This is a genomic window from Mycobacterium asiaticum DSM 44297, assembly GCF_000613245.1.
In the GTDB taxonomy this organism is placed as follows: Bacteria; Actinomycetota; Actinomycetes; order Mycobacteriales; family Mycobacteriaceae; genus Mycobacterium; species Mycobacterium asiaticum.
On sequence record NZ_HG964936.1, the window covers coordinates 306337 to 362850 of the forward strand.

General features: G+C 66.0%; 55 protein-coding genes and 3 pseudogenes (2 of these 58 cut by a window edge). 30 read left to right on the forward strand and 28 right to left on the reverse strand.

The features are described from left to right. Positions 1–450 carry the end of an MFS transporter gene (locus BN972_RS01430; RefSeq protein ID WP_036352049.1) on the forward strand. Its footprint begins 714 nt before the window's first position, so only the last 450 of its 1164 coding nucleotides appear in the window; the start codon falls outside the window, past its left edge; it ends in the stop codon at positions 448–450. On the opposite strand, the gene moeA is transcribed toward BN972_RS01430, so the two are convergent. From moeA to BN972_RS01455, 5 genes are all read right to left on the reverse strand, one after another. Beyond that, positions 447–1652, reverse strand: a complete 1206-nt coding sequence (gene moeA, locus BN972_RS01435; RefSeq protein ID WP_036352052.1) for a molybdopterin molybdotransferase MoeA — start codon at positions 1650–1652, stop codon at positions 447–449. The genes BN972_RS01430 and moeA overlap by 4 nt on opposite strands. Position 1653: 1 nt before the next feature. Beyond that, the gene (locus tag BN972_RS01440; protein WP_036356215.1) at positions 1654–2586 is read right to left on the reverse strand and encodes an SDR family NAD(P)-dependent oxidoreductase; all 933 of its coding nucleotides are present in this window, start codon (positions 2584–2586) and stop codon (positions 1654–1656) included. Between the two features lie 63 nt (positions 2587–2649). Continuing rightward, a complete protein-coding gene (locus BN972_RS01445; RefSeq protein ID WP_036352054.1) occupies positions 2650–3369 on the reverse strand; it encodes a hypothetical protein in 720 nt (239 codons plus the stop codon). Between the two features lie 9 nt (positions 3370–3378). Next, entirely contained in the window at positions 3379–4461 is a 1083-nt protein-coding gene (locus tag BN972_RS01450) for an alpha/beta hydrolase (protein WP_051544948.1), read from the reverse strand. 5 nt (positions 4462–4466) lie between these two features. Then, entirely contained in the window at positions 4467–6023 is a 1557-nt protein-coding gene (locus BN972_RS01455) for an FAD-dependent monooxygenase (RefSeq protein WP_051544951.1), read from the reverse strand. A 104-nt stretch (positions 6024–6127) separates the two neighbouring features. Between BN972_RS01455 and BN972_RS01460 the strand changes: the two genes are divergently transcribed. The 4 genes and pseudogenes from BN972_RS01460 (at position 6128) to BN972_RS01475 (ending at position 10630) form a co-directional block, all read left to right on the forward strand. Further along, positions 6128–6736 carry a TetR/AcrR family transcriptional regulator gene (locus BN972_RS01460; protein WP_390176170.1) on the forward strand — a complete coding sequence of 203 codons (609 nt, stop codon included), beginning with the start codon at positions 6128–6130 and terminating at the stop codon, positions 6734–6736. Positions 6737–6933: 197 nt separating this feature from the next. Then, positions 6934–8559 carry a chaperonin GroEL gene (groL, locus tag BN972_RS01465; RefSeq protein WP_036352057.1) on the forward strand — a complete coding sequence of 542 codons (1626 nt, stop codon included), beginning with the start codon at positions 6934–6936 and terminating at the stop codon, positions 8557–8559. A 271-nt stretch (positions 8560–8830) separates the two neighbouring features. Then, positions 8831–9642: pseudogene (locus tag BN972_RS01470) on the forward strand (endonuclease domain-containing protein). Positions 9643–9805: 163 nt separating this feature from the next. Next, entirely contained in the window at positions 9806–10630 is an 825-nt protein-coding gene (locus tag BN972_RS01475) for an SDR family NAD(P)-dependent oxidoreductase (protein ID WP_036352060.1), read from the forward strand. On the opposite strand, the gene BN972_RS01480 is transcribed toward BN972_RS01475, so the two are convergent. The 4 genes and pseudogenes from BN972_RS01480 to BN972_RS01495 all read right to left on the reverse strand — a co-directional run bounded on the left by BN972_RS01480 (position 10619) and on the right by BN972_RS01495 (position 14921). Then, a complete protein-coding gene (locus tag BN972_RS01480) occupies positions 10619–11182 on the reverse strand; it encodes a carboxymuconolactone decarboxylase family protein (protein ID WP_036352063.1) in 564 nt (187 codons plus the stop codon). The genes BN972_RS01475 and BN972_RS01480 overlap by 12 nt on opposite strands. Next, positions 11179–11588, reverse strand: a pseudogene (locus BN972_RS01485) (pyridoxamine 5'-phosphate oxidase family protein). Before BN972_RS01485 ends, BN972_RS01480 begins: the two are co-directional and overlap by 4 nt. 21 nt (positions 11589–11609) lie before the next feature. After that, positions 11610–13100 (reverse strand): PPE family protein, encoded by a 1491-nt coding sequence (locus BN972_RS01490; RefSeq protein WP_036352066.1) that lies wholly within the window; start codon positions 13098–13100, stop codon positions 11610–11612. A 96-nt stretch (positions 13101–13196) separates the two neighbouring features. Then, positions 13197–14921 (reverse strand): N-acyl-D-amino-acid deacylase family protein, encoded by a 1725-nt coding sequence (locus BN972_RS01495; RefSeq protein ID WP_036352068.1) that lies wholly within the window; start codon positions 14919–14921, stop codon positions 13197–13199. 47 nt (positions 14922–14968) lie between these two features. Between BN972_RS01495 and BN972_RS01500 the strand changes: the two genes are divergently transcribed. The 3 genes from BN972_RS01500 to BN972_RS01510 are packed head-to-tail and all read left to right on the forward strand — an operon-like array spanning position 14969 to position 16733. After that, positions 14969–15340 carry a VOC family protein gene (locus BN972_RS01500; RefSeq protein WP_036352071.1) on the forward strand — a complete coding sequence of 124 codons (372 nt, stop codon included), beginning with the start codon at positions 14969–14971 and terminating at the stop codon, positions 15338–15340. 10 nt (positions 15341–15350) lie between these two features. Next, positions 15351–15869, forward strand: coding sequence for a mycothiol transferase (locus BN972_RS01505; RefSeq protein WP_036352075.1), 519 nt, complete (start codon positions 15351–15353; stop codon positions 15867–15869). 9 nt (positions 15870–15878) lie between these two features. After that, positions 15879–16733: a hypothetical protein gene (locus BN972_RS01510; RefSeq protein WP_036352077.1), complete on the forward strand. Its 855-nt coding sequence runs from the start codon at positions 15879–15881 to the stop codon at positions 16731–16733. Here BN972_RS01510 and BN972_RS01515 read toward each other — a convergent pair. The 5 genes from BN972_RS01515 to BN972_RS01535 are packed head-to-tail and all read right to left on the reverse strand — an operon-like array spanning position 16726 to position 22051. Continuing rightward, complete coding sequence (locus BN972_RS01515; protein WP_036352079.1) at positions 16726–17430, reverse strand: anti-sigma factor; 705 nt, start codon at positions 17428–17430, stop codon at positions 16726–16728. The two genes, BN972_RS01510 and BN972_RS01515, sit on opposite strands and share 8 nt — an antisense overlap. Then, positions 17427–17990 (reverse strand): sigma-70 family RNA polymerase sigma factor, encoded by a 564-nt coding sequence (locus BN972_RS01520; protein WP_036352082.1) that lies wholly within the window; start codon positions 17988–17990, stop codon positions 17427–17429. Before BN972_RS01520 ends, BN972_RS01515 begins: the two co-directional genes overlap by 4 nt. A 21-nt stretch (positions 17991–18011) precedes the next feature. Then, positions 18012–18686: a DUF1365 family protein gene (locus BN972_RS01525; protein ID WP_036352085.1), complete on the reverse strand. Its 675-nt coding sequence runs from the start codon at positions 18684–18686 to the stop codon at positions 18012–18014. Between the two features lie 48 nt (positions 18687–18734). Continuing rightward, complete coding sequence (locus tag BN972_RS01530) at positions 18735–21632, reverse strand: MMPL/RND family transporter (protein WP_036352088.1); 2898 nt, start codon at positions 21630–21632, stop codon at positions 18735–18737. Continuing rightward, positions 21629–22051, reverse strand: a complete 423-nt coding sequence (locus BN972_RS01535) for an MmpS family protein (protein ID WP_080696770.1) — start codon at positions 22049–22051, stop codon at positions 21629–21631. The genes BN972_RS01530 and BN972_RS01535 overlap by 4 nt, the downstream gene beginning before the upstream one ends. Before the next feature lie 310 nt (positions 22052–22361). Here BN972_RS01535 and BN972_RS01540 point away from each other — a divergent pair, with 310 nt between their 5' ends. From BN972_RS01540 to BN972_RS01550, 3 genes are all read left to right on the forward strand, one after another. Further along, positions 22362–23045: a TetR family transcriptional regulator gene (locus tag BN972_RS01540; protein ID WP_080696653.1), complete on the forward strand. Its 684-nt coding sequence runs from the start codon at positions 22362–22364 to the stop codon at positions 23043–23045. Between the two features lie 168 nt (positions 23046–23213). After that, complete coding sequence (locus tag BN972_RS01545; protein WP_036352095.1) at positions 23214–23774, forward strand: MmpS family transport accessory protein; 561 nt, start codon at positions 23214–23216, stop codon at positions 23772–23774. Next, a complete protein-coding gene (locus BN972_RS01550) occupies positions 23771–26734 on the forward strand; it encodes an MMPL/RND family transporter (protein ID WP_036352097.1) in 2964 nt (987 codons plus the stop codon). The genes BN972_RS01545 and BN972_RS01550 overlap by 4 nt, the downstream gene beginning before the upstream one ends. Positions 26735–26746: 12 nt before the next feature. Here the strand turns inward: BN972_RS01550 and BN972_RS01555 are convergent, their stop codons facing one another. The 5 genes from BN972_RS01555 to BN972_RS01575 all read right to left on the reverse strand — a co-directional run bounded on the left by BN972_RS01555 (position 26747) and on the right by BN972_RS01575 (position 29740). Beyond that, positions 26747–27070 (reverse strand): hypothetical protein, encoded by a 324-nt coding sequence (locus BN972_RS01555; protein ID WP_036352100.1) that lies wholly within the window; start codon positions 27068–27070, stop codon positions 26747–26749. A 301-nt stretch (positions 27071–27371) separates the two neighbouring features. Further along, a complete protein-coding gene (locus BN972_RS01560; RefSeq protein ID WP_036356227.1) occupies positions 27372–27581 on the reverse strand; it encodes a hypothetical protein in 210 nt (69 codons plus the stop codon). Positions 27582–27621: 40 nt separating this feature from the next. Continuing rightward, complete coding sequence (locus BN972_RS01565) at positions 27622–28080, reverse strand: DUF5078 domain-containing protein (protein WP_036352104.1); 459 nt, start codon at positions 28078–28080, stop codon at positions 27622–27624. 63 nt (positions 28081–28143) lie between these two features. Next, the gene (locus BN972_RS01570) at positions 28144–29055 is read right to left on the reverse strand and encodes a crotonase/enoyl-CoA hydratase family protein (protein ID WP_036352107.1); all 912 of its coding nucleotides are present in this window, start codon (positions 29053–29055) and stop codon (positions 28144–28146) included. Between the two features lie 46 nt (positions 29056–29101). Beyond that, the gene (locus tag BN972_RS01575) at positions 29102–29740 is read right to left on the reverse strand and encodes a DedA family protein (protein WP_036352109.1); all 639 of its coding nucleotides are present in this window, start codon (positions 29738–29740) and stop codon (positions 29102–29104) included. Positions 29741–29829: 89 nt separating this feature from the next. On the opposite strand from BN972_RS01575, the gene BN972_RS01580 reads away from it, so the two are divergent. Next, complete coding sequence (locus BN972_RS01580; RefSeq protein WP_036352113.1) at positions 29830–31194, forward strand: DUF2254 family protein; 1365 nt, start codon at positions 29830–29832, stop codon at positions 31192–31194. Between the two features lie 11 nt (positions 31195–31205). On the opposite strand, the gene BN972_RS01585 is transcribed toward BN972_RS01580, so the two are convergent. Further along, complete coding sequence (locus BN972_RS01585; protein WP_036352115.1) at positions 31206–33233, reverse strand: prolyl oligopeptidase family serine peptidase; 2028 nt, start codon at positions 33231–33233, stop codon at positions 31206–31208. Between the two features lie 56 nt (positions 33234–33289). On the opposite strand from BN972_RS01585, the gene exaC reads away from it, so the two are divergent. From exaC to BN972_RS01615, 6 genes are all read left to right on the forward strand, one after another. Continuing rightward, positions 33290–34813 (forward strand): acetaldehyde dehydrogenase ExaC, encoded by a 1524-nt coding sequence (gene exaC / locus BN972_RS01590; protein ID WP_036352118.1) that lies wholly within the window; start codon positions 33290–33292, stop codon positions 34811–34813. Continuing rightward, positions 34813–35298, forward strand: a complete 486-nt coding sequence (locus BN972_RS01595; protein ID WP_036352121.1) for a DUF779 domain-containing protein — start codon at positions 34813–34815, stop codon at positions 35296–35298. Before exaC ends, BN972_RS01595 begins: the two co-directional genes overlap by 1 nt. A 25-nt stretch (positions 35299–35323) precedes the next feature. Further along, the gene (locus BN972_RS01600; protein WP_036352124.1) at positions 35324–35599 is read left to right on the forward strand and encodes a putative holin; all 276 of its coding nucleotides are present in this window, start codon (positions 35324–35326) and stop codon (positions 35597–35599) included. Then, entirely contained in the window at positions 35592–36218 is a 627-nt protein-coding gene (locus BN972_RS01605) for a hypothetical protein (protein ID WP_036352126.1), read from the forward strand. Before BN972_RS01600 ends, BN972_RS01605 begins: the two co-directional genes overlap by 8 nt. Before the next feature lie 260 nt (positions 36219–36478). Beyond that, positions 36479–37888, forward strand: a complete 1410-nt coding sequence (gene lpdA, locus BN972_RS01610) for a dihydrolipoyl dehydrogenase (protein WP_036352129.1) — start codon at positions 36479–36481, stop codon at positions 37886–37888. A 3-nt stretch (positions 37889–37891) separates the two neighbouring features. After that, positions 37892–38164: a hypothetical protein gene (locus BN972_RS01615; RefSeq protein WP_036352132.1), complete on the forward strand. Its 273-nt coding sequence runs from the start codon at positions 37892–37894 to the stop codon at positions 38162–38164. Positions 38165–38245: 81 nt separating this feature from the next. Here the strand turns inward: BN972_RS01615 and BN972_RS01620 are convergent, their stop codons facing one another. Together BN972_RS01620 and ramB are read right to left on the reverse strand one after the other, a co-directional pair. Next, positions 38246–38812 carry a carboxymuconolactone decarboxylase family protein gene (locus BN972_RS01620; protein WP_036352135.1) on the reverse strand — a complete coding sequence of 189 codons (567 nt, stop codon included), beginning with the start codon at positions 38810–38812 and terminating at the stop codon, positions 38246–38248. After that, a complete protein-coding gene (ramB, locus tag BN972_RS01625) occupies positions 38809–40227 on the reverse strand; it encodes an acetate metabolism transcriptional regulator RamB (RefSeq protein WP_036356230.1) in 1419 nt (472 codons plus the stop codon). The genes BN972_RS01620 and ramB overlap by 4 nt, the downstream gene beginning before the upstream one ends. A 162-nt stretch (positions 40228–40389) precedes the next feature. On the opposite strand from ramB, the gene BN972_RS01630 reads away from it, so the two are divergent. From BN972_RS01630 to BN972_RS01640, 3 genes are all read left to right on the forward strand, one after another. Further along, positions 40390–41184 carry an acyl-[acyl-carrier-protein] thioesterase gene (locus tag BN972_RS01630; protein WP_036352138.1) on the forward strand — a complete coding sequence of 265 codons (795 nt, stop codon included), beginning with the start codon at positions 40390–40392 and terminating at the stop codon, positions 41182–41184. A gap of 285 nt (positions 41185–41469) precedes the next feature. Further along, the gene (gene aceA / locus BN972_RS01635) at positions 41470–42756 is read left to right on the forward strand and encodes an isocitrate lyase (RefSeq protein WP_036352141.1); all 1287 of its coding nucleotides are present in this window, start codon (positions 41470–41472) and stop codon (positions 42754–42756) included. Positions 42757–43000: 244 nt separating this feature from the next. Continuing rightward, complete coding sequence (locus BN972_RS01640) at positions 43001–43816, forward strand: 3-hydroxybutyryl-CoA dehydrogenase (RefSeq protein ID WP_390176189.1); 816 nt, start codon at positions 43001–43003, stop codon at positions 43814–43816. A gap of 16 nt (positions 43817–43832) precedes the next feature. Here BN972_RS01640 and BN972_RS01645 read toward each other — a convergent pair whose 3' ends face one another. Both BN972_RS01645 and BN972_RS01650 read right to left on the reverse strand, forming a co-directional pair. Beyond that, complete coding sequence (locus BN972_RS01645; protein WP_036352147.1) at positions 43833–44696, reverse strand: cyclopropane mycolic acid synthase family methyltransferase; 864 nt, start codon at positions 44694–44696, stop codon at positions 43833–43835. A gap of 248 nt (positions 44697–44944) precedes the next feature. After that, complete coding sequence (locus BN972_RS01650; protein ID WP_390176171.1) at positions 44945–45691, reverse strand: TetR/AcrR family transcriptional regulator; 747 nt, start codon at positions 45689–45691, stop codon at positions 44945–44947. 107 nt (positions 45692–45798) lie between these two features. On the opposite strand from BN972_RS01650, the gene BN972_RS01655 reads away from it, so the two are divergent. From BN972_RS01655 to deoC, 6 genes are all read left to right on the forward strand, one after another. Then, positions 45799–47166 carry a DUF445 domain-containing protein gene (locus BN972_RS01655; RefSeq protein ID WP_390176190.1) on the forward strand — a complete coding sequence of 456 codons (1368 nt, stop codon included), beginning with the start codon at positions 45799–45801 and terminating at the stop codon, positions 47164–47166. Between the two features lie 87 nt (positions 47167–47253). Beyond that, complete coding sequence (locus tag BN972_RS01660) at positions 47254–47670, forward strand: helix-turn-helix domain-containing protein (protein WP_036352153.1); 417 nt, start codon at positions 47254–47256, stop codon at positions 47668–47670. A 217-nt stretch (positions 47671–47887) separates the two neighbouring features. Continuing rightward, the gene (hbhA, locus tag BN972_RS01665; protein WP_036352156.1) at positions 47888–48535 is read left to right on the forward strand and encodes a heparin-binding hemagglutinin HbhA; all 648 of its coding nucleotides are present in this window, start codon (positions 47888–47890) and stop codon (positions 48533–48535) included. A 90-nt stretch (positions 48536–48625) separates the two neighbouring features. Further along, on the forward strand, positions 48626–48916 hold the full coding sequence (locus BN972_RS01670; protein WP_036352158.1) for a DUF2516 family protein: 291 nt from the start codon (positions 48626–48628) through the stop codon (positions 48914–48916). A gap of 3 nt (positions 48917–48919) precedes the next feature. Continuing rightward, the gene (locus tag BN972_RS01675) at positions 48920–49366 is read left to right on the forward strand and encodes a DUF2599 domain-containing protein (RefSeq protein ID WP_036352161.1); all 447 of its coding nucleotides are present in this window, start codon (positions 48920–48922) and stop codon (positions 49364–49366) included. Further along, positions 49366–50046: a deoxyribose-phosphate aldolase gene (gene deoC / locus BN972_RS01680; RefSeq protein ID WP_036352164.1), complete on the forward strand. Its 681-nt coding sequence runs from the start codon at positions 49366–49368 to the stop codon at positions 50044–50046. Before BN972_RS01675 ends, deoC begins: the two co-directional genes overlap by 1 nt. Positions 50047–50048: 2 nt before the next feature. On the opposite strand, the pseudogene BN972_RS01685 reads toward deoC, so the two are convergent. The 3 genes and pseudogenes from BN972_RS01685 to BN972_RS01695 form a co-directional block, all read right to left on the reverse strand. Further along, positions 50049–51079, reverse strand: a pseudogene (locus BN972_RS01685) (LmeA family phospholipid-binding protein). Continuing rightward, a complete protein-coding gene (locus BN972_RS01690) occupies positions 51076–51906 on the reverse strand; it encodes a carbon-nitrogen hydrolase family protein (protein WP_036352167.1) in 831 nt (276 codons plus the stop codon). Before BN972_RS01690 ends, BN972_RS01685 begins: the two are co-directional and overlap by 4 nt. Positions 51907–51930: 24 nt before the next feature. After that, complete coding sequence (locus BN972_RS01695; RefSeq protein ID WP_036352170.1) at positions 51931–52437, reverse strand: DUF2505 domain-containing protein; 507 nt, start codon at positions 52435–52437, stop codon at positions 51931–51933. 26 nt (positions 52438–52463) lie between these two features. Between BN972_RS01695 and BN972_RS01700 the strand changes: the two genes are divergently transcribed. Continuing rightward, positions 52464–53564 carry a UDP-N-acetylmuramate dehydrogenase gene (locus tag BN972_RS01700; protein WP_036352173.1) on the forward strand — a complete coding sequence of 367 codons (1101 nt, stop codon included), beginning with the start codon at positions 52464–52466 and terminating at the stop codon, positions 53562–53564. 51 nt (positions 53565–53615) lie between these two features. After that, on the forward strand, positions 53616–54989 hold the full coding sequence (locus tag BN972_RS01705; protein ID WP_080696654.1) for a L,D-transpeptidase: 1374 nt from the start codon (positions 53616–53618) through the stop codon (positions 54987–54989). On the opposite strand, the gene BN972_RS01710 is transcribed toward BN972_RS01705, so the two are convergent. After that, positions 54967–55725, reverse strand: a complete 759-nt coding sequence (locus BN972_RS01710; protein WP_036352178.1) for an SDR family oxidoreductase — start codon at positions 55723–55725, stop codon at positions 54967–54969. The genes BN972_RS01705 and BN972_RS01710 overlap by 23 nt on opposite strands. Positions 55726–55907: 182 nt before the next feature. Here BN972_RS01710 and BN972_RS01715 point away from each other — a divergent pair, with 182 nt between their 5' ends. Then, on the forward strand, positions 55908–56514 hold the 5' end (the start) of the coding sequence (locus BN972_RS01715; RefSeq protein ID WP_080696656.1) for an ROK family transcriptional regulator. The gene runs 710 nt beyond the window's last position; only the first 607 of its 1317 coding nucleotides appear in the window; it begins with the start codon at positions 55908–55910; its stop codon lies off the right edge, out of view.

Genomic DNA, 56514 nt, shown 5'->3' on the forward strand with positions numbered 1-56514 from the left:
GGCGTCGCCGGAGTGAGCTACGCGGCCTACACCCTGGCGATGGTCGTGGTCCGGTTCGGCGCCCTGCGGCTGCATTCGCGGATCCCGGCGCGTCGGCTGCTGCCGGCGTTGGCGGTGCTCGCCGCCGTGGGCATGAGCGTCATGCTCGCCTCTGCCAATCCCGTGCTGAGCGTGATCGGGTGGGCCAGCTTGGGTGCCGGTGTGGCGCTGCTGGTGCCGACCGCGTTCAGCGCCGCTTACTCGGCCGGCAACGGCGGATCGGCCATCGCGATCGTCGCGGCAACCGGCTGGGCGGGATATCTATTGTCGCCGCCCCTGATCGGCCACCTCGCCCAATGGGTTGGGCTGAGTGCGGCGCTGGTCGGCATTCCGGTGGTGATCCTGATCGCCGCGGCCGCGATAGCCGGCACCTCCGCCTTCGACGCGGCCGACGAATTTCACCGGTCCTAGCGCAGGTCCCACACGCGAACCTCGGACCCGGCCGGTACGTCGACGACATCCTCGGGGATGTCCAGCAGCGCGTTGGCCGAGGCCAGCCAACGCAGATGGTGCGATGCCGGCGGGCCGTAACTGGTGACCTGGTTTGCCTCGGCGTCCAGGACCGCGCGCCGGAACTGCCGCTTACCCCGCGGTGAGGTCACCGCCTCAGTGAGCACAGCGGTGCGTAGCGGCCGGTGCGGATCTGGCAGGCCCATCGCGGCGCGCAGCGCGGGCCGGATGAACACCTCGAAGGACACCAGCGCGCTGACCGGGTTGCCAGGCAGGGTGACGATCGGCGTGCCGGCCACCCGCCCGACCCCCTGCGGCATGCCCGGTTGCATCGCGACCTTCACGAATTGGACCCCTTGATCGCCGTCGCGGCCGAAGGCGTCCTTGACCACCTCATAGGCGCCGGCGCTGACGCCGCCGCTGGTGATGATCAGGTCGGACTCTCCCGCGTAGCGGTCCAGCACGGCGCTGAACTGCGCAACGTCGTCGCCCGCGGTCGGGGTGGCAACCACGTCCGCGCCGGCGTCGCGGACGGCGGCGGCCAGCATGGTCGAGTTCGACTCGTAGATCTGCCCGGGCTGCAGCGGGATGCCCGGCGACACGAGCTCGGAACCGGTCGAGATGACCAGCACCCGCTGCCGGGGAACCACCGGCAAAACATCCAGACCCAGCGCGGCCACCAGTCCCAGTGCCGCCGGCGTTACCTGCTGGCCGGTGCGCAGCACCGTGGCCCCGGAGGTGACGTCTTCGCCGGCGTGGCGGATATGTTTCCCCGCCTCGGAATGCTGCCGGATCTGCACCGTCGTCACGCCGCCGTCGGTGGCCTCGACTGGCACGATGGCCGTCGCGCCGGCCGGTACCGGGGCGCCGGTCATGATGCGGTGGGAGGTTCCGGGCCGCAGCTGCAGCTGGTCGGTGCGCCCGGCCGGGATGTCTTCGGTGACCGGCAGTACCACCGGGTTGTCGGGGGTTGCGGCGGCAGTGTCCTCGGCGCGTACCGCGTACCCGTCCATTGCCGAGTTGTCGAACACCGGCAGTGACAGCGGCGCGGTGACGTCTTCGGCCAGCACCAGAGCCAGGGCGTCGGCCAGGTCGGCGCTGACCGCGGGACGGCGCTGGATCAGCTCGGCGACGACGCGCTGGTGTTCGGTGACGGATCGCATGTCAGACGGGGAACTTGACGCCGGTGAGTTCTTCGGAGACGTCCCACAGCCGGCGTTGTAACTCCGCGTCGTGGGATTGGGCGCTGGACTGCACCAGCTTGGGACGGCCGCGTTGCTCACCCAATCCGTCGGGGCCGTAGTACTGACCGCCCTCGACTGTGGGGTCGGTGGCGGCCCGCAGCGTCGGCCAGGCGCCGCTTTGCGGACCCTGAAACAGCAGTGGGGCCAGCACCGCCTTGATGGGCTGGACGATGCCGGGCAGGTTGCGGCTCAGGTCGGTGTTGGAGCCACCGGGGTGCGCGGCGACGGCGAGGGTGGGAGCGGCGGCGTCGGCCAACCGCCGCTGCAGCTCGTAGGTGAAAAGCAGATTGGCCAGCTTGGACTGGCCGTAGGCACCGACGCGGCTGTAGCTGCGTTCCCACTGCAGGTCGTCGAAGTGAATCGCGGCGCGCAGCCGGTGGCCGAGGCTGCTGACCGTCACCACCCGAGACCCGCGCACCGCCAGTAGGTGGTCGAGCAGCAGACCGGTGAGGGCGAAGTGGCCCAGGTGGTTGGTGCCGAACTGCAGCTCGAAGCCGTCTTCGGTGACCTGCTTGGGCGTCCACATCACCCCGGCGTTGTTGATGAGCAGGTCGATGCGCGGGTAACTGGCACGCAGCGCCTGGGCCGCACGGCGGATTGACGCCAGCGAGCCGAGATCGAGTTCCTGCAGCGTGATGTCGGCGTCGGGTTTGACCGCGATGATGCGGGCCAGTGCGGTGTTGCCTTTCTCCAGGTTGCGCACCGCGAGCACCACATGCGCACCGCGGAAGGCGAGTTCAGCCGCGGTGTGGTAACCGATTCCGGTGTTGGCGCCGGTGACGACGACGGTGCGACCGCTCTGGTCGGGGATGTCGGACACCGACCATTTGCGGTTCTGGTCGTTGGAGGCCATGGCCCCGAACATACTCATCTGCTCGCGGGGGGTGTTTCACCCTGGTGCGCCCGCGGGCGCGACTCAGTTCACGCGGTAGTCGCTCAGGTCGATGGACACCATCAACTCGTCGGGCATCGGTCGGCCGTCCCTGCCGCAGCGAAACGCCCGGCGCTTGGTGGGGAATGCGAAGCCGTCCACCCGGACCATCTCCGAGACGTATTGGATCGCGGCGAAACCGCCGGCGATGTCGACGCGGTAGTCGTGCCTGCACAACAGGCGGTCGGCGTCGAAGTAGAACTCCTGCAGCGGGCAGTGGCTGGCCAGGGTCTTCGGGAAGCGCACCTGAAGTCCCGGCCACCGCTGACCGCGGTCCTCGACGGGTGCAATCTCGGTGACGGTGACCCCGGGCAGTGCCATCAGAAATGGGGAGTTGAGGTACGTCCACATCGCATAGCCGTTGAAGTAGGCGCGCTGCAACGGATCCCACGGGGTGTCGAGTTGGTGCCCGGCGAACGAATCCCGCGGATTCTTGCGCTCCGAGACAATCCGGCCGTCCAGCGTCTCGATCGCAATGCGCTGGGGCGTGAAATCCGTCCGTTGATCCGGCGCGCCGAAGGGATGCAGCGCCGCCCACTCGCGATGCAGCGCCGCGGTCATTCGGCGTGGCGTGGGGTCTTGCGGTTGACCTTTGAGCTGAAAGAGCTTGCCGCCGCTGACGATGGTCGCCTGAACCTCGCGGACCTCCCGCCAGCGGGCCAGCCCGCCGTGCGCGTCGAACACCGAGTCGAGCAGGCCGGTCATCGGTAAACGTTAGGTCCGGGCTGGGGCCGCGTCCAGGGTCGCTTCGGTGAAGACGTTACGCAGCCAGGCAATGATCATCGGCACCACTTCGGGCGCCTTGCTCATCGCCACGTGTCCGGTGCCCTCGATGAGGTGCACTTCGGTGCTCAGTCGGCTCTCGAACACCAGCGTGTCCGACTGCGGGATGAAGTAGTCATCGGCGCCGTTGACCACCAACATAGCCGAATTACGTTGCTGCGCAAGCAGTTTGCGACGGTTCAGGCGTGCCAGGCCGGCGCTGAGCTCGGTTACGGTCGGGGAGTGGTCCCAGTGCATGGCATTGCCGACGATGTCGTGCATTCCGTAGGGCAGCTTGCCGACGTGCTCGGGTGTGAACGAGTCGATGACCGGACCGCCCAGATCGACCGCGGCGTCCACGATGCCGCTCAGCCCAGACATCGCGGAGAAGTTCCCGCCGAACGAGGCGCCAAAGTGGGCGATGAGGCCGTTGCCCAGCGCTCGGGCGTACTCAACGATCCCAACGATCACGTCGTCGGCGTGTTCGTCGAGCGGAATCGCCGTCTCACCCGTGCCGGGATGGTCGAATGCCAGTGTCGTCACACCCGCGTTGCGGGTGAACCCAACCCACCAGGGATGAAGGTCCATCTTCCAGCTGTCCACGCCGCCGCTGGCGATCAGGACCGGCCGCGCCGCGTAGTCAGCGTCGGCGGAGTACAGGTGGACCGGCACCTCTACGGTGCCGTCCCGGTAGCCGACCGTGATGATGCGGCGCTCGAAGGCCACCGGAAAGTCCCGGGCCGCCAGCTGGAACTGCTCGAGCTGATGCTGCATCGCCCGGGTCCGGGCCGGGCCGTTCAGGCAGGGAAACTTCGCGCAACCGTAGGTCAGCGACGCCAGGTAATGGTCACCCCGCGCGGCGTATTCCCCGGCAAGCTTCGACCACTCGTGCGGCCAGCCGCCGGGGGCGTCGGCCCACATATCGGTCGTGGCATTGCGAACCCGCTCGATGTCGGCAAGGGGGATGCCGAACTTCTCGAATTGGTGGGTGCGGTCGATGAACATATCCGCGGCGGCGATGTCGTAGGTGTACATGGCTATCAGCTCCTGAGGGTGGTGAAGTAGTCGACGATGGTGGTGGTGTCGTCGAGGGAGGTGACGGCGCCCAGGTAACCGTCCGGGCGGATGACGACCCGGCCGCCGTTGCGCAGACCGAACCGGCGTGCGATGACCCCGGCGGGATCGGCGATGACGGTGTCGTAACCCCCTACCGAGGCGTCGCCGTCGGTCACCAGCACCTGCACCTGGCCGAGGCCCGCCGGTGCCGGTGCAGGGGCCTCCTCGCCAGCCGCGACGGTCAGGACCACATGAGCGGTGGCCTGGACGGCGCTCAACTGCTTCTGCACCGCGGCGTCGGGCACCGGAGGGATGTGATCGCCGGCCGCTACCTTTGCGTGCCGAGGGCGCCGGCCCACCGCAAGCGGGCTGTGGCGATAGGCAAGATTTGTTTCCTCGGCGGTGTTGGCCATGGCACGGCGGGCGGCGGGGACGTGGGAGACCACCCGCACCACCGCGTTGCGGATCCGACTCGGCAGACCCGACATGGTGCCCGCCCGGGTGAGCCGGTCGGTGAACGCGATGACCGCGTCGGCCACCGGGAGACGTTCGGCCTGGTAACTGTCGAGCAGGGTGTCACCGGCGTCGTCGTGAATCACCGCGGCCAGCTTCCAGGCCAGGTTGAACGCGTCCTGCATGCCGGTGTTCATGCCCTGACCGCCGGCCGGGCTGTGGATGTGGGCCGCGTCGCCGGCCAGGAACACCCGGCCCCAGCGGTATGCCGGCACCCGCGCGTGGCGGACCTCGAAACTGGTCAGCCAGTGCGACCGCGTCAGTCTGATGCCGCCGATACGCCGATCGAGGATCGCCTGCAGCGCTTCTTGAGTCGCGTCGATCGGCGTGCCGGTTGCGGCCCGCACCTGGGCGAGGAATCGCATGCGGCCGTCTCGCATCGGCAACACCACCACGGGACCGTCCGCGGAGAAGAAGGTGTGCATGGAGTCCAGGTCTAGCCGGTGCTCGGCGTCAACATCGCCGAGCACAAATCGTTCACCCTCGAAGCAACCCTCGAGTTTGGTCCCGACCAGTCGGCGCACTGCGCTGTGACCCCCGTCGGCGCCGATTACCCAGGGGGCGCGGACGCGCTCGATGGAGCCGTTCAGGTGCCGCAGCGTCAGCTGTGCGGCGTCGTCGTCCTGGGTGAGCCCGACGAGCTCGACGCCGCGCTCGACGGCCGCCCCGAGTGACCGAAGGCGCGCGTCCAGCACACGCTCGGTCTCGGTCTGAGCGGTCGTCAACGTGAAGGGGAAGGCCCCCTCCACCCCGCCGAGCGGGACACGGAAGAGTTTGCGATGCCCGGCGTAGAGCTGCATGGCCATGGCCTTGATTCCGGTGCTGACCAATTCGTCGACGATTCCTATTCGGTCGAACATGTCCAGACTGCGGGCATGCACCGCGATGGCGCGGGACTGGCTGGTGGGTTGGGGCAGCTTGTCGATTACCCGGACGGACACGCCACGACGGGCGAGTTCACAGCCTGCGACCAGGCCGACGGGTCCGGCGCCGACGATCACCACGTCGGGGTCTCGGAAAGTGGGCATCGGCGGGACTCCCTTTTTCACGCATTGTTGAAACTCGAACTGAGTCTCACGCTACGGTGAAACTAGTTTCAACGCAAGAGGAATCTCACGTTAGGATGAAACTCATGGCGAGGAAGACGATGCCGCCCGGTCCGCGTGACGAGCGCGGCGTCCTGTCGGCGAGAATCGTTGCCGCCGCTCGGGACGAGTTCGCGCAGCACGGGTGGGCCGGAACCACCATTCGGGCCGTGGCGCGCGCCGCGGATGTCGATCCCGCGCTGGTCTATCACTACTTCGGGTCCAAAGAGGGCCTGCTCGACGCCGCGACCAACCCGCCCCAGAAATTTCTGGACAACGTCGCCAAGGTGTGGACCACGCCCCCCGAGCAACTCGGCGGGGCGCTGGCGGAAGTGTTGCTCGAGAACTGGGCCGACGAAGAGATCGGGCCGACGCTGCGGGCCATCCTGCAGACCGCGGCGCATGAAAAGACCACACGGGAGAAATTGGCGCGTGTCGTGGCAAGCAGCTTGATGGGTGTTTCGCACATCGGTAGCGACGAACGTGATCGCCTGGTGCGCAGCGGGCTCATCTCGTCGCAGCTGATGGGGTTCGGGCTGATGCGCTACATCTGGAAGATCGAGCCAATCGCCTCGATGAGCGAGCGAGAGGTGGTCGCGGCGCTGGCGCCAAATTTGCAGCGTTATGTCGACGGCGACCTGATGTGGGCGGGCTGACCGCGAACGCCAGCCCCCTTTCTTGCACTCGGCATAGGCGAGTGCTAAGAATGACGTTGGCACTCGCGACCGGCGAGTGCTAGGTCGGGACGGTGAGGCCACTCTGGTCGTCCGTCGCGGGCACTGCGCCCGGCCAGCGTAAGTAACGGGGTCGCCCTGGTGACCCGTCATTCCCAATCCGGAGGAATCACTTCGCAATGGCCAAGACAATTGCGTACGACGAAGAGGCCCGTCGCGGCCTCGAGCGGGGCTTGAACAGCCTTGCCGACGCGGTAAAGGTGACGTTGGGGCCCAAGGGTCGCAACGTCGTCCTGGAGAAGAAGTGGGGCGCTCCCACGATCACCAACGATGGTGTGTCCATCGCCAAGGAGATCGAGCTGGAGGACCCGTACGAGAAGATCGGCGCCGAGCTGGTCAAGGAAGTCGCCAAGAAGACCGACGACGTGGCCGGTGACGGCACCACGACGGCCACCGTGCTGGCACAGGCGCTGGTCAAGGAGGGCCTGCGCAACGTTGCCGCAGGCGCCAACCCGCTGGGCCTGAAGCGCGGCATCGAGAAGGCCGTCGAGAAGGTCACCCAGACCCTGCTCAGCTCGGCCAAGGACGTCGAGACCAAGGAGCAGATCGCGGCCACCGCGGGTATTTCCGCGGGCGACCAGTCGATCGGCGACCTGATCGCCGAGGCGATGGACAAAGTCGGCAACGAGGGTGTCATCACCGTCGAGGAGTCCAACACCTTCGGCCTGCAGCTCGAGCTCACCGAGGGCATGCGGTTCGACAAGGGTTACATCTCGGGCTACTTCGTCACCGACGCCGAGCGTCAGGAAGCCGTCCTGGAGGACCCCTACATCCTGCTGGTTTCCAGCAAGGTGTCGACCGTCAAGGACCTGCTGCCGCTGCTGGAGAAGGTCATCCAGGCCGGCAAGCCGCTGCTGATCATCGCCGAGGACGTCGAGGGCGAGGCGCTGTCCACCCTGGTCGTCAACAAGATTCGCGGCACCTTCAAGTCGGTGGCGGTCAAGGCCCCCGGCTTCGGTGACCGTCGCAAGGCGATGCTGCAGGACATGGCCATCCTCACCGGTGGTCAGGTCATCAGCGAAGAGGTCGGCCTGACCCTGGAGAACGCCGACATCTCGCTGCTCGGCAAGGCCCGCAAGGTCGTCATCACCAAGGACGAGACCACCATCGTCGAGGGTGCCGGTGACGCCGACGCTATCGCCGGACGGGTGGCACAGATCCGCGCCGAGATCGAGAACAGCGACTCCGACTACGACCGCGAGAAGCTGCAGGAGCGCCTGGCCAAGCTGGCCGGCGGTGTTGCGGTGATCAAGGCCGGTGCTGCCACCGAGGTGGAGCTCAAGGAGCGCAAGCACCGCATCGAGGACGCTGTTCGCAACGCCAAGGCGGCCGTCGAGGAGGGCATCGTCGCCGGCGGTGGCGTGGCCCTGCTGCAGGCGGCTCCGGCTCTGGCCGAGCTCGACCTCAAGGGCGACGAGGCGACCGGTGCCAACATCGTGCGCGTGGCGCTCGAGGCTCCGCTGAAGCAGATCGCCTTCAACTCCGGGCTGGAGCCCGGTGTGGTGGCCGAGAAGGTGCGCAACTCCGACGCCGGGACCGGTCTGAACGCCGCCACCGGTGAGTACGAGGACCTGCTGAAGGCCGGCGTTGCCGACCCGGTGAAGGTGACTCGTTCGGCGCTGCAGAACGCCGCGTCCATCGCGGGCCTGTTCCTGACGACCGAGGCCGTTGTTGCCGACAAGCCGGAGAAGGCGGCCGCTCCGGCGGGCGACCCGACCGGTGGCATGGGCGGTATGGACTTCTAGATCGAGTCCGCTAAGTCAACGAAAGAGCCCGGTCCCTGAGGGGGCCGGGCTTTTTCGTTCGCGCTGTTCTCGCGCGTGTGTCGCCGAGCGTGGGCCTCCGGTAGGCGAATTCGCATCTGCGCGTCCATAAGGCCCACGTTCGATGAGTTGTCCACAGCGTGGATGCTCGCCGCACACACGGTCGCGATCCCGCACGCAACATGACCCCGTGGACGACACGCCCTTCGTCGGGAGCCACGCGCTGCGGTTCGGCAACGTGACGCGCCATGAGTTGCGCACGCGATACCGCGTGGTGTTCCGCGACGTCTATCTCCGCAGGGAGGTGAAGCTGACGGCGGCCATCAAAGCCAGGGCGGCCTGGCTGTCCACGGGTGCGGTACTAGCGGGCCAGTCGGCTGCGGCGATATTCGGCACGAAATGGCTCGACGACGAAGCGCCTGCGGAAATTGCGCGGGCTGACCGGCACAGTCCTCGAGGGATTGTGGTGCGCAGTTCTCGGTTGGCGGAGGACGAGGTATGCAACCGCTGGGGCATGCGGGTGACGACGCCGGCGCGTACCGCCTTTGATATCGGCTGCGCAATCCCGGTCGTGCCGGCGGTGCCAATCCTTGACGCTCTGCTTAGGGCCACGGGTACCAAGCCTGCGGACGTCTTCGCATTGGCCGACCGTCACCCCGGCCGCCGCGGAGTTCGGTGGCTGCGGGCCGCGCTGGATCTGGCGGACGCCGGCGCGGAGTCGCCGCAGGAGACGAGGGTGCGGCTGCTGCTGGTAGGTGCTGGCCTGCCGAAGCCCGAGACGCAGATCGAGCTCCGCGGTCTACACAGGCGGCGCATCAGAGTCGACATGGGTTGGCGGGAGTGGCAGGTCGCTGTCGAGTACGACGGGATACAGCACTGGGACGACCCGGATCAGCGGGCCTGGGATATCGAGCGAATTGCGCTGCTCGAAGCGGCGGGCTGGGCGGTGATCAGGGTGAGTGCGCAAATGCTGGCACGGCAACCGACGCGATCGTCGAGCGTGTGCGGGCCAAGCTCATCGAGCGTGGTGCATGTGGCGGTGTTAGGGCCGGTTCTCCTACTTAATCCCACGCTCGGAGGGGAGGCGGGGGTCAGGCCTGCCGAGCGTGGGGCTTGTGGCGGTGTGAGGGCTGGATCTCGTACCTAAGGCCCACGCTCGGCGATAAACATGAAAGCCGCAGCCAAGCGACCGACAGCAGCCCTCAGTCACCACCAGTAGGTTGTACGCGTGCCCCTTCCGCCTCCCTCACTCAGCAATACCGGCGTCGTCACGGGCGCGTCCTCGGGCATTGGCGCCGACATCGCGCGCGAGCTCGCGCACCGTGGCTACGGCGTCACGCTGGTCGCCCGCCGGGAAGACCGGTTGCGTGAGCTGGCCGATGAACTCGGCGAGAATGTCCGCGCGGAGGTCATCAGCTGTGATATCTCCGACGCCGCCGCCCGAGCTCAGCTGTTCGACGACATCGAAAGCCGTGGGCTGACCGTCGACATCCTGGTCAACAATGCGGGCATCGGCACCATCGGGTCGGTGACGAAGACGGAAGTCGACAAAGAGATCGCGCAGGTGCGCGTCAATGTCGAGGCGGTCGTCGACCTGTGCACCCGCGCCGTCCAACAGATGGTGCCGCGCAGCCGCGGCGCGATCCTCAATGTCGGCTCCACCGCCGGCTTTCACCCGTTCCCCGGGCAGCTGGGCTACGCCGCCAGCAAAGCATTCGTGCACTCCTACACCGAGGGGTTGCGTGGTGAACTCGCGGGCACCGGCATCACCGTCGCGCTGCTGTGCCCGGGACCCGTTCGCACCGAGTTCTTGGTAAAGGCCGGTATGGATGAGCGGACTTTCGCCGACGCTTTCCCCAAATTCATGTGGGTGCCGTCGCGGGAGGTGGCGCGCGCTGGAGTTGACGCACTCGACAGCGATAAGGGCACGGTGCTGCCCGGGCTGCCCAGCCAAGTCAGCGCGCGCCTGTTTCAGTTCATGCCGCGACGGCTGCTACTGCCGCTATTGAAAAGCCAGCACCCGGCGCTGAAGCGGGACTTCTCAGTCAGCTGAACCAGGCCAGCGCCGCATCCAGCCCTCCGGGGAGAGGGCCAGCGCGTTGCACAGTGTGCAGATGGTTCGGTACCAGCCGACGGCGGTGAGCAACTCGATACGTTGTTCGTCGTCAAGGAAGTGCCCTAGGCCTGTCCAAGTCGCCTCAGACCACGAGCCGGTGCGCTCCAGCTCGTCCACTGCCGCGATCAGAGTGCGCTCGGCCGGGGTCCACCGCGGGTCGTCCGCTCCACCGGTCACCAGGGCGTCGCACTCCTCGAAAGCGACCCCCGCGATGGGTCCCCAGAATGCGGCCTGGCCGCCCCATTCGTATGCACAACCCACCAGCGCGCAGACCCGCAATATGGCGATCGTGCGCGTGCGGGCTGGCAACAGTGCGGCGACGTACAGCGATTCGCCAAGTTTGCGTAGCCGGGCGGCCAGCGTCGGATGGCGCTGCAGGCAACGCACCAACAGCAGTGGCTCGTAGCTCCGGTCCGGGTGACCCCAGCTGTTGATGCCGGCGGCGTCTTCTTCACTCCACGGCGGAGCGAGCGGTTCTACCCGGCTCACTGAGCCGGCACCGAGAACACCACGCAGTCGTGCAGGCAGCCCTTAGCCATCGATGGGGCGTCGGCATTGCGGTGCAGTAGCGCGCGGGTGGGCACCACCACGCAATGGGCGGTGTCGGCGTCGGGGTTGTCGTCGGAGACTTCGGCGGTGCCGTCGACGATCAGCGAGTAACCGCCCGGCTCGGCCGGCGGCCACAGCACGGTGACCGAGCCGCGTCGGGCCAGGTTCCTGCGGGTTCCCCACCGACCATCCCCACGTCCAGCACGGCCCCGCGCAGCGTCGGCTCGACCGTGACCGTGTGCACGCGGTAGTCGTCGTCGACGCTGACCAGATAGCCGAACGGGAAGTCGGGCAGCGCTGCCGCCAGCCGCTCGAGGTCCACCTTTTTCGCGGTTTTCGCACCCATGAGCCGAGAATAGGCCGCGCGCTACTCCGACCGGATCGGGAACTTGATGATCCGGCTCTGATCACCCGTGTCGCGTTCCGCACCCGGGTAGAAGTTGGACTTCGGGATCCCCGAGTTCGGCAGGTTCGCGTTGCCGATGCCTGAGTCGCGGCCCAGGGTCCGCACGCTCGGGTCGGCGTTGCCGGGGCTGACGAAGCCGGTCACTGGGGCCCCCGAGGAGGTCCGCAGGCCCGCGTTGGCCGCCGCACTGCTGGTCGGGTTGGCTGTCACGGTCCCCGGGCTGCCGGAGTCGACGACGGGCCCTGTGGCGCTGGCCGGGGCCACGGCAGTTGCGGAGGGCAGTCCCGAGTTCAACGCGCCCACCAAGCCGGAGTGCAGCCCGCCGGTGTTGGCCAGAGCAGACCCCAGCAGTCCAGAGCTCAGCGCAGCCGTGCCTAACCCGCCGGTCGCGTAATGCGCCGAGTTGGCCAGTCCCTCGGCACCGACCATATTGCCCAGGCCGTCGGTAAACCCTGAGCGCCAGTAGTTCATGGCGCCGCCCAAGCCGCCGTTGATGGTTCCGGAGTTGCCCAGACCGGCGTTCAACGAACCGGAGTTGCCGACGCCCAAGTTGCCGTTTCCGGAGTTGAAGAACCCGGTGTTACCGGTGCCGGAATTCCCAAACCCGGTATTGCCGCTGCCGGAGTTGAAGCCGCCGAAGCCGAACTTGTTGTCACCGGTGAGGCCGAAGCCGAACGCATCGCTGCCGGTGTTCGCGAAGCCCAGATTGTTGCTTCCGAGGTTGCCGAATCCGAGGTTGTTGTTGCCGGTGTTCCCGATGCCGATATTGCCGCTGCCGGTGTTGCCGCTACCGATGTTGCTGCTACCGGTGTTACCGCTGCCGAGGTTGTTGTTACCGACGTTGTAATTGCCGATGTTCCCGCTGCCGGTGTTGCCGAAGCCGAAGTTGATCTGCCCGTTCTTGCCGATGTCGATGCCGAGGTTGCGCAGCACCTGCTGCCACGGCGCCAGCTGGGCGGCCGCCGCCGATGCGTCGAAGTGGTAGTTCGCCATCGCGGCCACGTCCAGCGCCCACATTTGCTCGTAGGCGGATTCGGTGTCCATGATCGCCGGCCAGTTCATGCCGAAAAAGTTGGTCGATGCCAACATTTGCACCAGGCCACGGTTTGCTGCAACGACCGCGGGCTGCACGGTCGCGGCCAGCGCGGCCTCGAATGCCGTCGCCGTCGCCGTCGCCTGAGCGGCGGCCTGCTCCGCCTGGACCGCCGCCGCGCTCAGCCATCCCATGTACTGCGTTGCGACGACCATCATGGCTGCGGCCGAAGCCCCTTGCCAGGATCCGTTGGTCAATTCCTCGGTAACCTGGCCGAAGGATGACACCGCCGAAGCCAACTCTTCGGCCAAACCGCTCCACGCTGAGGCAGCCGCCAGTAGCGGTCCCGCGCCGGGACCGGCGAACATCAGTGCCGAGTTGATTTCTGGCGGCAACCACGCGAAATGCGGGCTTGTCACCAACTCAACCTACCCGCCGAAGGCCGCTAACGTGGGCGGATTGGATATACCTGTGCAGCGAATTCTAAGGCGCTCAGACGCTCGGCCTTAAGAACCTCAGACCGGCAAAGGTGCGGGCTGCCGACCCCGAATGAGTCGACCGGGACGGGCGGCGGTCGGGACCCCGTGCTCCGCGATGATCTCGCCGGACACGACCGTCGCCACGTATCCGTCGGCTGTCTGGTCGAGCCTCCGGCCGCCCGCGGGGAGGTCATGGGTGATTATCGGCTTGTGCAGTCGCAGCGCGGCGTGGTCGATCACGTTCAGGTCCGCCTTGTAGCCGACGCCGATCCGGCCGCGATCGAACAGCCCGGCCACCCGTGCCGGTACGGCGGTGAGTTCGCGGACGGCTTCGCTGATCGAGAACCGCCCCGACGCGCGGTCCCGCGCCCAATGCGCCAGGAAGTACGTGGAGTAGCTGGCGTCGCAGATCATGCCGTAGTGCGCGCCGCCGTCGCCCAGCCCCAGCACCACGTCGTCGCGGTGCAGAAGCTTGCCAACGGTGTCCAGCGAATTGTTCTCCAGGTTGCTCATGGCGACCATCAGCATGGCCCGGCCGTCGTCGTCGAGGAGACGGTCGTATGCCTCCTCGAGTGGACTGACCCCGCGGGCGCGAGCCCGGGCGCCGATGCTGTCCGAGGGCGACGGCTCGTAGTTGGGGTTGTCGCCGAGCGGGTAGATCCAGTCCCAGGCCTGCGCGACATACAGGATCGGATGCCCGGTGCCGGGCTTGTCGGCCAGGATGCGGGCCCGGACTTCCGGCTTGCGCATCTCGGCAACGCGCTCGGCCAGCGGCAGGTCGGCAATCTCCCGGTAACTCGGGTAGAGCACGAACGGGTTGGCGGACAGCTGCAGGCCGATGATCAGCCCGATCGGGCGGGGCAACAGCTGCGCGGTGATGTCACCGCCCGCGGCGTTGGCCTTCTCGACCATCGTGATCGCGTCCGGCCAGAACGGATCCCCGGTGTTGCCGACGATCAGCGTGAATGTCACCGGCAGCCCGACGTCTTCAGCCACGTCAAAGACGGTCTGCAGCACGGGTTGGTAGCCCCCGGCCGGAATGTCGGGCACGAATTGCAGCAGTCCGCCGCCGCCGTCGGCCACGCCCCGGGCGATCTCTTCGATCTCCTCGCGGGCGGCGTCGTAGCTGGGGATCGCCGCGCCGCTCTCGGTCTTGTGGATGGTCAATCGGGACGACGCGAATCCCAGCGCCCCGACCTCGATGGCCTCCTGGGCCAGTCGCCGCATTGTCGCCAGATCCTCCGGCGTGGCCGGCTCGCGGTCCGCGCCGCGCTGGCCCATCACGAACACCCGTAGCGGCGAATGCGGCAGATACGCAGCGACATCGATATCGCGCTCGCCCGCCTCCAGCGCGTCCATGAACTCCGGGAACGTCTCCCACGTCCACGGCAGACCGTCGGTCATCACCACGCCGGGGATGTCCTCCACGCCGGCCATCACGTCGACCAGGACGTCGTGATCTTCCTGACGACACGGCGCGAAGCCGACCCCGCAGTTGCCCATCACCACCGTGGTCACCCCGTGCGCCGAGGACGGTGTCAGCCGGTCCGACCAGATGGCCTGGCCGTCGTAATGGGTGTGCAGATCGACGAAGCCCGGAGTGACCAGCAGGCCGGTGGCATCGATCTCCCGGGCCGCCTCGCCACGCACGGTGCCCACCGCCGCGATGAGACCGTCCCGCACGGCTACATCGCCGACGTACGGCTCACCTCCGGAACCGTCGACGATGGTGCCGTTGCGGATGAAAAGGTCATAGTTCACCTAAACAATCTACGACCGTGTCGGTGCCTCGTGCCAGGATCGGCCTTGTGATCGATCACTTCGGTATCAACTGCGCCGACTACCCCAAATCGCAGCACTTCTACGACACCGTGCTCGGCGTGCTCGGCTATTCACGGCAGCTGGATTTCGGCGAGGCCATCGGCTACGGCCGCGACGGTCATCCGGCGTTCTGGATCGCCGACGGTACGGGCCTGGGGCCCAACCGGGAAATCCATGTCGCGTTCCAGGCCGCCGGTGAGGACGAGGTGCGCGCCTTCCACGATGCGGCCGTCGGCCTCGGCGCCGAGTCGCTGCATGCGCCGCGGCTCTGGCCGGAATACCACCCGGGCTACTTCGGCGCCTTCGTACGCGACCCCGACGGCAACAACGTCGAGGCGGTCTGGCACGGCGGCCCGTAGGGTCGGGTAGATGGCCACCTCTGATGCCGCTGCCGCGCAGGAACTCCTGCGGGACGCGTTCACCCGACTGATCGAGCACGCCGACGAGGTCACCGACGGCCTCAGCGACGCGGTCGCCGACTACCGCCCGGCGCCCAACGCCAACAGCATCGCCTGGCTGGTGTGGCACAGCGCGCGGGTACAGGACATTCAGCTGGCCGACATCGCCGGCGTCGAACAGGTGTGGCACCGCGACGGCTGGGTGGACCGGTTCGGGCTCGACCTGCCGCGCAACGACACCGGCTATGGGCACAGCCCCGACGACGTGGCCAAGGTGCATGCCCCCGCCGAGCTCCTGGCCGGGTACTACCGCGCGGTGCACGAGCTCACGCTGGAGTACGTCGCCGGGGTGACCCCGGACGAACTCGCACGCGTTGTGGACACCAATTGGGATCCGCCGGTGACGGCGAGCGCGCGGCTGATCAGCATCATCGACGACTGCGCACAGCACCTCGGGCAGGCGGCGTACCTACGGGGCATCGCACAGTAGATTCCTCGCGTGCGCTTCCTCGGGGCCCTGGTCTGCTGGCTGGCCGCTACCGTTGCGCTGGCTGTCGCCGTCCCCGCGGTGTGGGCGCAGTACCACGTCGTCGACGAGGACGGCTACACGCTACTGGCCGAACGTGCCGCGCAGGATCCCAATCTCCAGGCGGCCATGGCGGCTGAACTGACCGCCCGGGCCACGGCCCTCATCGCCGAGCGCAGCGGCGGAACCGCGTCGGTGGACAGCTCGCGGATCCGCTTCGTCGCGAACGTCTTCACCAGCGGCCCGGCGTTCCCCCCGCTGTTCGCCCAGGTGAACCGGGCAGCGCACCGATGGCTGTTCAGCGCTCCGCAAGCCGGCGGCGATCAGTTGGTCATCGACGTGGCCCCGATGCTCAAAGACAGCTCGCTGCAGGAGACATTGAACGGCTACCACGTCACTGTGCCCGAAACCTTGACGGTCCCGCTGACTGTCACCGATGTCCAGCCGCTGCGGCAGGGCGAACTGCACCGGTGGGGCGTGTGGGGTCCGTGGTTGAGCCACGGCGCGGCCGCTGTCTGCGTGGTGTCCGGGTTGCTGACGTTGCTGCTGGCGCGCCGCCGGGGCAAGGCGCTCACCGGACTGGGCATCTCGGCATTGCTTGCCGGCGCGGCCGGATGGGCTGGCCTGGAGATGGCCACCCGCTACCTCAACGTGGCGCTCAACCGGACCACGGGCGACATTCGTCGGGTCGCCGACGTGCTGGTCGGGCACGCCGAAAGCAGCCTGCACCTCTGGTTCAACCTGACTCTGGGTGCCGGCGTGGGTCTGGTGCTGCTCGGCGTGCTGGTGGCGGTGACGGGCGGCCTAGCCGGACGCCGTACTAGCTGAGCGGCAGCTCGGCCAGCATGGTGCCGGTGGGCTGTGCTGATCCGGTGCCGGGCTCGACGGTGAACGCCAGGCCCGTTGCGCTGCCCAGATCATCCAGCATCGCTTTCGTCGACGGTGACACAGCGGCAGTACCCATGGTGCCGGCCGACGTCGGGCCGTTGGCTCCGACCAGCCACATCTGGTACACCGTGCCTGGCGCGGGCGGCGGGACGTTGTTCATCACCAGAACGGCGGCATTGCGGTCTCGGGAGAACATGACTGTCGCCGTCCCGGGACCAAGCGGTCGGGAAACCGTGCGCACATCCGGCGCCGCCAGCACTTGCTCGGCCATCGTCGGTTTAGCGGGCGGCCGAGTCAACGTCCCTAGACCGAACGCGCCCAGTCCGATCACGACCGCCGCGGCGGCCGCGAGGATGGTGTTTCGCCATCGAGTTTGGCGGCCGGCATCGGGCTTCGCGGAGGCGGCTCCGGCCAGGACCGCCGCGCGCAGCCGGTCCGGCGGCTCGGCGGCGTTGGCGGAAGCCACCAAGGCCATTGTCTCGCGCACGGCACGCACCTCCTCGTGAAAGGCAGCCGCGAGCGGGCCGGGTGCCGCCGCGAGCCGAGCGTCGATATCCGCACGCTCGGCGTCAGACATGGCGTGCAGCGCGTACGGCGTGGCGAGCTCGAGCAACTCGAAGTGATCGGGAGTGGTCATGACACGTCCAGACAGTTGCGGAGGCCACGTAGCGCATCACGCATGCGCGACTTGATCGTCGAGAGGTTCGCGGCCAGCCGCTGCGACACTTCGGCGTATGTGAGCCCGCCGTAATAGGCCATCTCGATGCACTGGCGCTGCGTGTCGGTCAACCCTTCCAGACATTGCAGCACGCGGCGCCGCTCGTCGCCGGCGATTGCCGAGTCCGCGACCACATCGGCGGCGGGCTCGAGATTGGTTACGCCATAACGTGTTTCGCGTTGACTGCCGGCCTGCTCACTGCGTACCCGGTCGATGGCGCGCCGATGCGCCATGGTCAACAGCCAGGCCAGCGCGGAGCCCCTGGCCGAATCGAAGTCAGCCGCCGTACGCCACACCTCGAGGTAGATCTCCTGGGTGGTCTCCTCGCTGTACCCGCCATCACGCAACACCCTGGTCACCAGTCCGTACACCCGGGTCTTGGTCTGGTCGTAGAACGCGGCGAACGCGGCGTTGTCCCCGCGGGCGACCCGGCGCAGCAAGGCGTCCAGGTCGCTGCTGGTCTGCAGGGGTCCATCCATCGCTCGGTAGCCTAGCCCGACTCATTGCCGCACCACTGGAACCCGGCGTAGCCAGGCTTTGAATCCCTGCATTCGGACGCGGGAAGTCACGATCAGCGGCGCCAGCGGCGAAAGGAGATGCAGGACCGCGATTCGCGATGCCGGCGCCGGCAAGCGCTCACCGCGTAGCGCAGCGGTGAACGTCAGTCGGCGACCATGGTGCCGCGATACCCGGATGTCCACCGCCCGCCCGGGTTGCGGCGCCGAAACCAGGTAGTGGGGCGCCCCCGGATTCAGCGAGACCGACGACTGCTCGCGGACCAACACCAGGCCGTCGGCGGGCGGTAGCAGGTACGTGCGGCGACCGCCATGGCCGTCGTGCATGTCGGCCACCACATGGCGTAGTTGACCGGCACGGTCATGGCACCAGAAGATGCTCAACGGGTTGGCGGCGTAACCGAATCCGCTCGCCTGCAGGAGGGCAGTGATGGGTCCGTCGGGTAGCGCGATATCCCGATCGGCGAATAGCCCTTCCAGTCGTTGGCGTAGCGAGCCGTCAAGGCGTGCGAATGGCCGCACCCACCACGGCAGGCGAGGAAGTCGGTCGATGTCCACATACCAGCTGTAACTGCGGTATTCGACCGACCGGTGCACCGGGACGCGGCGCGCGTGCCTGATGGTGGTCCTATACACCACGGGCGCCGCTGTCTGCTGCATACCCAGTATTCGGAGCGCGCGCCCGTCCGGATGGTCGGGCGCCGGGTGTCAGCGTTCGCTGCTGAGGGCCATCATTCGATCGGTGGGCTGATCGTCGCGGGGCAGCGCCGCGCTACGGGCCGGACGGGAACGCACCCGCATCGGCCACCAGAACCAGCGGCCCAACAGCGCGGCGATCGATGGGGTCATGAACGAACGCACGATCAGCGTGTCGAACAGCAGACCCAGGCCGATCGTGGTTCCGATCTGACCGACCACCCGCAGGTCGCTGACCGCCATCGACGCCATGGTGAACGCGAACACCAGGCCCGCGTTGGTCACCACCTTGCCGGTGCCGCCCATCGACCGGATGATGCCGGTCTTCAGGCCGGCATGGATCTCCTCCTTGAACCGAGATACCAGCAGCAGGTTGTAATCGGAACCCACGGCCAGCAGCACGATCACCGACATCGCCATCACCATGTAGTGCAGGTCGATGGCCAGGATGTGCTGCCAGAACAACACCGACAGCCCGAACGAGGCGCCCAGGGACAGCGCCACCGTGCCGACGATGACGGCGGCGGCAATGAAGGCGCGGGTCAGGATCAGCATGATGATGAAAATCAGGCACAGCGAGGCAATCCCCGCGATCAGCAGGTCCCAGTTGGCGCCCTCGGAGATGTCCTTGAACACCGCGGCGGTGCCCGCCACGTAGATCTTGGAGTCTTCCAGGGGAGTGCCTTTCAGCGCCTCCTCGGTGGCGGTGCGGATCTTGTTGATGCTGGCGATGCCGTCGGCGGACTGCGGGTCTCCCCGGTGCAGCACGATGAACCGTGCCGCGTGCCCGTCGGGCGACAGGAAGGACTTCATGGCCCGCTGAAAGTCCTTGTTCTTGAAGACTTCCGGGGGCAGGTAGAACGAATCATCATTCTTGGCCGCGTCGAACGCCTTGCCCATGGCGTTGGCATTCTCGCTCATCTCGTCCATTTGGCTGTAGATGCCGTTCATCGTGCTGTGCATGGTCAGCATCATGGTCCGCATGCTTTCCATGGTTTCGATCATCGGCGGGAAAGTGGCGACCATCTGTGGCATCAGCCGGTCCAGGTTCTTGATGTCGGTAACCAGGACGTTCAGTCTCTCGTCGATCTGGTCCAGCCCGTCGAGTGCGTCGAATATCGACCGCAGTGACCAGCAGATCGGGATGTCGAAGCAATGCTTCTCCCAATAGAAGTAGGACCGGACCGGCCGCCAGAAATCGTCGAAATCCGCAATATGGTCCCGCAATTCGGTGGTGATCTCCTGCATCTCCACCGTGTCCTGAACCATTCTGTGCGTGTTGTCGACGAGCTGTGTCATCAGGGCGTACATACGCTTCATCAGCGCGGTCGTCTTGGCCATCTCGTCAGCCTGCTTGAGCATGTCGTCCATGCGCTCCCGCTGGTACTTCATGGTCTGGACTTGACCCGCGTTCTGCATGCTGATCTGGAACGGTATTGAGGTGTGCTCCATGGCGGTTCCGTCTGGCCTGGTGATCGCCTGCACGCGGGAGATGCCCGGGACCCGGAAAATGCTCTTGGCCAGTTTGTCCAGGACCAGAAAGTCCGCGGGATTGCGCAGATCATGATCGGACTCGATCATGACGATCTCGGGCTTCATCCGGGCCTGGGAGAAATGGCGGTCGGCGGCCGCGAACCCTTCGTTCGCCGGAATGTCGGTCGGTAGATACGCCCGGTCGTTGTAATTGGTCCGGTAGCCGGGCAATGCAAGCAACCCCACCAAAGCGATGGCCAATGTCGCGGCGAGCACCGGCAGCGGCCAGCGCACGACGACCGTGCCGACCCGGCGCCAGCCGCGCACCTTGAGCAGCCGCTTGGGATCGAAAAGTCCGAAACGGCTGCCGACGACCAGCGCGGCGGGACCCAGCGTCAACGCGACCACCACCGCGGCGAACATCCCTACCGCGCAGGGGATGCCGAGAGTTTCGAAGTACGGCATCCGTGCGAATTTGAGGCAGAAGGTGGCGCCGGCGATTGTCAGCCCGGAGCCCAGGATGACGTGGGCGACTCCGCGATACATGGTGTAGAACGCGGTCTCCCGGTCCTCACCGGCCTGGCGGGCCTCTTGATATCGGCCGAAGATGAAGATTCCGTAGTCGGTGCCGGCCGCGATGGCCAGTGACGTCAGCAGGCTTACGGCGAACGTGGAAAGGCCGATCGCCCCGCTGTGCCCCAGCACCGCAACGACACCGCGCGCCACCGTCAATTCCACGCCGACCGTCAGCAGCAGCACGATGACGGTGACGACCGAGCGGTAGACGAACATCAACATCACGAAGATCACCGCGACGGTGGTGGCGGTGATCTTGACCATGGACTTGTCACCCGCGGTGTGCATGTCCGAAGCGAGCGCGGCGGCGCCGGTGACATAAGTGGTGATACCCGGCGGAGCCGGTGTCTCCTTGACGATCTTGCGAACGGCATCGATGGATTCGTTGGCCAGTGGCTCACCCTGGTTGCCGGCCAGCGCCAACTGGACGTAAGCGGCCTTGCCGTCGTTGCTCTGGGCGCCCGCCGCCGTGAGCGGATCACCCCAGAAGTCCTGCACGCTCTGAACGTGCTTGTCCGCCCGCAACTTACGAATCAGATTGTCGTAATACCGGTGCGCCTCGTAGCCGAGACGGTCTTTGCCCTCGAGGATGAGCATCGCCTGGCTGTCGGAGTTCCCCTCCTGGAACACCTTGCCGATCCTGGCCATCGCTTCGAAGGACGGCGCCTCCTGCGGGCTCAGGGATACCGAGCGTTCCTGCCCGACCACCTCCAAGGAGGGCACGAAGACGCTGAGCACGACGCACAGCGCCAGCCAGGCCAGAATGATAGGCACGGCCAGCGAATGGATAAGCCTTGCGGCCAGCGGCCTTTCGGTGTGCGTACGGAGATTGTCGGGATCGTTCGCGTATTGGACGCTCACGCGGATTTCACCAGACAGTAGGTATAGGCATTGACCTCGTTGGAAACCCGTTCCGCCTTCACCACGCCGTCCACGGTGATCCGGCAACCGATGCTGTTGCTATTGCCCTGCGCCACAATATTTCCCATCACTGCCGCCAAATTCGTCGTGACATGCAGCGTCCAGGGCAGCACGGCTCCGTCCACCCGCACCGGGTCGGAATTCACATCGAAGTAGCTGATATCGGCGACTGTCCCGGGCGGCCCGAAGATCTCGTAGGTGAGTTCCTTGGGATTGAAGGGCTTGCTGTTGTCGAGGTTGCTGTCGGCGTAGGACTCGCGCTTCTCGGAGCCGAAGAAGCCGCGGACCCGGTGCACGGTGAATCCCCCGACGATCACCACCGCCAGGACTACCAGGGGGATCCACGCCCGCGCCAGCACCTTGAAGATCGCAGGTCCTTTCATCGGTCGGCAACACTTCGGCGGACGGAACCCGCGCGCACAGGTCCGAACTTGTTCAGAGATCGCGGTATTCGCACCCGCGCCAGGTCCTTCTGAGTCACCTCGAATCGGCCGCCCTCGACGGTGACACAAACCAAGCCTTACCTAAGTAAATCATGGCTACCGGGCCCGTCCGCCGACTCCTTCGTCCTGCTCGACGAGTGTAACGCATATCACGTGCGTAAAAGAAGCGACCAAACTCGTTCTACCAGCACAAATCACACCATGTGCGTTATGCAAATCACACCATGTGCGTTATCCTCGGCCAGTGGCGCAACTTGCATTCCGGCGGGCCCGCACGGAGGAGAACAAGCGCCAACGCGCGGCCGCCCTCGTCGAGGCTGCGCGCGAACTCGCCATCGAAACTGGGGTCGCCTCGGTAACGTTGACGGCGGTGGCCAGCCGCGCCGGAATTCACTATTCGGCCGTGCGCCGTTACTTCACCTCGCACAAAGAGGTCCTGCTACATCTTGCCGCCGAGGGTTGGGTGAAATGGTCGGGCACCGTTTGCGAGAAATTGAGTGAGCCCGATCTCTCCGCGGCGCAGGTCGCCGACGTGTTGGCCAACGGCTTGGCCGCCGACCCCCTGTTCTGTGACCTGCTTGCCAATCTTCATCTGCACCTCGAGCACGAAGTGGAAATCGAGCGAGTCATCGAGATCCGGCGAACCATTTCGGCCGCGGCGATCGCCATTGCCGACGCCATTGAGCGGGCACTGCCGGTCCTGGGGCGCTCGGGATCCTTTGATGTCCTGATTGCCGCCTACTCGCTGGCCGCCGCGTTCTGGCAGATCGCCAACCCGCCGGCGAAGATCTCGGACGTCTACGAGGAGGAACCGGAGGTTCTCCCGCCAGAGTGGAACATCGAGTTCGGCCCGGCGCTCAAGCGGGTGCTGAGCGCGACCTGCATCGGTTCGATCCCGGGGTCCCGATGACGAGCGCGCGAGCTGGCTACCGGGACACTGTTTGCCGAAGGTCTTGTCACACAGAGCCTTTGTGCACTACGTCAAGATCTCGCACTTGGTTGTGCATTAGGTTAGGGTAGCTAAGTTGACATATAGGCTAACTAGTTGGCGGCTCTCGTAATGGTTAGGAAAGCGCCCATGACGACGACCGAGCCACGGACCGAGCCGTTGACGTTGCCGGAGTCTGCTCGCGCCGAAAGCAAGACGCCAGCAAGCCCCCAGCGACCCAAGCGCAGAGGTCTTTCGAAGCTCGTCACCCGGTTCTGGCTGATCCTCACCATCGTGGCCGTTGTCGCGCTGTCGGGATTCGTGGTCCACCGACTGCACAATGTCTTCGGCGTTCGGGAAGGTACGTTCGGTGGCGGCTCATCCGGTGACGTCATCGACCAGTTCAACCCCAAGACCATCACACTTGAAGTCTGGGGTTCACCGGGCAGCAGGGCGACCATCAACTACCTCGACGAGAACTCGCATCCGCAGCAGGCTCTCGACGTGCCCCTACCGTGGAAGACCGTATTGAAGTCAACCAAGCCCGGGATTCCGGCCAACCTGATGGCGCAGGGAACCGGTAGCTGGATCGCCTGCAGGTTCCTGGTGAACAACAACGACGGGCGCGGGGACGTCATCAAGGCTCCAAACCAGTCGCCCCCCAACGAAACCGTGAATGCCTTCGTCTATTGCTTGGACAAGACCGCATGAGCGAGACCGCCTCCCAGCCCGCCGAAGCCAATCCGGGCCCGCCGCGTGTCGACCAGCCTCTGATCCCGCCGTTCCTGCCGCGGATGATTCACCGGCTGGCGCTGCCGATCGTGCTCATATGGTTGGCGATCGTCTTTGTCACCAACACCGTGTCCCCGCAGCTGGAGGTCGTCGCCAAGACCCACTCGGTGTCGATGAGTCCGACCGACGCGCCATCTGTTCAGTCGATGACGCGGGTGGGATCGACATTCCGAGAGTTCGATTCGGATAACTCGGCCATGATCTTGCTGGAAGGCGACAAGCCGCTCGGGGCCGAGGCGCACCGCTACTACGACGAGATCGTCAGGCGCATCGAGCAGGATACGAAACACGTTCAGCACGTACAGGATTTCTGGAGTGACCCGCTGACGGCGGCGGGCTCTCAGAGCCACGATCAAAAAGCCGCATACGTCCAGGTCTACCTCGCCGGCAACATGGGTGGCCCAATGGCGAACGAGTCTGCCGAGGCCCTCCGCAAGATAGTGGACTCGGTGCCCGCCCCGCCGGGAATCAAGGCCCACGTCACCGGTGCGGGTCCGCTCTTCGCCGACCAGTCCCACGCCGGGGAGAAGGGCGTCATGGTGGTCACCCTCATCACCATCCTGGTGATCATGCTGATGCTGCTCTACGTCTACCGGTCGCTCGTCACCATGCTGATCATGCTGGCCATGGTCTTCATCGAGCTGGCTGCGGCCCGCGGCGTCGTCGCGACGCTGGGCAACTACGGCGTTATGGGCCTTTCCACGTTCGCCAACAACATGCTGGTGCTTATGGCAATCGCCGCCGGCACGGACTACGCGATCTTTGTCGTAGGCCGTTATCAGGAGGCCCGCGGTGTGGGTGAGACCCGCGAACAAGCGTTTTACACCATGTTCCACAGCACCGCGCATGTCGTGCTGGGATCGGGACTGACCATCGCCGGCGCAATGTACTGCCTGAGCTTCTGCCGGTTACCGTACTTCGAGTCACTCGGCGTACCTTGTGCCGTCGGCATGCTGGTTGCGGTCCTTGCGGCGTTGACGCTGGGCCCGGCGTTGCTGACGGTGGCTTCGTTTTTCAAGCTGATGGATCCGAAGCGCAAGCTGCAGACCCGGGGCTGGCGTCGCATCGGCACCGCCATCGTCCGCTGGCCCGCACCGGTTTTCGCGGTGACCATCGTGGTCGCACTGATTGGTCTGCTCGCTTTGCCCGGCTATAAGACGGACTACGACAACCGGCATTACCTACCGGCAGACACTCCAGCCAACATCGGCTACGCGGCCGCCGACCGGCACTTCGACCAGGCGCGGCTCAATCCCGAACTGTTGATGATCGAGACCGATCATGACTTGCGTAACCCGGCTGACTTCCTCGTGCTCGACAAGGTCGCCAAAGCGGTCTTCCACATCCCCGGTATCGGCCGCGTGCAGACCATCACCCGGCCGCTGGGCACGCCGCTCGACCACAGCACCCTTGGTTTTCAGATGGGCGCTCAAGCCGCCGCGCGGCTTCAGACCCAGCACTACCAGGACGAGCAGGCGCATAACTTGCTGAACCAGGCGGACGAGTTGCGCAAGACGATGGCAACGCTGCATCAGCAGATGCAGGTCACCCAGGACCTCAGCAACACGACGCACGAGACCACCAAGCTCACCAAAGAAACTGTGAAGATCACCGAGGCGTTGCGTGACGACATCGCCACCTTCGACGATTTCTTCCGGCCGATTCGTAGCTACTTCTACTGGGAGAAACACTGCTACGACATCCCTATCTGCTGGGCGCTTCGGTCGATTTTCAATGCGCTCGACGGCATCGACCAAGTGGCGCAGAACATCCTGAGCCTGAGCCAGAATCTGGACCGGCTGGACGCGATTCAGCCCCAGCTCGTGGCCTTGATACCCCCGCAAATCGAGAGCCAGCAGCGCAACCTCGACACCATCATGTCGAACTATGCGATCACTGAGGGACTCAACGCGCAGGCGAGGGCGCAGGCCGACAACGCCACCGCCCAAGGGGATGCATTCGACAGGGCCAAGAACGACGACACGTTCTACCTTCCGCCGGAGGCGTTCCAGAGCCCAGATTTCGAGCGGGGGCTCAAACAGTTCATATCGCCGGACGGGCACGCTGTTCGGTTGATCATCTCCCATGAAGGCGATCCCGCGACGCCTGAAGGCATCAAAAACATCGAACCGATCAAGCAGGCCGTGCACGAGGCGATCAAAGGCACACCCTGGGAAGGCGCCAAGATCTACCTCGGCGGCACCGCCGCGACGTACAAGGACATGCATGACGGTTCCAACATCGATCTGCTGATTGCCGGAATCTCTGCCGCCACACTGATTTTCATCATCATGCTGGTGATCACCCGAAGCGTCGTCGCGGCGTTCGTGATCGTCGGCACGGTGTTGCTGTCACTGGGCGCCTCGTTCGGACTCTCCGTGCTCCTATGGCAGTACATCCTGGGCATGAAGCTGCACTGGATGGTGCTGGCGATGGCGATCATCCTGCTGCTGGCGGTTGGGTCGGACTACAACCTGCTGCTGATTTCGCGGTTGAAGGAGGAGGTCCACGCCGGGCTCAAGACGGGGACGATCCGCGCCATGGCCGGGTCAGGGTCCGTCGTCACCTCGGCAGGATTGGTGTTCGCTGCGACCATGGCCACGTTCGCCTTCAGTCCATTGAAAGTCATGGCCCAGGTGGGCACGACGATTGCGCTGGGTCTGTTGTTCGACACCTTGATCGTGCGGTCGTTCATGACACCGTCGGTGGCCACCTTGCTCGGGCGCTGGTTCTGGTGGCCGGTCCAGGTGCGGACTCGTCCGGCCAGTCAGATGCTGCGGCCGTTCGGACCACGCCCGGCCGTCCGTGCGTTACTGCGACAGGACGAGGACCGGTCCGACCCGCCCAACGCTGTCCCGGCCGCGCGGCCGCACTACTGAGTTCTGACCCCGCTAGATGGCTGCGACGTCGCGCATGATGTCGCTGAGCTCCGAGACCGGCGCGCCGCAGGTCAGGCAGGAGGCGTCCGGCGAGCGGCGGAGTTGGCCCAGTTGCACCAGCACCTCGGCCTCGGCGCGCCACAGGCACGCGATGCACAGAATCTCGACGATGTTCCCGAACGGGTCGACGTGGGGGTGGTTGCATGCGTCCACGGCGTGCCGGTGGACGATGAACGTCGCTCGGTTGCTGCAGCCGGATTCGGATTGGCACTCGATCGCCTGCCAATCGAGGGCCGCCAGCGTGCCAGGGATCCCGTTGCCAGTAGTTTGGCTCATGCGATGACCTCCAGCTTCCGGAACCAGTCGCATCCATCGCCCACACACTTGGCGGATGTTTGGCTGGCCGGAGGTTCCATTATGGATAGCTGTACCCCGCCGCGGCAAGGGTCGGCCTGATCTTCTCAGGCCCGGTACACAGGTTGTTTCTGGTCGCGCAAACCATACTTTTTCCGCGAGACTGGCGTTATTCCCCTGGTTATCAGTCTGATTCGCCTGCGGAGAAGTCGCCGACGGGATGAACAGCGAGGGTTATCACCCGACCAGATTCTCAGGAACTCTTCAGCCGCACGACTAGCAGTTAGGGGTTGTTGACGCAGAACGCCACACACATGGCCGAGACCGGAATGGAGACCCATTGCAGTTGCCCGTCGGCCTGCCGCTCGCAGTAGATCGGGCCGGGTTTGCCCCAGACTTTCGCGCCTTCCGGCGAGCACTGCTTACCGAGGTCGCTGTCCGCGTGGGCCGGGGCGCTTCCGATCAGGATCGAAATCGGGACGACCGCCGCCATCGCCGCTACGCGGCCCAACCACCGTGCGCCCACGATGCCGTTACGCCCAGTTCCAGACCGACATGTCGCCGGCCGGATACCCGTTACAGACGTCGGTGGCCTTGGCGACGACGCCCTTGTTGTTGAAAAAGATCTTCATGTGGTTGACCCAGGCGAACGTCAGCGGGTCACCGTTGTAGAAGTTCTCGGAGTAGTCCCTGCGCTCCGCCGGCGACAGGGAGAAGAACCAGTGGGCCTTGTTGACCGTGGCTTCCTGAAGGTTGGCGTGGTTGTTGTAGTCCATCATGTACCGCTGGTAGTACACCGGACTGGTATCCCGCACGGCTGCCAGGTACTGCTCGGCGTCGCAGGTGGTCGCGATCATCCTGCGTGGGATCGGGAAATCCTCCGTGGAATCGGCCAGCGCCGCCTTCGGGAAGGACCCCGCAAACACCGCGGCGATGATAGCGAGCGCAAAGAAAACCGCACCTGCACGAAGGAAGTTACTTAGCCGAGACATATTGATTACCGTAACACTTTCGGAGTCGCGAAGAATTCCCAGGCGAATTCCTAGCCGATCTTACTACCCATCGCGATCAGGAACTATCAAGTGTGACGGGTTCGGCCGTAGTTCGGGGGGAGCCTGGCTGTAATCCCCGAACGGTCCGTCCCGGCGCTCGACCGCGGCGCGCACGCCGTCGTGTTGGGCGGTCCGGATGAAGTCCAGCGCGTCCGGGGTGTTGCGCATCAGCCCGTCGAGAATGCCGCCCAACAGTTGGGTGGAGGCCAGCCCCATGTTCTCGTAGGCCTGGTTGACGATCAGCTTCTGCGCCCGCAGCTGCGACAGCGGGATCTGGGCCAGTTCTCCGGCGATCTCGGCGACCCTCGCCTCCAGCCGCTCGAACGGGACCGCCTCGTTGATCAACTCGATCTCGGCGGCCTGCACACCGGTCAGCGGACGGCCGGTCAGTGAGTGCCACTTGGCCTTGGCCAGACTGAGCCGATACATCCACATCCCGGTCAGGTAGGCGCCCCACATCCGGCTGTAAGGGGTGCCGATGACGGCGTCCTCGCTGGCAATGACGAGGTCGGCGCACAGCGCGTAGTCGCTGCCGCCGCCCACACACCAGCCGTGCACCTGGGCGACCACCGGCTTGGTGGCGCGCCAGATCGCCATGAACTTCTGATGCGGACCCGTCCGGGCCGTCACCATCGAGAAATCCTTGCCCGGATCCCACCGTCCCTCGGTGTTCATCACGTCTTCCCAATGCTGGAAGCCCTCGCCGAAGTTGTAGCCCGCGCAGAATGCCCGACCGGCGCCACGCAGCACGATGACCTTGATGCTGTCGTCCCCGTCGGCCAATCCGATCGCTGCCTCGATCTCGTCGGGCATGGGCGGCACGATGGTGTTCAGCTGCTCCGGACGATTGAGAGTGATGGTGGCCACCGCGCCGGCCGTGCGGTAAAGCAGCGTTTCGAATTCGGGTGTCGCCATAGCCCGAAGCGAAGCCGGGGCGGACGGGAGTGTCAAGCGCCGCAGGTCAGCATTCGGCCGCGGCCCGCCGGTTGGCACGGCGCTTGATGGCCCAGCCGGCCAGCCCGCCCACAACGAGTACGGCAAGCCCGACCAGCAAGTACTTCGCGTGATGCGAGACAACGGCATACAGCGCCGCGATGTGACTGCCGGCCAGATAGCCGGCGAACACCCAGACAGCGACCCAAACGGTTGAGCCCAGCGCGTTGTAGGCCAGATACCGCCGCCACCTCATCCGGGCCAGTCCGCAGACGATCCCGCTCGCTTGCCGCAGTCCGTCCACGAACCGGCCGATCAGCACGACGAACACGCCGCGTCGGCCGAAGAAACGTTCCGTCGCCGCTAGGCGCTTCTCGGTCAAAAATACGTAGCGGCCGAAGCGCAACACCAGCGCCCGGCCACCGAACCTCCCGATGGCGTAGCCGCTGTTGTCGCCGCACACGGCGGCCAGCAACCCGGCGATCAATACCAGAGCCAGGCTCAGCTCACCGGCGCCGGCATAGATTCCCGCGGCGATGAGGATGATCTGGCCCGGCAACGGGATGCCGATCCCTTCCAACCCGACCAGCAGGACCACCGCCGCGTACCCGTATCGGTCGAGCGTTGGGGCGAACGACTGGAAGACTCCGGGCAGCTGCGAGGACATCAGCCTAGGGTGCCCGAAGATCGCGACGACTAGACGTTGCGACGGTCAGGATCGGTTCGGCGCCGGCTCGAACGGGTAGGTAAGCGGATATGCGCCCGACGGCAGGAACGGCCCGGCCGCGGCGCGAAAGCGGGTTGCGGCGGGCGCTTCAAGAGTTTCTCTCGGTGCCGCTGGCCATCATCGCGGGATTCATCGTGCTCGCGGTGATCACCAGCGTGCTGGACGGCTCGGATGCCGAATGGCTCAAACCCGCCGCGCACGCGCTGTCCAAATTGGCGCCGCCGCAGGAAAACCAGTCGATGCTGCGCACCGTCGCGCCGGGGATGCTCACGCTGATGACCATCACCTTTGTGCTGCTGCTCACCCTGGTGCACCGGATGGCGGACGTGTTCACCTGGGTGGTGGTGGAGCAGTTCCTGCGCCGCCGCGTCAACCAAGCGTTCTTCGGGTATTTCGCCGGTCTCTCGGCGTACTACGTGGTGGTGCTCGCCCTGGTCGATCCCGAGCACGCTGTGTTCAGCACCGCCAGCGCCCTGCTGCTCAGCGTGCTCGCACTGGCGGGGCTGGTGGTGTTCGGCTACCTGGTGCTCGACCAGCTGCGGCCGCCTTCGGTGGTGGAGCGCATCGTGCAGCACACCATCGCCACCCGCACCCAGCAGTTGAACTGGTTGGGCCGGATGCGGCACGAGCCGCAGCTCGAGCACCTGCCGGCGGTCACCGTCCGGTCCGAGTGCAGCGGATATCTGGTTGACATCCACTTGGACACCTTGCGGCGCGCGCTGGATTCGGCGCAGGGCGACGCCGAGATCGAGTTCATCGCCAGGCTGGGCAGTCACTTCGTCACCGGATCGGAGCTGGCCACCGTGCGGGCCGAGAACGCCGACGAACGCGCCCGGCTGGTTGATGCCGTCCTGGATGCGTTGCGCTGCGGCAGAGAGCGGCAACTGGACCGTGAGCCGTCCTACGGTGTGCACCAGTTGGCCAGCATGGGGTGGGCCGCTGCGACACAACGGGATCCGGAGGCCGCGCTGGTGACCGTCGACGGGCTGCACGTGCTGCTGGCCCGCTGGGCGCGCGAGTCCGTATCGGCGGCCGCGACCGGCAACGGCGAACGGCCGCTGCCGATCGTGTACACCGACCGCACGATTCCCGAGGTGCTGGCGGCGTTGTCGAGCATCGCGGTCGGTGCGATCAACGGAGGCCAGCATCAAACCTGTGCCCGGGTGCTGGACGTGTTCGCCAAGGCCATCCCACAGCTGTCCGGGGACGACCAGCGTAAAGCGGTCGCGCAGCTGCGTTACGCGCTGCCTACGGCGACCCGGCACCCCTTCACCGCCGACCTCGACCGTGCCCTGACCGGACTGGGCAGGGTGCTTTCGGAATATGGCCACAGCGATGCGGCATCCGAACTGCAGCGGGTCGAGGCGCGACTGAACGGCCGATTGCCGGGCTGAGGGCGCGACGACTACGACCGGCGGCCCAGCGTCCGCCACAGGAACGAGTAACTCAACGCAGATTTGAATGCGAGCTGCTCATTGTCGGCCGCGCCGCCGTGGCCGCCCTCGATGTTCTCGTAATACCAGACCGGTTGGCCGAGTGCCTCCAGGGCGGCCGTCATCTTGCGGGCATGCCCCGGATGCACCCGGTCGTCGCGCGTGGACGTGGTCATCAGTATCGGCGGGTACTTCCGATCGCCCGAAATGTTCTGGTATGGCGAGTATTCGGAGATGAACGCCCAGTCGTCGGGGTTGTCGGGGTCGCCGTACTCGGCCACCCAGGAGGCTCCGGCCAGCAGCAGGTGGTAGCGCTTCATGTCGAGCAGCGGCACACTGCAGACCAGCGCGCCGAATTTCTCCGGGTACTTGGTCAGCATGATGCCCATCAGCAGTCCACCGTTGCTGCCTCCCTGGGCGCCGAGTTGGTCAACGGTGGTGATGCCGCGCGCCACCAGATCGTCTGCCACGGCGGCGAAGTCCTCGGCCACCTTGTGCCGGCCCTCGCGCATCGCCTGGGTGTGCCAGCCCGGTCCGTACTCACCGCCGCCGCGGATGTTGGCCAGCACGTAGGTGCCGCCACGCGCGAGCCACAAACGGCCCAGCACTCCGCTGTAACCCGGCGTGTTCGACGTCTCGAACCCGCCATAACCATAGAGCAGGGTGGGGGTCGGCCCTTGGCTGTCATCGGGGCGCACCACGAAATAAGGGATCGGTGTCCCGTCCTTCGATGCCACGAAATGTTGTGTCACGGATATGTTTTCGGCATCGAAGAACGACGGCGCGGATTTGATCTGCTCTAATGCTTCCGCGCCCGTGCCACGCAACAGGCGGGACGGTGCCGTGAACCCGCTGGAATCCAGGAAGAACTCGTCGCCGGTGTCGTCGGCGGCAACGACCACGGTGTTGGTCGACTCTGGCAGGCCCTGGACCGGTTCGCGCTGCCAAGTCCCCGGGCTGACGATATCGACTCGGCTGGCGACGTCGGCCAGCGAAACGAGCAGCAGCCGGTCCTTGGTCCATGCGTAGTGGTACAGGCAGGTGTGCTCGTCCGGCTCGAAAACTACCTGTAAATTCCGTGCGCCACCGAGGAATTCGTCATAGTTAGCGGCCAGCAGGGAACCGGCGCGGTACGTCGTCCCCCCGACGGACCAGTCCGTGCGCAGCTCGATCAGGAGCCACTCGCGGTGCACCGAGATGCTGCTGGCGTCAGTCGGGACATCGATGGAAACCAGTTCCGCGCCCCGCAGCTCGTAACGCTGCCGGTTCCAGAAGTCCAGCGAGCGCCCGACGAAGGTGCGTTCGAATCCCGGTGTGCGGTCAGTGGAACCACCGGCGCTGACGTCGGTGCGGGCTCCCTCGAAGACAGTCTCGGCGTCTGTCAGCGGTGTGCCGCGGCGCCACCGCTTGAGGATCCGCGGGTAACCGGACTCGGTCAACGAGTCCGGCCCGAAGTCGGTGCCCACCAGCACGGTGTCCGGGTCGTCCCAGCCGGTCTGCGACTTGGCTTCCGGCAATTCGAACCCGTCGCTGACGAATTCGCGTGTCCGCATGTCGAATTCGCGCACGATCACCGCGTCCGACCCGCCGGGGGACAGGCTGATCAGTGCACGGGTGAGCTCCGGTTCGAGGACGTCCGCCCCGGCCCACACCCAGTTTCTGCCGTCGGCCCGGCCCAGTTCGTCGACATCGATGAGGACGTCCCATTCCGGAGAATCGGTGCGGTAGCTATCCAGCGTGGTACGCCGCCACAGCCCGCGCGGGTTGGTGGCGTCGCGCCAGAAGTCGTACAAGTAGTCGCCGCGCCGGCGCACGTAGGGAATCCGGGCGTCGGTGTCGAGCACCTCCAGCGCCTGCACGCGCATCGTCTCGAAGTCGTCGTCGCAGAACTGCGCCTTGGTCGGCTCGTTGCGGGCGCGGACCCAGTCGAGGGCCTCGTCACCGGTGACTTCCTCGAGCCAGAGGTACGGGTCTTCAGCGTCAGATGCCATGGCTGCCATTGTGGTCCCGGCGGTACTGTGAGCTGTATTACATGAACCGAAAGAGGAGCCGAGAGATGCCTGTCTTTGCACGTCCGGGTGATTCCGGGGCGCTCATGTCCTACGAATCGCGGTACGGGAACTTCATCGGCGGCGAGTGGGTCGCGCCCGCGGCGGGCCGCTACTTCGAGAACCCCACACCGGTCACCGGTCAGCCGTTCTGCGAGATCCCCCGCTCCGATGAAACCGACATCGAGAAGGCGCTCGATGCGGCGCACGCCGCCGCGCCCGCGTGGGGCAAGACCTCGCCCGCAGAGCGCGCGGCCATCCTGAACAAGATCGCGGACCGCATCGATGCGAACGCGCACGCGTTGGCCGTCGCGGAGGTGTGGGACAACGGCAAACCGGTCCGCGAGGCCATCGCCGCCGACATCCCGTTGGCCGCCGACCATTTCCGCTACTTCGCGGCGGCGATTCGCGCCCAGGAGGGCGCCTTGTCCCAGATCGACGAGGACACGGTGGCCTATCACTTCCACGAACCGCTCGGCGTCGTCGGGCAGATCATCCCGTGGAACTTCCCGATCCTGATGGGCGCCTGGAAGCTGGCACCAGCGCTGGCGGCGGGCAACGCGATCGTGCTCAAGCCGGCCGAACAGACCCCGGCCTCGATCCTGTTCCTGATGTCCCTGATCGGTGATCTGCTGCCGCCCGGCGTCGTCAACATCGTCAACGGATTCGGCGCCGAAGCCGGGAAACCGTTGGCCTCCAGCGACCGGATCGCCAAGATCGCCTTCACCGGGGAAACCACCACAGGGCGACTGATCATGCAGTACGCCTCGCAAAACCTGATCCCGGTCACCCTGGAACTTGGCGGCAAGAGCCCGAACATCTTCTTCTCCGACGTGATGGCGGCCAACGACGACTTCCAGGACAAGGCGCTGGAAGGCTTCACGATGTTCGCCCTCAATCAGGGCGAGGTGTGCACGTGCCCGTCGCGCAGCCTGATCCAGTCCGAAATTCACGACGAGTTCCTGGAACTGGCGGCCATCCGCACCAAAGCGGTCCGCCAGGGCGACCCGCTGGACACCGAGACGATGCTCGGGTCGCAGGCCTCCAACGACCAGCTGGAAAAGATCCTGTCGTACATCGAGATCGGCAAGGGTGAGGGCGCGAAGATCATCACCGGCGGCGAGCGCGCCGAGCTGGGCGGCGACCTGTCCGGCGGCTACTACGTACAGCCGACGATCTTCACCGGAAACAACAAGATGCGGATCTTCCAGGAGGAGATCTTCGGCCCGGTGGTGGCGGTGACGCCGTTTGACACCTACGCCGACGCGATGGGGATCGCCAACGACACCCTGTACGGCCTCGGCGCGGGAGTGTGGAGCCGGGACGGCAACACCGCCTACCGAGCCGGCCGGGAGATCAAGGCCGGACGGGTGTGGGTGAACTGCTACCACGTTTATCCGCCGCACTCAGCCTTCGGCGGCTACAAGCAGTCGGGCTTCGGTCGCGAGGGCCACAAGATGGCGCTCGAGCATTACCAACAGACCAAGAATTTGCTGACCTCCTACTCCGACAAGGCGCTGGGATTCTTCTGATGGACGCTCCGCCCGGGGCGCTCATCACCACCGGGGCGGCCGCGCTGCTGACTCGCCTGCAGGAACGGCACGGCCCGGTGATGTTCCACCAGTCCGGCGGTTGCTGTGACGGGTCTTCGCCGATGTGTTACCCGCGCGGCGACTTCCTGGTCGGCGACCGCGACGTCCTGTTGGGCGTGCTCGACGTGGGGGAGGAGGGTGTGCCCGTTTGGATCTCGGGTCCGCAGTACCAGACGTGGAAACACACCCAACTGGTCATCGACCTGGTGCCCGGACGGGGCGGCGGGTTCAGCCTGGAGGCACCCGAAGGGGTGCGGTTTCTCAGTCGCGGGCGGGTCTACAGCGACGCCGAGAAGCAGTTGGTACAGGCCGCTCCGGTGATCACCGGAGCGGCCTACGAACGCGGTGAGCGACCCTCGGTACGTGGCTTCGTGGTGGATCCGCGGGACGCGCCGGACGCGCCGGGAACGTGCCCGATCCCGTAGCGGAGACTCAGTAAAGTCGTACACCGTGATTCCGCTTCCGCGTGCGTGGCTGCTGGCCAGCGCCCTGCTGATCGGGAGTGCGGTTGGGCAACTGCTCGGCGTCGTCTCCAGCCTGCTGGTGCACCGGATGCGTCCGGATGTGGCAATTGCCCTGGTCGTCGGGATCCCGAGCCTGATCGGGCTGTCGGTGATCTTGTTCTCCGGACGTCGGTGGGTGACGATGCTCGGCGCGGGGATCCTCGCGTTGTCGCCCGGTTGGCTGGGCATGCTGGTCGCGTTGCGGGTCGTCGCCGGTGGCTGACGACAAGGCGGACGACGAACGCGTCTCGAGCCCGGGAACCGAACCCTTCGTACCGGACTTCGACAGCGGTGAGGTGCCGCTGGCCGCGGAGTACGACGCCGGCGAGCCTTCGGTGCCGTTCGTGCCGAACTTCGACGACACGGACTCCCAGCCGGTTCTCCCATTGCCAGGCCTGGACGAGCCGGCCAAGAAGGCCGAGCCGGAGCCGCAGGAGCAGCCCGCACCGGTGGCCGCCCCGGCGGTGCCGGACGCGACGGCCGAGACACCGGGTCCGGTCGTCGTCCCGGGTCGCTACCTCTACCTGAAGTGGTGGAAGTTGATGTTGGTGCTACTCGGTGTGTGGTTTTTCGCCGCGGTGTTCGGGCTGAGTTTGTACTACTGGTGGTACCACACCCTCGACAAGACGCCGCCGGTGTTCGCGGTGTTCGTCTACGTCATGGCCTGCTCGGTGGCTGGGCCGGTCCTGGCGATGGTGAAAGGCAAACCGCTGATTGCCGCGCTGTCGATCGCTGTGATGTCGGCACCATTCGCCTCCGTGGCCGCGGCGGCACCGCTGTATGGGTCCTATTACTGCGAGCGGGTGACGACTCCGTGTTTGATGGGCGTGCTCCCGTACTGAGTCTCAATAGGTGGTGACCTGGGGGCACCTCCCGCTTGCGGCGGGACTACGCCCCGCTTCGCCGCGCTGGCGATCACCACGGGGCCCGATGGCGGTGAGCCGCTGCGCCCCGCTTCGCGGCGTTGGCGATCACCACGGGGCCCGATGGTGGTGACCCGCTGCGCCCCGCTTCGCGGCGCTGGCGATCACCACGGGGCCCGATGGTGGTGAGCCGCTGCGCCGCGCTTCGCGGCGCTGGCGATCACCACTAGGGTGAACTGGTGACTTCTCACTATGACGTCGTCGTTCTCGGAGCAGGTCCCGGCGGATATGTGGCGGCCATTCGCGCCGCACAACTCGGCCTGAACACCGCAATCGTCGAGCCCAAGTACTGGGGCGGGGTCTGCCTCAACGTCGGCTGCATCCCGTCGAAGGCGTTGCTGCGCAACGCCGAACTGGCGCACATCTTCACCAAGGAAGCCAAGGTCTTCGGCATCAGCGGGGAGGCCACCTTCGACTTCGGAGTGGCCTACGACCGCAGCCGCAAGGTGGCCGAGGGCCGGGTGGCCGGCGTGCACTTCCTAATGAAGAAGAACAAGATCACCGAGATTCACGGCTACGGCCGATTCACCGATTCGCACACGCTGGCGGTGGAACTCAACGACGACGGCGGGACCGAAGAGGTCACGTTCGACCACGCCATCATCGCCACCGGCAGCAGCACCCGACTCGTCCCAGGCACGTCGCTGTCGGAGAACGTGGTGACCTACGAGAAGCTCATCCTGACCCGCGAGCTGCCGAAGTCGATCATCATCGCCGGCGCCGGCGCCATCGGCATGGAGTTCGGCTACGTGCTGAAGAACTACGGCGTCGACGTCACCATCGTCGAGTTCCTGCCCCGCGCGCTGCCCAACGAGGACGCCGACGCGTCCAAGGAGATCGAGAGAGCGTTCAAGAAACTCGGCGTCAAGATCCTGACCGGCACCAAAGTCGAATCGATAACTGACAGCGGCTCTAGCGAAGGCGGGGTCACCGTCAGCATCAGCAAGGACGGTAAGTCCGACGAGCTTAAGGCCGAAAAGGTGTTGCAGGCCATCGGGTTTGCGCCCAATGTCGAGGGCTACGGCCTGGACAAGGCGGGCGTCGAGCTGACCGACCGCAAGGCCATCGGCATCACCGACTACATGCAGACCAGCGTCTCGCACATCTATGCGATCGGCGACGTCACCGCTAAATTGCAGCTCGCGCACGTGGCCGAGGCCCAGGGCGTGGTAGCCGCCGAAACCATTGCCGGCGCAGAGACTTTGGCGCTCGGCGACTACCGCATGATGCCGCGCGCCACGTTCTGCCAGCCAAACGTGGCCAGCTTCGGACTCACCGAACAACAGGCTCGCGACGAGGGCTACGACGTGGTGGTCGCGAAGTTCCCTTTCACCGCAAATGCCAAGGCACACGGCGTCGGGGACCCGAGCGGCTTCGTCAAACTGATCGCCGACGCCAAGTACGGCGAATTGATCGGCGGGCACCTGGTCGGCCACGACGTGTCCGAGCTGTTGCCGGAGCTCACCCTCGCCCAGAAGTGGGACCTCACCGCAACCGAACTGGCCCGCAACGTGCACACGCACCCGACCATGTCCGAGGCGCTACAGGAGTGCTTCCACGGCCTGGTCGGTCACATGATCAACTTCTAAAGCATGCGGACCGAGACCGTTATCGGCGCGATCGGCGGGCTGATCGCCGGCTACATCTTCTGGCTGGCGGCCATCACCGTCGGCGACGACGTCACCACGGTGAGCAAGTGGAGCCTGGCGGTGCTGGTGCTCTCCGTGGCGTTGGCGGTCGGCGCGGTGATCGGCGGTCTGTTGATGCGGTGGCGCCGCAAGTACGGGTGGTCGGCGTTCGTGTTCGGGCTGCCGATCGCCCCCGTCACACTGACATTGGCGGTGCTGGCCAACCTCTATCTCTGAGCTCTTTGTGCTAGCCGACCGTGGGCCTTGCGCATGACAAACTAGGCTCGCGCCGCCACAGCCGCCACGCTCGGCGCGGTGCTACTGAGGGTTGTCCAGCGGTATCGCCAGCGCGGAGATGGTGGCCGCCAGGCCGTCGTACTGGGTTGCGAGCAAACAGAATTCGATCAACCGCGCTCGGTTGAGGTGGCTGGCCAGCTCGCGCCAGGTCGCGTCGGTGATGGTGCGGTTCTTGATCAGCTCGTCGGTCGCGGCCAGCAGCGCCTTCTGGCGCGCGCTGAGCACCCGGCGGGGACCGTCACCGTCGGGTGTGTCCGGCCAGGCGAAGATCGCGGCCTGGGTCTGCGCATCCAGCCCCGCCTTCAGCGCCATCCCGCGATGGTGCTGTAGCTCGTACTCGCAGGACCGCAGGTGCGCCACCCGCAGGATCACCAATTCAGTGTCGATCGTCGGCAACCGCCCCCGCATCAGGCGTGCGGAGTAGACCGCCCAGGTCCAAAACAGCGACTGGCGCGAACCCAACGTGGTGAACAGGTGCATCTCCGGTGCCCGCACCTTGCGGGCGGCCAGCTTGGCCACCACCCAGTTGATCGGACCGAGTTGACGGAACCGGCCCGACGGGATGCGCGCGACCTGGTTGCCACTCATGCCTGACGCACCAGGTAAGGCGACACGGTGCTGCGGTGCTCGTCGATATCGAGCGCGCGCCCGAGCGCAGGAAAGGCCCGCTGTGGACAGTTGTCGCGTTCGCAGACTCGGCAACCCGCGCCGATCGGTGTCGCAATGTCACCCGACAAGTCGAGTCCTTCCGAGTAGACGAGCCGGTGCGCGTGGCGCAGTTCGCAACCGAGCCCGATCGCGAAGGTTTTTCCGGGCTGACCATACCGGGCCGCGCGCCGTTCGACGGTGCGGGCCACCCACATGTAATTGCGGCCGTCAGGCATCTGCGCGATCTGTACCAGGATCTTGCCGGGGTTGGCGAAGGTTTCGTAGACGTTCCACAGCGGGCAGGTGCCGCCGGTGGAAGAGAAGTGAAAACCCGTGGCGGACTGCCTCTTTGACATGTTTCCAGCCCGGTCGACCCGGACGAAGGACAGCGGCACACCACGCACCGAGGGGCGCTGCAGCGTCGAAAGCCGGTGCGCAATGGTCTCATAGCTCACCGCATAGAACGCCGACAGGCGCTCGACGTCGTAGCGGAAGTTCTCGGCGACGTCGTGGAATTGCCGGTAGGGCAGCACCGTCGCCGCGGCAAAGTAGTTGGCGAGTCCCAGCCGGGCCAGCTTGCGGGATTCGTCGCTGGTGAATTTGCCCTCCTCGACCAGACCGTCGATCAGGTCGCCGAATTCCAGATACGCCAACTCGGCGGCCATCTTGAACACTTGCTGTCCCCAGGCCAGGTGGTTGCTGATCTCCAGCGTTTTCGTAGTGGGATCGAACCGGTGCAGCACTTTGTCGCCCAGGTCGATGCGCCTGGTGATGTGCACCCCATGCACCTCGGTGAGTCTGCGCGTCAGCTCTTGAGCCAGGTCGGCGTGATGCAATCGCATCTTGACGGTCAGCTCTTCGGCCGCGGTGTCGAGCTGGTGCAGGTAGTTCTGGCGTTCGTAGAAGTAGTCGCGCACCTCTTCGTGCGGCATGGTGATGGACCCGCTGCCACTGCTGCCGTCGAAGTAGCGCTCCTCGGTGGCCGCGGCCAGCTGCGCCGTGGTGATCCGGTAGCGCCGGTGCAGGTTCACGACGGCCCGCGCCAGCGCCGGGTGAGCGTTGACCATCTCGGCGATCTCGGTGGGGTCGACGTCGATGTCCAGGTCGCGGTCCATCGTCACTTCGCGGAGTTCGGCGACCAGTCGGGTGTCGTCCTGGGACGCGAAGAACGTCGCGTCGACGCCGAACACCTCGGTGATCCGCAACAACACGGCCACGGTCAGGGGACGGACGTCGTGCTCGATCTGGTTGAGATAGCTCGGCGAAATGTCCAGCATCTGCGCCAGCGCCGCCTGGCTGAACCCGCGCTCGCTGCGCAGCTGGCGAATGCGTGCTCCCACGAACGTCTTGGACACTTTGAGCAGCTTACCGGGGTTTGCGAAGACGCGCTTCGCAGACTTGGCATGGCCAGCGGACTGGGATGCCGTTTGGTTTTTGCGGGCGGTCGTTGGCATGATTCGCATCGACGTCTCCGGGTAAACCGGGGGTTCACACGAGGAGGAAATGGGAGCAGCGCCGTGAGCCTGGACAAAAAGTTAATGCCGGTGCCCGACGGTCACCCCGACGTCTTCGATCGTGAATGGCCGCTTCGAGTTGGCGACATCGACCGCACGGGCCGGCTGCGGCTCGACGCGGCATGCCGGCACATCCAGGACATCGGCCAGGACCAATTGCGCGAGATGGGGTTCGAGGAAACCCACCCGCTGTGGATCGTGCGCCGCACCATGGTCGACCTGATCCGTCCAATCGAGTTCCAGGACATGCTCCGCTGCCGGCGCTGGTGTTCGGGCACCTCGAATCGCTGGTGTGAGATGCGGGTCAGGATTGACGGCCGCAAGGGCGGGCTGATCGAGTCCGAGGCGTTCTGGATCAACATCAACCGTGAGACCCAGATGCCCTCGCGTATCGCCGACGATTTCCTCGCGGGTCTGCACAAGACCACCTCGGTGGACCGGCTTCGATGGAAGGGTTACCTGAAGCCCGGCGGTCGCGAAGACGCCACCGAGATCCATGAGTTTCCCGTCCGCGTCACCGACATCGACCTGTTCGACCACATGAACAACTCCGTCTACTGGAGCGTGGTCGAGGACTACCTCGCCTCGCACACCGAGCTCTTGGACGCACCCTTGCGGGTCACCATCGAGCACGAGGCGCCGGTGGCGCTGGGCGACAAATTGGAGATCATCTCTCACATTCATCCGGCCGGCTCGACCGAGAAGTTCGGACCCGGCCTGGCCGACCGCACTGTTACAACGCTCACATATGCGGTCGGCGACGAGACGAAGGCCGTCGCCGCGCTGTTCTCACTCTAACCGTACGATTGTCCCGTTAAATCCCCGCTGACCTGCGGATTTTTGTTACCAGTGGGTAGCATCTGAAACGGTTAAGTAAAACGGTGCCTTCGCAAGATTCGCAAAATGACCAGAAGTCATAACTAAATTCGCAAGTTAAATGGGTAGACCTGCGGGAATGCACTGTGCCAAGGTCGTGTTAGCACACCAGTGAAGTTCAGAGGGAAGTTGAGCCTGAAGCTTCCTGTCCGGTCCGGATGGCGGTGGCCATTCGCAATCAGTACGGAATTACCGTTAGGAGCAGCCATGTCCGAAGTTGGCACCCCGAAGAGCGCTGAGGCGATTCAGCACGACTGGGACCACAACCCCCGCTGGAAGGGCGTCACCCGCACCTACACGCCGCAGGACGTCGTCGCGCTGCAGGGGCACGTCGTCGAGGAGCACACCCTGGCCCGCCGCGGCGCCGAGGTGCTCTGGGAGCAGCTGCACGAGATGGACTTCGTCAACGCGCTGGGCGCGCTGACCGGCAACATGGCCGTCCAGCAGGTGCGTGCCGGCCTCAAGGCCATCTACCTGTCCGGTTGGCAGGTCGCCGGGGACGCGAACCTGTCCGGCCACACCTACCCCGACCAGAGCCTGTACCCGGCCAACTCGGTGCCGCAGGTCGTCCGTCGCATCAACAACGCGCTGCTGCGCGCCGACGAGATCGCGAAGGTCGAGGGTGACACCTCCGTTGACAACTGGCTGGCCCCGATCGTCGCCGACGGTGAGGCCGGCTTCGGTGGCGCGCTGAACGTCTACGAGTTGCAGAAGGCGATGATCGCCGCCGGTGTCGCCGGTTCGCACTGGGAGGACCAGCTCGCGTCGGAGAAGAAGTGTGGCCACCTTGGTGGCAAGGTGCTCATCCCCACCCAGCAGCACATCCGCACCCTGACCTCCGCCCGGTTGGCGGCCGACGTCGCCGGTGTTCCCACCGTCGTCATCGCCCGTACCGACGCTGAGGCCGCCACGCTGATCACCTCCGACGTCGACGAGCGGGACCGCCCGTTCATCACCGGCGAGCGCACCAGCGAGGGCTTCTACCGGGTCAAGAACGGCCTCGAGCCCTGCATCGCGCGTGCCAAGGCCTACGCGCCGTACTCCGACCTGATCTGGATGGAGACCGGTACTCCGGACCTGGAGCTGGCCAAGAAGTTCGCCGAGGGCGTCAAGAGCGAGTTCCCGGACCAGCTGCTGGCCTACAACTGCTCGCCGTCGTTCAACTGGAAGAAGCACCTCGACGACGACACCATCGCGAAGTTCCAGAAGGAGCTCGGTGCGATGGGCTTCAAGTTCCAGTTCATCACGCTGGCCGGCTTCCACGCCCTGAACTACTCGATGTTCGATCTCGCCCACGGCTACGCCCGCAAGCAGATGAGCGCCTACGTCGAGCTGCAGGAGCGCGAGTTCGCCGCCGAGAGCCGTGGCTACACCGCCACCAAGCACCAGCGCGAGGTGGGTGCGGGTTACTTCGACCGCATCGCCACCACGGTGGACCCGACCTCGTCGACCACGGCTCTGGCCGGCTCGACCGAAGAGGGCCAGTTCCACTGAGTTAGTTGCCGAGCAGACGCAGAATCGCACTGTTGCAGCCCATTAGCTGCGATTCTGCGTCTGCTCGCAAGAGGCCAGTGCCGCGCCGGGCGACCCTCGGCCGGCGCTGAAGTAGCATAGGCCCCGCCCAGCAACCCTGGGCGGGGCCTATTGCGGTGCAGCACAATTCGAAATATCGGAGAATCGAGATAAAGCAGTGAGCGACACAGCAATTCAGCGGGTCGGTGTGATCGGCGCAGGACAGATGGGCTCCGGCATCGCTGAGGTGTCGGTGCGCGCGGGCGTCGCGGTGACGGTGTTCGAAACCACCGAAGCGCTGGTGACCGCTGGGCGCAACCGCATCACCAAGTCCCTGGAGCGCGGTGTCAGCGCCGGCAAGGTCACCGAGCGGGAGCGCGAAAGCGCGCTGAGCCTGCTGACGTTCACCACCGATCTCGCTGACCTGGCCGACCGGCAGCTCGTGATCGAGGCGGTCATCGAGGACGAGGCGGTCAAGGCGGGGCTGTTCGCCGAACTCGACCGGGTGATCACTGACCCCGACGCAGTGCTGGCCTCGAACACCTCCAGCATCCCGATCATGAAGATCGCCGCCGCCACCCAGAACCCCAAGCGGGTGTTGGGCCTGCACTTCTTCAATCCCGTTCCGGTGCTGCCGCTGGTCGAGCTGGTCAGCACGCTGGTCACCGACGAAGTCGCCGCCGCGCGTGTCGAGCAGTTTGCCAGCGAGGTGCTCGGCAAACAGGTCGTCCGTTGTTCGGATCGATCGGGTTTTGTGGTCAACGCGCTGTTGGTGCCCTACCTGCTCTCCGCGATCCGGATGGTCGAGGCGGGCTTCGCCACCGTCGAAGACGTCGACAAGGCAGTGGTGGCTGGGCTTTCACACCCGATGGGGCCGCTGAAGCTGTCCGATCTCGTCGGGCTGGACACCCTCAAGCTGATTGCGGACAAGCTCTACGAAGAGTTCAAGGAACCGCACTACGGCCCACCGCCGCTGCTGCTGCGCATGGTCGAGGCCGGTTTGCTGGGCAAGAAGTCCGGCCAGGGTTTCTACACCTACTGAAGAGCTACCTGAGCCATTACTTCGCCAGGGTGAACTGGCAGACGTCGGTGTAGCCCTCGTGGAACAGCTTCGCGCAGCCGGTCAGGTACTTCATGTACCGGTCGTAGATCTTCTCCGACTGGATGGCGATCGCCTGGTCCCGTCTGGCTTCCAGCGCCGCGGCCCAGATCTCCAAGGTCCGCGCGTAGTGCTGTTGCAGCGACTGGATTCGCTGCAAGGTGAAACCCGCTGACGCGGAGTGCTCTTCGACCACCGGGACCGTCGGCAGGTATCCGCCTGGAAAGATCTCGGCCAGGATGAACTGGCTGAAGTGAACGATCTCGTGGGTCAGCGACAGGCCTTTGGCCCGCGCTTCCTTGAATGTGGGACGCACGATGCTGTGCAGCAGCATGACGCCGTCGCTAGGCAGCACTTCGTTGGCCATCTTGAAGAACCGGGGATAGCGCTGCCGTCCGAAGTGCTCGAACGCCCCGATGCTGACGATCCGGTCCACCGGCTCGTGAAACTTCTCCCAGCCCTCCAGCAACACCCGGGTCGAGCGCGGAGTGTCGAGCTCGTCAAACTTCTGCTGGACGTGCGCGGCCTGGTTCTCGGACAGGGTGAGGCCGATTACGTTCACGTCGTACTTTTCGATGGCCCGGCGCATGGTCGCGCCCCAGCCGCAGCCGATGTCGAGCAGCGTCATCCCCGGCTCGAGGTTCAGTTTGCCTAAGGCCAGGTCGATTTTGGCCAGCTGCGCCTCTTCCAGGGTCATATCGTCACGCTCGAAGTACGCGCAGCTGTAGGTCTGGGTCGGGTCGAGGAACAGCCGGAAAAATTCATCGGACAGGTCGTAATGCGCCTGAACGTTGCCGAAATGCGGCGTGAGCTGCACGGCCATAACGATTTCAGCCTTTCTGTTTACCGGGGTGCGCGCTCACGAGCCTCGGATGCCGCGCACCGCCCGGTGCATTCCATGCATGCTAGCCGCTGCGGATGTGTGCGTCCCCCTCGTCATCGTGGCGCCGCCCGCCAGTGGATTCACAGCGAGCCGGCGTCCAAGCCGGTGGGCTGCCGTTACATACCGGAAACAGGCCGGGCATCGGTCCTTCGCGCCATGGCAAATGTCACACGGCCGAACGCGGAGCGCTAACCCTCCCGTTGCTGCTGCCACGCCGGCACGATCGGCGACGGATGCGGCTGTGCCCGAAACTTCTCCAGCGATCCGCCCGCTTCGACGATTCCGCACAGCGCGCTCCAGCTCAGCATCGTCAGATAGTCGATCAGTTCGTCGCTGCTCATCCTCGGATTCGACATCCAGGAGTGGGTGGCCAATTGAACCCCACCGACGATCAGGTAGGCCCAGGGCTCGACGCCGCCGGTGTCCAGGCCCGCCTCCTGCATGCGGCGGCGCAGCATCACCGCGATCATCCGCGCGATGATCCGCTCGGAGTCCGCGATCACCTTGCTCTTGCTGCCCGAACTGTTGGCCATCACGAAGCCGTACGGCTCCGGCTCGGCGGCCATGGTCTCGACGTAAACCCGGATCACCTCGCGGGTCAGGTCGTAGCCGTCCAGGTTCGACGACAGCGCCGCGGCCATGTTGGGAATCAGGGTGGTCTGGGCGAACCGCATCATCACAGCCGTCGTCAGGTCGTTTTTGTCGACGAAGTAGCGGTAAAGCACCGTCTTGGATACGCCGATCTCCGCGGCAATCTCGTCCATGCTCAAAAATCGGCTCTGCCGACGGATCGCTTCGATCGTGCCGTCCACCAACTCGTTGCGTCGGTCCACCTTATGTTGGTGCCAACGCCGCTTTCGGCCATCGGTCTTGGCGGCCCGAGCCGGGAGTTGTTGTGCCACTGTCGCGATTTCCCATTCACTACATAGACGCATCGATACTACGGCTTGCAGGGGCGCTCTGTGCCGATCCCAAGGCGCGCGTGAGTGCTTGTGAACAGTGTGGGTAACACTAACCGGTGGTTTCGATGACGGATGATGGTGTGGTGGCACACAGAGCCGATAGCCCGGGCCCGGTGCGGGGACCCGGTCCCGGCGCGGGATCACCCGGCGGGCGGCAGAACCGGCCCTCGTTGGCGGAGTCGTTCGCCGGGGCCGACGCCGGAGCCGACGCCGAGCGCAGGACCGCACTGCGCCGGATGAAGGTGGTGGCGCTGAGCTTCCTGGTCGGCGCCACCGTGGTGTTTCTGGCTTGCCGGTGGGCCAATGCGCACGGCACCGCGCCCGCGTGGGTCGGCTACGTCGGGGCCGCCGCGGAGGCCGGCATGGTGGGTGCGCTGGCGGACTGGTTCGCCGTCACCGCTCTGTTCAAGCATCCACTCGGAATCCCGATCCCGCACACGGCGATCATCAAACGCAAGAAAGACCAGCTCGGGGAGGGTCTGGGCACCTTCGTGCGGGAGAACTTCCTGTCCCCCGAAGTCGTCGAGACCAAGCTGCGCGATGCCGAAGTGCCCAGCCGGCTGGGCAAGTGGCTGGCCGAACCGGCACACGCCCAGCGGGTGGCCGCCGAGACGTCAACGGTCCTGCGGGTGCTGGTCGAGCTGTTGCGGGACGAAGACGTCCAACAGGTGATCGACCGGATGATCGTGCGGCGCATCGCCGAACCGCAGTGGGGCCCGCCGGTGGGTCGCGTCCTGCAGACTCTGCTGGCCGAGAACCGCCAGGAGGCATTGATTCAACTGCTGGCCGATCGGGCGTTCCAATGGTCGCTCAACGCCGGCGTGGTGATTCAGCGCGTCGTGGAGCGCGACTCGCCGACCTGGTCCCCCCGGTTCGTCGATCATCTGGTCGGGGATCGCATCCACCGCGAGCTGATGGACTTCACCGACAAGGTGCGTCGCAATCCCGATCACGAACTGCGCCGCTCGGCGACCCGGTTCCTGTTCGAGTTCGCTGACGACCTGCAAAACGACCCGGACACCATCGCCCGTGCCGATGCCGTCAAGGAGCAGTTGATGGCGCGCGAAGAGGTGGCCAATGCCGCCGCGACCGCGTGGAAGACGCTCAAGCGTCTGGTCCTCGAGGGCGTGGACGACCCGTCCAGCGCACTACGCAGCCGCATCGCCGACGCCGTGATCCAGATCGGTGAGTCGCTGCGCGACGATGCCGATCTGCGGGACAAGGTCGACAACTGGATGGTGCGCGGCGCCCAGCACCTGGTTTCGCAATATGGGGTAGAGATCACAGCGATCATTACCGAGACGATCGAGCGGTGGGATGCCCAGGAGGCAAGCCGTCGGATCGAGCTGCATGTGGGCCGTGACCTGCAGTTTATCCGCATCAACGGGACCGTCGTCGGCGCGTTGGCGGGCCTGGCGATCTATACCATCGCCCAGTTGCTGTTCTGAGACGGTGCTAACATGCGCTTGCAATAGCAAGCACTCCTCCGTAGCCTGGTGGCCGTAAGCAAACAACCACCAACGAGGAGTGCACCAATGCCGCCGGAGGAGAAGCTGGGCACCAAGGTGTCCACCAAGGCTTCTGACATCGGTAGCTTCATCAGGGCGCAGCGTGAGACGGCACAGGTATCGATGCGTCAGCTGGCCGAAAGGTCGGGTGTCAGCAACCCTTATCTGAGTCAGGTAGAGCGCGGCCTGCGCAAGCCGTCGGCCGACGTCTTGCGCCAGATCGCCAAGGCGCTGCGGGTCTCGGCCGAGGTTCTCTACGTGCAAGCCGGGATCCTCGAACCGCGCGATTCCAGCCAGGTCCGCGACGCGATCGTCACCGACACGGCGATCACCGAAACCCAGAAGCAGGTGCTGCTGGATACCTACGAGTCGTTCCTGCAGCAGAACGAGGCCAATGGTGCGCAGTGTCAGGGCGATTCTGGCACCGAACAGATCGAAGGCTGATCGGTCGATCGTTTCGGCAGCGCGCCTCGATCGACTACAGACCATCAAGCGACCCGGCCAATCAGGAGGTTTTCTGCAAGTCGCGAGCCAATGTCAATAAGCGGGTCTTGACTCCCCTCTTAGGTCCCCTAGGAACTCTCTGGGAGCCGCCACTTGCACCAACTTCCAAACCTTTCAGGAAATAACGCCGATATCGAAAACAGAGAAAGGAAACATCATGGCTGAGAACACGAACATCGAGGACCTCAAGGCTCCGCTGCTTGCTGCGCTTGGCGCGGCCGACCTGGCTCTGGCCACCGTCAATGACCTGATCGTGACCCTGCGGGAGCGCGCCGGGGAGACCCGTACCAACCTGCGCGAGCGCGCCGAAGAGACCCGCACCGACACTCGCAGCCGCGTCGAGGAGAGCCGTGCTCGCCTGACCAAGCTGCAGGAGGACCTCCCCGAGCAGTTCAGCGAGCTGCGTGAGCGCTTCACCGCCGAGGAGCTGCGCAAGGCCGCCGAGGGCTACGTGGAGGCCGCCACCAGCCGGTACAACGAACTGGTCGAGCGCGGCGAGGCCGCTCTCGAGCGGCTCCGCAGCCAGTCGGCGTTCGAGGACGCCTCCGCGCGTGCCGAGGGGTACGTCGACCAGGCTGTCGAGCTGACCCAGGAGGCGCTGGGCACCGTTGCGACCCAGACGCGCGCCGTGGGTGAGCGGGCCGCCAAGCTGGTCGGCATCGAGCTGCCGAAGAAGGCTGAGGCCGCCGCGCCGGCCAAGAAGGCTGCGCCGGCTCCGGCCGCCAAGAAGGCTCCCGCCAAGAAGGCCCCGGCCAAGAAGGCCCCGGCCAAGAAGGCTGCGGCCAAGAAGGTCACCCAGAAGTAACTCGGGGATCCGAGAGACTCCGCTCGACTCCGGGTCGCCCCAGCTGGGGTGGCCCGGAGTCGACGTTTCCAGCGTGGCCCGCATAGTCTTATGGGCGTGCGCGCCGTGAGTATCGTCCTCTACGTCTTGCAGGTCGCTGTCTTGGTGACGGCGGTGTATGCGTTCGTGCATGCGGCTATGCAGCGTTCCGACGCGTACACCGCGGCCGAAAAGCTCACCAAGCCAGTGTGGCTGGTGATGCTCGGCGGCGCGGTGGCGCTCTCCTCGATCCTTGGCGTTGTGTTCGGGGTGCTTGGGGTGGCGCTTGCTGCCGTTGCGACGGGCGTATATCTGGTGGACGTCCGGCCGAAGCTCCTCGAAGTGCAGGGCAAGTCGCACTAGCGGATGAAATTCCTGCTGTTGGCGTCGACGTTGGCGCTGCTCTCGATGCCGGGCGTCTTATCCGCTGTACCCGCCACAGCCGATCCCGGTGCGGCTGACTCGGCGGGCTCGTCCGGGCCCGGCCACGCACCGCCATACGTCGACCACACCGAATGGGTGTCCTGGGGGCGGGGATCCAGCCTGCGCGTCTACCCGACGCCCTCGGGGCGCCTCGCGTCCACTTCCGGTAATGGGCAGGCCGTCGAGGAGGCCTGGGCTGAAGTTCTGTCGCTGGCACCCAACGGCGATACCCCCGGCATGCGCGCGCAATTCGTCTGTCACTGGCGCTTCGCCGAGACCGTGCAGCCCGGGAAGACCAGCTGGAATCTCGAGCCTTGGCGCCCGGTGGTCGACGACGCCGAGATGGTGGCGGCCGGGTGCAACCCCGGCAGCCCGGAAGAACCGTTCTGATGCCGGTCAGTCCGAGCCGGCAGCAGCTGGCCGCGCTGGTCGACCACACCCTCCTCAAGCCGGAGGCCACTCCTGCCGACGTGGCAGCACTGGTGGGCGAGGCCGCCGAACTGGGCGCGTACGCGGTCTGCGTATCGCCGTCGATGGTGCCGGTCGCCGTCGACAGCGGCGAGGTCCTGGTTGCGGCGGTAGCCGGTTTTCCGTCCGGCAAGCATGTGTCGGCGATCAAGGCGCGGGAAGCCGCCGCGGCGGTGGCCGCCGGCGCGGGCGAGATCGACATGGTGATCGACGTCGGGGCCGCGTTGGCCGGCGCGCTCGATGCCGTGCGGTCAGACATCGTGGCGGTGCGTGACGCGACGGACGGCGCCGTGCTGAAGGTGATCGTGGAGTCGGCTGTGATCCTGGCTCACGCGGACGAACGCATGCTGAGCGATGTGTGCCGGGTCGCGGCGCACGCGGGCGCGGACTTCGTGAAGACCTCCACCGGCTTCCATCCCGCCGGCGGGGCAAGCGTGCGGGCGGTCGAGGTAATGGCCGCGACCGTTGGCGGGCGGCTGGGCGTCAAGGCCAGCGGCGGCATCCGTACCGCCGCTGACGCCCTGGCGATGCTGGACGCAGGCGCCACCCGGTTGGGCCTATCCGGCACCCGCGTCGTGCTGGATGGGCTCAGCCGCGGCTGAACTCACAGATCGGCGAAGCAGGGATCGGTCTCGCCGGCCGGGATGGTGGCGTTGCGGCTGGAGAAGTGACTCGTGACGCCGCTATCAGTGACCTGCACGCTGTCGGCGCGAATGCCGAGCGGGAACTTCTTGGTCAGGCCGGAGGTGTACTCGTCCAGCGAGGACTGCACGGATTCCTTGGGCAACGAGAATCCCAGCGTGTTGAAGCTGACGATCTCCAGCCTGAACCCGCCGTCGGACACCACGGGCTTGGCGACGATGTCGTTCAACAACCCCTTGAGCTCTACGGTCTGATCCTGCGGATGGGTGGTGACGCTGCTGGTGACGAACTCGCCCAAAATCGGGATCGCGTTCTGCACGGTCTCTTTGATGCCTTGCGACGTCCAGGTGATGGTGGCGTCGATCGCGCCGATCGTGCCTTTGGAGTCAGGGGTCTTGTCCAGCTTGATGTCCTGGACGCTGAGCTGCAGCTTCATGCCCTTGGCGTCGCGGATCTGGTTACCGGCTGTCTCGACCGTGATGTTGGTGTAGTGGTCGGTGAGCACCTGCCATGTCACCAGTGGCGTCACCCCGAACGACGCGGTCGCCTGGTCTTTCGTCACGCAAGCCGCGGCCGCCGCGATCTTGTTGTTGGCCTCGTGGCGCACGTACAGCTCGGTGCCGATGAGCCCCGCGACTACCAGCGCGAACACGATGATCAAGACGAGCAGGATCGACAGCGGATCGCGCAGTCTGCGCTTTTTCTTTTTGACCTCGCCCGCGTCGTCCTGGGGCCGGCCGATCGGTGTGGTGCGGTCGGCTGACAGGCCGGGTGGCGGCGTGTGAATGCGTCTGGTGTCGGCATTGGCCGCTGCCAGCTCCTCCGTCGGCTGTTGCGGCTGGCCGGGGGCGGCTGGTACCGGGGTCCGCCGGGATGTAGCCGTCCCCCCTGGGGACCAGCGCCGGGTGCCGGGGGTCGGCCGAGTGGGCCTTGATCGCCCGGACGCGCCCAACCCGATGGGCCTTCGTTTCGTGGTCCCTGCGGAGTCGTCACCCAGGTGATTCTGCCCTATCAAGCTGAACAAAGCTTGAGCGGTTGCGCAGCACGGCAATGTTCTTCCGCGCCTCGTCCACCGCGTCCAGAGCCAGGTCAACAACCACCAGTTCCGGCTGGGATCCCGCCGATGCCACGACTTCGCCCAGCGGGGAGGCAACCAGGCTGCCACCCACACCGGTCGGCGCGCCCTTGCCGTTAACCGAGTCGCCCGGGTCGGCCTGACCGGCCGCGGCGACGTAGCTGGTGGAGTCCAACGCTCGCGCGCGGGCCAGTAGCGTCCACTGCTCGAGTTTGCCGGGCCCGGAACCCCAGGACGCGGCCACGACGATCAACTGCGCGCCCCGGTCGGCCAACTCGGTGTACAGCGCCGGAAACCGCACGTCATAGCAGACCGTCAACCCGACCCCGACGCCGTCGACGGTGATGACTACCGGTTCGCGCCCGGGCGCGACATTGCGCGACTCGGCGAAGCCGAAAGCGTCGTAGAGGTGGATCTTGTCGTATCGGGCGTCCGGCTCGTTGGGTGTGCCGGGCCCCGCCGCGATCAACGTGTTGGTGACCCGCCCGTCGCTGGTGGGGGCGAACATGCCGGCCACCACGGTGATGTTCGCGTCGCGCGCGATGCGCCGGACACCGTTGGCCCAGGGCCCGTCGAGCGGCTCGGCGATCGGTGCCAGCGGGACCCCGAATCGGCACATCGTCGCTTCCGGGAACACCACCAGCTTGGCGCCGTCATTCGCGGCACGCTCGGCGTACTCGCGCACCAGCTGCAGATTTGCGGCCGGATCGGTGCCGCTGAGGATCTGGGCCAACGCGATGCGCATGACCGCCAGCTTAGAGCGAGCCCGCTAACCGCTGGCGATCCACGATGTGGTGAAACGCTGCTCGATAGCTACCAAGTTGCCGAGTTCGTTGCCGATGAGGCGCTCCAACTTCCCGCCGATGAACGGGACCCGAACCTGAACGGTCGCCTGCAGTGTCATCCGTGATCCGCCGGTGTCCGGGTTGGGCTCCAGCACGGCGGTTCCCCACACATTGACCGGAGCGCTGAGGATCGATCCGGCGATGGAGGCTGTGGCGATGTCATCCCGCAGCGGGCCCCAGGTCTCCTCGCGACGCACGCACAGGTCGCCGCGGTGCAACTGGGTGACCAGAGCTGGCAGGTTGTTGCTGCGCACCGTCTGCAGCGTGACGACCTCGATGGTCCCGTCGTCGATCCTCATCGACTCCAAGGTGGCGATGTCGACCGGCGTCTCGGCCAGCCTGCCCTCCCAATACCCGATGTCGTGGAACGCCTGATGGACCTCTGCGACGCTGCCCTCGTAGTCGACCGACATGTCGAATGAACGCGGCATAGCTGGCCACGCTACCGTTAGCGGCCATGAAACCGAGCGAAGCCGGTTCAGTCTTTGCCGGTGCGCGAGTCGCAGAGTCGGTTTCGCTCGCGCCGTTGACGACGTTGCGGGTGGGTCCGGTGGCCCGTCGCGTAATAACTTGTGACAGCAGCGATCAGGTGATCGCCGTTTTGCGGCAGCTCGACGCCGAATCCCGTGACGGCGCGGGCGGGCCCGTCCTGGTGTTTGCTGGCGGATCCAATCTGGTGCTCGGGGACGGCTTGGCCGACCTGACGGCGGTGCGGTTGGCCAATGCCGGCGTCACCGTCGAAGGCAACCTGTTGCGCGCAGAGGCCGGCGCGGTGTGGGACGACGTGGTGGTCCGGTCGATCGAGGAGGGCCTGGGCGGGTTGGAGTGCCTGTCCGGCATTCCCGGTTCGGCCGGCGCGACGCCGGTGCAGAACGTCGGTGCCTACGGCGTCGAGGTCTCCGACACCATCACCCGCGTGCGGTTATTGGATCGCGTCAGCAGTGAGGTGCGCTGGGCCGATCCCGACGAGCTCGGCTTCGGCTACCGCACCAGCGTGCTCAAGCGCGCGGACGGACTGGGAGTGCCGGCCGTGGTGCTGGAAGTGGAGTTCGGGCTGGACGAGTCAGGGTGTAGCGCCCCGTTGCGCTACGGGGAGCTGACGGCGGCCCTGGGGGTCGCCAGCGGCGAGCGGGGTGACCCGCAGGCGGTACGGGCGGCGGTGCTGGCGCTGCGGGCCCGCAAAGGCATGGTGCTCGATCCCGCCGACCACGACACCTGGAGTGTGGGGTCGTTCTTCACCAACCCGGTGGTCGCCCCGGAGGTCTATGCCCGGCTGGCCGAGCAGACGCAGGGCGAGGTTCCGCACTATCCCGCGCCGGACGGGGTCAAGCTGGCGGCGGGCTGGTTGGTGGAACGGGCCGGTTTCGGCAAGGGCTACCCACACGACGAGACGGCCCCGTGCCGGCTGTCCACCAAGCACGCGCTGGCGCTGACGAACCGGGGCGGCGCCACCGCGGAGGACGTGATGGTATTGGCCCGGGCTGTGAAGGATGGGGTTCGTGATGTGTTTGGTATCACATTGAGACCCGAGCCGGTCCTCGTCGGGTGCGACTTGTAGCTGCTGGTTTGCCACTTCAGGCACGTTGCCGACCCCCCGCCGCCGCTCTTTGTGGTGGGGGAGAGGGTGTTTCGCCCGGTATCTTTAACTGTTGTGAGCACTCCCAGCGCCCCCCGAAATGGTGGGGCGATCAACCGACGCCGGGCTCTGGCAGCCCTGGGTGTCGGCGTGTTCGCACCCAGCGTCCTGGCCGCCTGCGGCGGGAAGACAAGCCTGCCGCACGCCGAGAAGAAGCCGCCCCCGGCGCCAAAGCTGACCTACCAGCCGGCCGACGCGACCGAGGACGTGGTGCCGATCGCGCCGATCAGCGTCCAGGTCAGCGACGGCTGGTTTCAGCGGGTCGCGCTGACCAATTCCGCCGGCAAGCCCGTCGCCGGCACGTTCAACCAGGACCGCACGGTATTCATGACCACCGAGCCGCTGGGATACGACACCACCTACACCTGGAGCGGCTCGGCCGTCGGCCATGACGGCAAGGCCATTCCGGTGGCCGGCAAGTTCATCACCGTGACGCCGAAGAAGAAGATCGACGGCGGGTTCCAGCTGGCCGACGGCCAGACGGTGGGCATCGCGGCGCCGATCATCATCCAGTTCGACGCGCCGATCGCCGATAAGGCCGCCGTTGAGCGGGCGCTCACCGTCACCACCAACCCGCCGGTGGAGGGGAGCTGGGCCTGGCTGCCCGACGAAGCAAAGGGCGCCCGCATTCACTACCGCCCGCGCGAGTACTACCCCGCCGGCACCACGGTCAACGTCAATGCCAAGCTCTACGGCCTGCCGTTCGGTGACGGTGCCTACGGCGCCCAGGACTTCTCGTTGAACATCCAGATCGGCCGACGCCAGGTGGTCAAGGCCGAGGTGTCGTCGCACCGCATCCAGGTGGTGACCGACGCCGGCGTCATCATGGACTTCCCGTGCAGCTACGGCGAGGCCGACAAGGCGCGCAACGTGACGCGCAACGGCATCCACGTCGTCACCGAGAAGTACGCCGACTTCTACATGTCCAACCCGGCCGCGGGCTACAGCAACGTGCACGAGCGCTGGGCGGTGCGGATCTCCAACAACGGCGAGTTCATTCACGCCAACCCGATGAGCGCCGGCGCGCAGGGCAACAGCAATGTCACCAACGGTTGCATCAACCTGTCGACATCCGACGCCGCGGAGTACTTCCAGACGGCGATCTACGGCGACCCGGTCGAGGTGACCGGCAGCTCGATCCAGCTGTCCTACTCCGACGGCGACATCTGGGACTGGGCCGTGGACTGGGACACCTGGGTGTCCATGTCGGCGCTGCCGCCGCCGGCCGCGCGCCCACCGGGCACCCAGATTCCGGTGACGGCACCGGCCACCCCCTCTAACGCGCCGAGTCTGTCCGGCACGCCGACCACGACGTCGACCTCACCTAGCTCCCGTCCAGGTGGTTGAACCGACGGGTCGCTGACGCCTGATCGCGCGGCCGGATGATGATCTGGTCCAGGTTGACGTGCGGGGGCCGAGAGGCCACGAAGCCGATCACCTCGGCCACGTCGTTTGCCACCAGCGGCGTCATGCCGGTGTAAACGGCCTCCGCGCGCTGCTGATCGCCGTCGAACCGCACCAGCGAAAACTCGGTCTCTACCGCGCCGGGAGCAATCTCGGTGAGGCGCACCGGCTTGCCCAGCAGCTCACCGCGCAGCGTGCGGTGCAGCGCGCCCTGCGCGTGTTTGGCCGCCGTGTAGCCGGCCCCTCCGTCGTAAATCTCAAGCGCGGCAATGGAAGTCACCGTGACGATGAGTCCGTCGCCGGAATCGATCAGCTTGGGTAGCAGCGCGCGGGTCACCCGCAAGGTGCCCAACACGTTGGTCTCCCACATCCACCGCCAGTGCGCCATGTCGGCTTCGGCCACCGGGGCAGCCCGCGGGGCCCCGCCGGCGTTGTTGACCAGCACATCTACCCGGTCCAATCCCTCGGCCAGCTCAGCCACGTCCTCGTCTTTTGTGACATCGGCCACAACCGGGGTGCCGCCGATCTCCGCTGCCAGCGCAGTGACCCGGTCCGCCCGGCGGGCCACGGTGACGACGTGAAATCCCTGGGCAGCAAGGTTTTTCGCGGTGGCTTCGCCGATACCCGAACTGGCGCCGGTTACCACCGCTACTCGATTTCGCGTCTCGGAAGGTCTCACCGAGACAACTCTAATAAACGTGCTAAATTTTCCGATGTGTACTGCACCGTCACGTTCCACACGACGACCGCGTGTCTCTGCGCGGGCGCGTGTTGTTGTCGCGCACTTTGCCGCGCCTGAACTGACGCAAGTCTCGGGTGTGGCCAGGGACCCGGCCATCGGAACTCGGACAAGGACAGCCAGTGCATTCAACTACTCTCACCCACCAATCACACAGCCGCCACGGCGCTAAGGGACCGCTGCGGTCGTATCGCCAGATCGTGCCGCCGGCGCTGCACCTCTCCGACTCGGCGGCGGCGTCGGTCTTCCGCGCCGTCCGGTTGCGCGGACCGGTCGGACGCGACGTCATCGCCAACGTCACCTCGCTGAGCATTGCGACGGTGAACCGGCAGGTCATCGCCTTGCTGGACGCCGGACTGCTGCGCGAGCGCGCCGACCTCGCGGTGTCCGGGGCGATCGGACGTCCCCGCGTCCCGGTCGAGGTCAACCACGAGCCGTTCGTCACGCTCGGCATCCACATCGGTGCACGCACCACCAGCATCGTGGCCACCGACCTGTTCGGGCGCACGCTGGACACCGTCGAAACCCCCACGCCGCTCAACGCCGCGGGCCCGGCGCTGGCCTCGCTCGCGCACAGCGCCAGCCGCTATCTGCAGCGTTGGCACCGGCGGCGGGCGCTATGGGTAGGGGTGTCCATCGGCGGCACCGTCGACAGCGCCAACGGCTTGGTCGACCACCCGCGGCTGGGCTGGCGCCAGGCTCCGGTCGGCCCGGTGCTGGCCGACGCGC

What these genes read in the sequence shown, in the direction of transcription:
- moeA (WP_036352052.1), bottom strand. Translation starts at nt 1,652, where the DNA reads ATGCGATCCGTCACCGAACACCAGCGCGTCGTCGCCGAGCTGATCCAG.
- BN972_RS01440 (WP_036356215.1), bottom strand. Translation starts at nt 2,586, where the DNA reads ATGGCCTCCAACGACCAGAACCGCAAATGGTCGGTGTCCGACATCCCC.
- BN972_RS01445 (WP_036352054.1), bottom strand. Translation starts at nt 3,369, where the DNA reads ATGACCGGCCTGCTCGACTCGGTGTTCGACGCGCACGGCGGGCTGGCC.
- BN972_RS01450 (WP_051544948.1), bottom strand. Translation starts at nt 4,461, where the DNA reads ATGTACACCTACGACATCGCCGCCGCGGATATGTTCATCGACCGCACC.
- BN972_RS01455 (WP_051544951.1), bottom strand. Translation starts at nt 6,023, where the DNA reads ATGCCCACTTTCCGAGACCCCGACGTGGTGATCGTCGGCGCCGGACCC.
- BN972_RS01460 (WP_390176170.1), top strand. Translation starts at nt 6,128, where the DNA reads ATGGCGAGGAAGACGATGCCGCCCGGTCCGCGTGACGAGCGCGGCGTC.
- groL (WP_036352057.1), top strand. Translation starts at nt 6,934, where the DNA reads ATGGCCAAGACAATTGCGTACGACGAAGAGGCCCGTCGCGGCCTCGAG.
- BN972_RS01505 (WP_036352075.1), top strand. Translation starts at nt 15,351, where the DNA reads ATGGCCACCTCTGATGCCGCTGCCGCGCAGGAACTCCTGCGGGACGCG.
- BN972_RS01515 (WP_036352079.1), bottom strand. Translation starts at nt 17,430, where the DNA reads ATGACCACTCCCGATCACTTCGAGTTGCTCGAGCTCGCCACGCCGTAC.
- BN972_RS01520 (WP_036352082.1), bottom strand. Translation starts at nt 17,990, where the DNA reads ATGGATGGACCCCTGCAGACCAGCAGCGACCTGGACGCCTTGCTGCGC.
- BN972_RS01525 (WP_036352085.1), bottom strand. Translation starts at nt 18,686, where the DNA reads ATGCAGCAGACAGCGGCGCCCGTGGTGTATAGGACCACCATCAGGCAC.
- BN972_RS01545 (WP_036352095.1), top strand. Translation starts at nt 23,214, where the DNA reads ATGACGACGACCGAGCCACGGACCGAGCCGTTGACGTTGCCGGAGTCT.
- BN972_RS01550 (WP_036352097.1), top strand. Translation starts at nt 23,771, where the DNA reads ATGAGCGAGACCGCCTCCCAGCCCGCCGAAGCCAATCCGGGCCCGCCG.
- BN972_RS01555 (WP_036352100.1), bottom strand. Translation starts at nt 27,070, where the DNA reads ATGAGCCAAACTACTGGCAACGGGATCCCTGGCACGCTGGCGGCCCTC.
- BN972_RS01560 (WP_036356227.1), bottom strand. Translation starts at nt 27,581, where the DNA reads ATGGCGGCGGTCGTCCCGATTTCGATCCTGATCGGAAGCGCCCCGGCC.
- BN972_RS01565 (WP_036352104.1), bottom strand. Translation starts at nt 28,080, where the DNA reads ATGTCTCGGCTAAGTAACTTCCTTCGTGCAGGTGCGGTTTTCTTTGCG.
- BN972_RS01570 (WP_036352107.1), bottom strand. Translation starts at nt 29,055, where the DNA reads ATGGCGACACCCGAATTCGAAACGCTGCTTTACCGCACGGCCGGCGCG.
- BN972_RS01575 (WP_036352109.1), bottom strand. Translation starts at nt 29,740, where the DNA reads ATGTCCTCGCAGCTGCCCGGAGTCTTCCAGTCGTTCGCCCCAACGCTC.
- BN972_RS01580 (WP_036352113.1), top strand. Translation starts at nt 29,830, where the DNA reads ATGCGCCCGACGGCAGGAACGGCCCGGCCGCGGCGCGAAAGCGGGTTG.
- BN972_RS01585 (WP_036352115.1), bottom strand. Translation starts at nt 33,233, where the DNA reads ATGGCAGCCATGGCATCTGACGCTGAAGACCCGTACCTCTGGCTCGAG.
- exaC (WP_036352118.1), top strand. Translation starts at nt 33,290, where the DNA reads ATGCCTGTCTTTGCACGTCCGGGTGATTCCGGGGCGCTCATGTCCTAC.
- BN972_RS01595 (WP_036352121.1), top strand. Translation starts at nt 34,813, where the DNA reads ATGGACGCTCCGCCCGGGGCGCTCATCACCACCGGGGCGGCCGCGCTG.
- BN972_RS01615 (WP_036352132.1), top strand. Translation starts at nt 37,892, where the DNA reads ATGCGGACCGAGACCGTTATCGGCGCGATCGGCGGGCTGATCGCCGGC.
- BN972_RS01620 (WP_036352135.1), bottom strand. Translation starts at nt 38,812, where the DNA reads ATGAGTGGCAACCAGGTCGCGCGCATCCCGTCGGGCCGGTTCCGTCAA.
- aceA (WP_036352141.1), top strand. Translation starts at nt 41,470, where the DNA reads ATGTCCGAAGTTGGCACCCCGAAGAGCGCTGAGGCGATTCAGCACGAC.
- BN972_RS01640 (WP_390176189.1), top strand. Translation starts at nt 43,001, where the DNA reads ATGGGCTCCGGCATCGCTGAGGTGTCGGTGCGCGCGGGCGTCGCGGTG.
- BN972_RS01645 (WP_036352147.1), bottom strand. Translation starts at nt 44,696, where the DNA reads ATGGCCGTGCAGCTCACGCCGCATTTCGGCAACGTTCAGGCGCATTAC.
- BN972_RS01650 (WP_390176171.1), bottom strand. Translation starts at nt 45,691, where the DNA reads ATGCGTCTATGTAGTGAATGGGAAATCGCGACAGTGGCACAACAACTC.
- BN972_RS01660 (WP_036352153.1), top strand. Translation starts at nt 47,254, where the DNA reads ATGCCGCCGGAGGAGAAGCTGGGCACCAAGGTGTCCACCAAGGCTTCT.
- hbhA (WP_036352156.1), top strand. Translation starts at nt 47,888, where the DNA reads ATGGCTGAGAACACGAACATCGAGGACCTCAAGGCTCCGCTGCTTGCT.
- BN972_RS01670 (WP_036352158.1), top strand. Translation starts at nt 48,626, where the DNA reads ATGGGCGTGCGCGCCGTGAGTATCGTCCTCTACGTCTTGCAGGTCGCT.
- BN972_RS01675 (WP_036352161.1), top strand. Translation starts at nt 48,920, where the DNA reads ATGAAATTCCTGCTGTTGGCGTCGACGTTGGCGCTGCTCTCGATGCCG.
- deoC (WP_036352164.1), top strand. Translation starts at nt 49,366, where the DNA reads ATGCCGGTCAGTCCGAGCCGGCAGCAGCTGGCCGCGCTGGTCGACCAC.
- BN972_RS01690 (WP_036352167.1), bottom strand. Translation starts at nt 51,906, where the DNA reads ATGCGCATCGCGTTGGCCCAGATCCTCAGCGGCACCGATCCGGCCGCA.
- BN972_RS01695 (WP_036352170.1), bottom strand. Translation starts at nt 52,437, where the DNA reads ATGCCGCGTTCATTCGACATGTCGGTCGACTACGAGGGCAGCGTCGCA.
- BN972_RS01700 (WP_036352173.1), top strand. Translation starts at nt 52,464, where the DNA reads ATGAAACCGAGCGAAGCCGGTTCAGTCTTTGCCGGTGCGCGAGTCGCA.